Source organism: uncultured Phascolarctobacterium sp. (assembly GCF_934190775.1).
Lineage (GTDB): Bacteria > Bacillota > Negativicutes > Acidaminococcales > Acidaminococcaceae > Phascolarctobacterium_A.
In genome coordinates, this window is record NZ_CAKPTG010000001.1 from 1 (window position 1) to 57,671 (window position 57,671).

A 57,671-nucleotide genomic window follows, 5' to 3' on the forward strand; every position below is an offset into this window, starting at 1 on the left:
GCGTTCGTCCTGAGCCAGGATCAAACTCTCCAATAAAGTTTATTGAAGAACTAATCTAGCTCTTATTATTTAAAAAAAGAAGTTATTTGACTTGGTCTTGCGCTTTCGCGCTCGACCCGCACATTCGCTTTTTCTAGGTTCAATGTTCAGTTTTCAAGGTTCAGCTTCTGGCTTCGATAAATTGTTATCTTCTGCGTCAACTCATCACTTCACTCGTTCAATATACTATAAGTATTATCTCACTCGCTCAGCTTGAGTTTCCTTGAATCTAAGCAATTTTTCTTTGCCAGTGCCTAGCGATTTTGGCTTTTGTTTTGTTGCCGTATCGCGTCGACTTGTATATAATACCACGTGACCTAGGTTATGTCAACACTTTTTTCGGCACTTTTTTAAGATTTTTTCGTGAAACACTAGGATTCGTGGAAAAACAACCATGCTTGATTATTGCTTTTATCGGTCTTAAAATTTCTTCAAAAAATCTCAAAAAAGTAGCATTTTCAGCTGTTTTTTTCATAAAAACGGCCGAAAATCAGTAAAATTTTTCTTTGTTCCGCAGATTTTTTTCTTAAAATCATGTAGGTTTTTTCTTCTATCTTCATTATCCGCAGACTGCCGATTCAATACATATCCTTCCGGAGCATGCTTTTACATACTTTCCTTTAAAATAAATACGCTGAGTTTTCAATAATTCTATGACAAAGTTGTCTGAAAATGCTATAATAAGATGACTTCTATTTGCAGCCTTTGGTATTGGCTGCGCAGTCAATATAATGAAGAAGAGGTAGAAAATGTTTAAAGTACTAAAATTCATTGTCATCAGTGTTGTTTGCCTCATTATAATGGGAGCATCAGTGCTTTATGGCTTCTCCAGTCTTTTTGCACCTCCTAATATGGATGAAACACTGATTCCGGACGCTGCTTCACAGTTCTACGATATCAATGGTAACGCAATCTATACTACGCTTTCGGAAGAACGCAGAGTACCTGTTACTATTGATAAGATTCCTAAGCATGTGCAGCGTGCCTTTATTGCTATTGAAGATAATCGCTTCTATGAACACGGTGGTATTGACTACCGCGGCACAGCACGTGCTCTGCTTTCTACATTAAGCGGTCACGAAGTACAGGGCGGCAGTACCATTACCCAACAGCTGGCAAAGAATGCTTTCCTTACCCAGGAACGTTCCATCATCCGTAAAATTAAGGAAGCTTTTATTGCCAAGGAACTTGAGCACAAATATACTAAGGATGAAATCCTCACTATGTATCTGAACCAAATTTATTTCGGTCAGGGCGCATACGGTATTGAAAGTGCTTCCATGTATTACTTCAATAAGCATGTTCAGAATCTGGATATCGCTGAAGCTGCTACTCTGGCAGCTATTCCCAAAAGCCCTAACTACTTTAATCCTTTTGAAAATCCGCAGGAAAGTAAAAAACGTCAGGAGCTTGTTATCGACCAGATGGTTAAATACGGTTTTATCTCTGCTGCCGACGGTAATGCTGCCAAAGCAGAAAAGCTTGTCTTCAGCACAACACATAAAACCAATTCCGATCCTCGCTCCTATTTCTTCGATATGATTACCCAAAAGGTTATCGAAGAGGTTGGTGCAGACGCTCTCTATAAGGGCGGTCTTAAGATTTACACCACTTTAGACCCGGATATGCAAAAGGCTGCTGAAAATGCTATGAAGCATCTGCCGGGCTATTATACAGACGGCAAAAAGCTGACTCAGCCGCAAATGGCTCTGGTTGCCGTTGACCCGCATAACGGTTATGTTAAAGCTATGATCGGCGGCCGCGGCCAGGATAAGTTCAACCGTGCTACTCTTGCAGTACGTCAGCCCGGTTCTGCCTTCAAGCCTTTTGTCTACCTGACTGCTATGCAGAACGGTTATTCTCCGGCCAGTGTCATTGAAGATAAGGAAGAAGAATTCTCTCCCGGCTGGAAGCCGCAAAACTCCGACAGAGCATGGCACGGTAAGGTAAGCCTGCGTACCGCTCTGGTCCGTTCTATAAACGTGCCTACCGTTAAGCTGGCCCAAGAGGTTGGTGTAAGCAAAATTATTAACAATGCCGAAAAAATGGGTATTACTACTCTGGTTGATTCCGGCGCCTACAGCGATGCAAACCTCGCTATGGCACTCGGCGGTCTCAGCAAGGGCGTTAATCCGCTGGAAATGGCTGCAGCCTACGGCGTTCTGGCAAGCAATGGTATGTATTGCAAGCCTATTGCTCTGCTCAAGATCGTTGACCGTGAGGGTAAGGTTCTGTACGAAGCTAAGCCTGAACCCAAACGTGTTATTGATGCCGAAGCAGCATACCTGACTACTAATATGCTGCAGGATGTTCTTATCAGCGGCACTGCAGGCGGCATGGGAATCGGCCGTCCGGCAGCAGGTAAAACCGGTACTACCGATACCTACATTGATGCCTGGTTCGTTGGTTACACTCCCGACCTCAGTACTGCCGTATGGGTTGGCGATGATAACAACAAATCTATGAACCGTATGTACGGCAGCGGCGCTCCGCTTTCTATCTGGCATGATTTCATGGTCAACGCTCTGGCCTCTACTCCGCGCACCGGCTTCAGTAATCCGGGCGTAGCTGTTCCGCCGGAACCGGAAATCAAGCAGGATGATAAGGACAAAGATAAAGACAAGGATAAGGATAAAGATAAGGACAAAGACAAGCAGGCTCCCGCTACGGTAACAACTGAAGGCAATGCCAACCAGTCACCTGTAGTAAGCAGCCAGCCCACTAAAAAGAAACGCAGCATGAAGGACCGCGTTAACGAAATCATGGGCAAGCCTGTTGTCAGCAACCAGCCTACTCCGCGTAACTAATTCACTTTTATGGTGGTCACTAAGTGTGGCCACCATTTTTTATTGCTCGAAACTTAGTATACTGTATACAACAAATCCGGTTTATGCTATAATAAATACAGCTATAAATCAGCTTTAATTAACGAACTATACTAATAAAAGGAGTACTGCCATGGAGAAGAAACCCGTAAAAATAGTTGAAACCGTCCTGCGTGACGGCCACCAGTCCCTTGCTGCCACCAGAATGCGCATCAGCGACATGCTGCCGGCACTGGAACAGTTGGATAACGCCGGCTACTATGCTTTGGAGGCTTGGGGCGGCGCCACCTTTGACTCCTGCCTGCGCTTCCTTAACGAGGATCCCTGGCAACGTCTGCGTACGCTCAAAAAGCATCTGCGCAAAACCCCTATTCAAATGCTGCTGCGCGGTCAGAACATTTTGGGCTATAACCATTATGCCGATGACGTTGTACGCGAATTTGTAAACCGTTCTGTTGACAACGGCGTATCTATTATCCGTATTTTCGATGCTCTTAACGATACACGCAACCTGGAATGTGCAATGCGTGCCGCTAAGGAAGCAGGCGCACATGTTCAGGGTTGTATTGTATATACCATCAGTCCCTACCATCAGGACAAGGACTTCGTTCAATTAGGTAAAGAGCTGGCACAGATGGGCGCAGATTCCATCTGCATTAAGGATATGGCAGGCCTGCTGCGTCCCTACGCTGCCGAAAGCCTTATCCGCAGCCTGAAGGCAGAGCTTGACCTGCCTATCGACCTGCACACACACTTCACCAGCGGTATGGGCGATATGACCTACCTGAAGGCTGTTGAAGCCGGTGCGGACATGATTGATACCGCGCTTTCTCCGTTCTCCGAATCTACCAGCCAGCCCTGCACCGAAGCTTTGGTAGCAACGCTGGAGGGCACTCCCTACGATACAGGTCTTAATCTTGCCGAGCTCAACAGCTTGGCAGACTATTTCAAGGATGTACGCAAGAACCTTATCCATGATTTCAACCTGAACGCCAACATCCCCATCGATCCCAAGGTACTCACCTTCCAGATTCCTGGCGGTATGCTTTCCAACCTGCTGAACCAGATGAAGGAGATGGGCGTTGCCGACAAATACCCACAGCTGCTTGAAGAAATGCCGCGCGTACGTGCCGAGCTCGGTTATCCGCCGCTGGTTACTCCTACAAGCCAGATTGTAGGCTCTATGTCCGTATTGAACGTTGCACTCGGACGCTACAAGATGATTCCCCGCGAGGTTAAGGATTTGATTCTTGGCAAATACGGCCGCACTCCGGGACCGATTGACCCTGAGGTTAAACGCCTGGCCATCGGTGACGCACCGCAAATCGACCACCGTCCCGCCGACGATATTCCGCCGCAGATGAAAAAGCTGCGTGAAAAGCTGGCTGAGGAAGGATTCCCCAACGCACCGATTGAAGACGTTTTAAGCTATGCCTCCTTCCCCGAGGTAACTCTTAACTTCCTGCGTCACAGCAACATCGGTATGAAATTCCACGATTTATAAGCACAATGCTAAAGAGCACGCTGAGAAAATTCTCAGCGTGCTCTCTTTTTATGCAGATATTATTTTACATCCTCCAGGTGTTCTTCCTGAAGCTCCTCGTGAATCTTTTCCGGCTCATGCAAAAGCTGGATACCGACGCGCACGATACGCATCTTGTCAATTTCTTCTACCGTAAAGGCTGCAGCAGGTGTCTGCACCTTCTGCCCCACCTTAGGCGGATAATCAAGCTGAGAGTAAACCCAGCCGCCGATAGTATCACAGTTTTCGGTATCTAAGGCCAGCTCAAAGGTATCGTTAACATCCTCCAACAGCATTTTGCCGTCGACAGAATAGGTTTTGCTGCCCTTTTCTTCCACCTCCGGGCGCTCCTCGTCAAACTCGTCCTGAATTTCGCCTACGATTTCCTCCAGGATATCCTCAACGGTAACCATACCTGCGGTACCGCCGTACTCGTCAACCAGGATTGCCAGCTGGCTGCGATGCTTCTGCAGGATGCGCAGCAGCTTGCTGATAGGCAGAGATTCCGGCACCAACAGCACCTTACGTGCCAGACTGCGCAAATCGGGACGCTCGCCGGCATTTAAGCTGCGCAGCAAATCCTTGATATGCAAAAAGCCGATAATGTGGTCCTTGTCCTCATCACAGATAGGATAACGCGTCATACGCTCTTCAAGCGCCGTCTTGATATTATCCTCCCAGGAATCCTCCAGATACAGGCAAATCATATCGGTACGCGGCACCATGATGTCGCTGGCGCGACGGTCGGAAAAGTCAAAGACATTATCCAGATAAGTAAGCTCTGTTTTATCAATATAGCCATGCTTATGGCTTTCTTCCATCAGTATGCGGATTTCATCCTCGTTGTGCGCCTCTTCCGCCTCACTCGCAGCCTCAACGCCCAGTTTGTGCAGCACCCAGTTAGCAACGTGATTGAGGAACCACACAGCAGGATACATCAACTTATCAAACAGAATCAGCGGTGTTGCCACAAACAGAACAATCTGCTCTGTCTTTTGAATAGACAATGATTTAGGCACCAGCTCGCCTAAAACAATATGCAAAGCGGTGATAACACCGAAGCCGACAACAAAGGCTATTGTATGCTCAACTTGCGGCGGCAGCTGCAGCAGATTAAATACAGGATGCATCAGCTTAGCCACGGTCGGTTCGCCAATCCAGCCTAAGCCCAGCGAAGCAATGGTAATACCAAGCTGCGTAACCGAAAGATAGGCATCGAGATGCTCCGTTACCTGCTTAGCGCTTTCTGCCCGAGTATTGCCTTCCTTAATCAGCGCATCAAGACGCGAAGGACGCACCTTGACAATAGAAAACTCCGAAGCAACGAAAAAGCCGTTCAGCGCCACCAAAAATAAAATTGCTATAACATTAAACAAACATATGAGATAGTCCAAAAATCTCTGTAATCCTGCAGATTGCAGAAAAACAGTTTCACCTCCGTAAAATATATAATATTAACAGTATTGTACCATACATAGACGATAAAGCAAAATAATTTTTTGTAAAATTTGTAGCAAAAAAGCCGCCGTATCAGCAAAAATTTACATGATACGACGGCTTTAAGTTTTTATTTTATGTTGACTACAGCTTTATGCAAAGACGATGCCTTATTTAACTGCTTCAGCACAGCGTTTGCACAGGGTCGGATGCTCAGCGTCCTGACCAACCTCGTCGCTGTAAATCCAGCAACGCTCGCACTTGTGGCCTTCAGCAGCAGCAACGGTAACCTTCAGGTCCTCGCGGCCGGTTGCTTCGGCACCTTCAGCAGCGCCTTCAACAATAACCGCCTGAGAAACGATCAGCAGAGTTGCCAGGTCTTTTTCTACGGATTTCAGGATAGCCAGAGCTTCGCCTTCGGCGTGCAGCTCAACCTTAGCGTCCAGGGAGTGACCGATTTGTTTGTTACGACGAGCCAGCTCCAGCACCTTAGTGATTTCGCTGCGGATTTCAATGAAGTTATCCCATTTGGTTTCCAGCTCTTCGTTGATGTATTCTTCCTTAACTTCCGGCCAGGGCAGCATTTGTACGGATTCCGGAGCATTAGCAGGTTTCTTCATGAACTGCCATACTTCTTCCATAGTGAAGCTCAATACCGGGGACAGCATAACGATGAGGTCCATGAGAATTTCATGCATAGCAGTTTGTGCACTGCGACGCTCTTTGCTGTCAGCCTTGTAAGCATACAGGCGGTCTTTGAGGATATCCAGATAGAAGCTGGACATTTCAACGGTGCAGAAGTTGTGGATTGCATGATACAGTACATGGAAATCATAGCTTTCGTAAGCAGCGGTAACTTCCTTCTTCAGCAGCTGCAGATGCATCAGAGCCCATTGATCAAGCTCCAGCATTTCGTTGAACGGAACTGCATCGGTTTCGTAGTTGAAATCGTTGGTGTTGCCCAGGATGTAACGGATGGTGTTACGGATTTTGCGGTATACTTCAGCCAGCTGCTTCAGGATTTTCGGGGAGATACGGATATCTGCCTTGTAATCGGAGGAAGCAGTCCACAGACGGATGATATCAGCGCCGTATTGTTTGATTACGTCCTGCGGAACGATAACGTTACCTACGGATTTAGACATCTTGCGGCCATCGCCGTCAACTACATAACCATGAGTCAGTACGGATTCGTACGGAGCACGGCCTGCAACAGCAACGGATGTCAGCAGAGAGGACTGGAACCAGCCACGATGCTGGTCACTGCCTTCGAGGTACATAGCAACCGGCCAGGACAGCTCCGGACGTTTTGCGGCAACAGCCATGTGAGAAGAACCACTGTCGAACCATACGTCCATGATATCGCTTTCCTTGTGGAAGTGCTTGCCGCCGCATTTCGGGCAGACAGTGCCTTCCGGCAGCAGCTCTTCTGCAGTGTGAGCCCACCATGCATCGCTGCCTTCTTTTTCGAACCAGTTAGCAACAGAATCGATGGTAGCTTCGTTAATCAGATGCTCGCCGCAGTTATCGCAGTAGAATACCGGGATAGGAACGCCCCATACGCGCTGACGGCTGATGCACCAGTCGTGACGGTCGCTTACCATGTTATGGATACGTTGTTGGCCCCAGGAAGGAATCCACTGTACATCATCGATAGATTTCAGTGCTTCATCACGGAAGCCGTCAATAGAAGCGAACCATTGAGAGGTTGCGCGGAAAATAATCGGGTTTTTGCAGCGCCAGCAGTGTGCGTATTGGTGCTTAATGTTTTCTTTACCCAGCAGGCAGTTCAGCTCAGCCAGATATTTCAGTACCGGGATATTAGCGTCGAATACAAACATGCCCTTGAAGCGTTCGCCTGCTTCTTCGGTCAGTTTACCTTGGGAGTCAACCGGGCAGAGAATCGGCAGCTTGTATTTCAGGCCGGTTTCAAAGTCGACATCGCCATGACCAGGAGCGGTATGTACGCAACCGGTACCAGCTTCGGTAGTTACATAATCAGCCATAACTACGAGGGAACGGCGGTTGTTGTATTCAGGGAACGGATGCACGCATTCAGCGAATTCCATATCCTTACCAAGAGTAGTGCCAAGGATATTGCTGAGATCCTTGTGGCAGACAGCGCCAACCTGAGCCAGCAGGTCTTTAGCCATGAAGAGAACTTCGCCTTCGCATTCAACCCAAGCATATTCCAGAGCAGGGTTCAGAGCAACAGCAACGTTGGCAGGCATGGTCCACGGAGTGGTGGTCCAAATTACCATGTAAGCTTTTTTGCCTTTAGCAGCTTCCGGAGTCTGGCCGTTGTCTTTTACCAGCGGCATTTTTACGAAGATAGTCGGAGTTTTTTGTTCGCCGTATTCGATTTCTGCTTCAGCCAGAGCGGTTTCGCAATGCGGGCACCAGTAAACGGTCTTTTTGCCTTTGTAGATATAGCCTTTGTTAGCCATAGTACCGAATACACGGATCTGCTCAGCTTCAAAGCTGTGATGCAGAGTGATGTACGGATTTTCCCAGTCGCCCAGAACGCCCAGACGTTTGAAGTCTTCGCGTTGGATATCAACCCATTGCAGAGCGAAGTCGTGGCATTTGCGGCGCAGAGTCAGCGGATCCAGCTCATTGCGGTTCAGGCCCAGCTCTTTGATAGCAGCGTGCTCAATCGGCATGCCGTGAGTATCCCAGCCGGGAACATACGGGGTGTCGAAGCCTTGAGCGTATTTGTATTTCATGATGATATCTTTTAAGATTTTGTTCAGGGCATGACCCATGTGGATTTTGCCGTTTGCATACGGAGGGCCGTCATGCAGAACAAATTTCTTGTGGCCTGCATGCAGAGCCTGCTTTTTGCCATAAATATCGTTTTCTTCCCAGAATTTCAGGAAATCAGGTTCGCGTTGCGGTAGACCGGCACGCATAGGGAACTCTGTTTCGGGCAGATTCAGTGTTTTACCATAGTCCATTACTAATAACCTCCAATTTTATTAAACAAAAAATTTAACAATATAAAAAAGCTTCGTCCCTCAGATAAGGGACGAAGCTGTAGACTAACAACGATTAATACGCTTGCGTATCATGCATCATTAACAAACGTGTACTCCGTGGTACCACCCTCATGACGACAGCCTTGGCCGCACGCCACTCGTGTGCGCAATATCGGGCGCTCCCGTATGCAGCTACTCAGGTTCGCCGCATCCGCTCCAAAGTGATTTTCACCTGCTTTACTTCGTCCGGGCTTGCACCATACCCCGGCTCGCTTATCCTGCGCCGCAAGCTACTGTCTTTTTCATCGCGTTAGCAAATATCAATAAACGCTAATATTATACATTAGACAATGTGATAAGTCAAGGAGTGAAGAGCCCTACACTGCCAAAATTTTATAATACACATCTTCAGACTTCTTACTGCCAAAGTCATATGTTAACAATACAGTCGAGGAATTATTCTTAATCCTGCTCTGTTAACATAAATTATTTGAACTTCAGTCTTTAACCAAAACGTCACAAACACTCGCTTGCGAAAAATACTTCTTTATGTTATATTATAGGCAAGAAGACAACCGCCCACAAGGTGGGTTGCCCGAAAAAAAGAGTAGAAAAGCCACTCCGTTACCGGTCAAAGTTCAGGAGTGGTTTTTCTATGTCCGTAACTGTCTTATTACTTTCGGTTCTGAAAAATGAACGTCAGCAACGCTACGATAAAAATTCCAAAGGACATTAAGTCCTGAAAACTGAAATATACCATAGACATCACCTCCATTCCTAAGAATTTTGGCAATGCCACCCTGCAACACGGTCGTCTTGCATAGTATTTTATCATACCGAATCTAAACATACAACGAACAAGCTGTGAAGTTTGTGTTGTATGTTTTTCTTTTTTATAAAATGCTTACCACACACTCATATTACAATATAGCACAAAGATTTTTAACGCCAACCGGAAAAAAGTACAACAGCAAAAAATTCTCCCAAAAAAAGCTGCTAACAACACGCCCTAAGCTCTTTGCCTTTAATCACTTTTATCTTATCATTCTTTAGGATAATTAGCAACAATACTTCAGTTCTCCCCTACGCCCATACTTATGGCTACAGTATAGTATACTGCGCCCTACGCTCTACTTCTACCGTACTTTACGTCTATCCTTTAGGTAGTACTCTAAAGAACAAGGTTACTACTAGCTACGCTAGTAGCTTTTATCAACGCAGAAGAAAAAGCGAGAAAGAAAACCAACAAAAGAAAGAACGAAAAAGAAGATTCACTCTTATACTCGGGAAAAACGAAGCAAAATTATTACACTGTTTAAGAAAAAATTTTTAAATTTATTTTTTTAGGTGTAATAAATTTCATCACGAAAAGACGAGTAATAGAGTGAGAACACAAAAAACAACCGCTTAAGCGCTTTTTCCAAAGCACCCAAGCGGTCATTCACAGCCTTATTCACTTCTCGTACTTAAACTCAAACACGCCAAAGCCCTTTCCCTGCGTCAGATGACTTACGTCATTCAAGCGGAAAACAGCATGCTCATGCCATTTGTTAATTCCCAGAACAGTTACGCTGGCGGGCTGCACATCAACAGAAAAGTTAAACGCCGCCACCTGCTGCATATCCATTCCCAGCCAACGGAAAATAATATTCTGAATCGTGCCCTTATGCGCAACAATCAGCAGATTTTCCTTATCGACATCCGCACAATGCCACAAGCCGTGTACATTACGGCGATAGAACTCATTGCGCGTTTCACCGCCGGGATAATTGCGGTGATCCAGCTCCTGCTCGGAAGCAGGCTTGCAAAAATGCTTCTTGGCCTCCTCCTCGGTCATGCCGGCAGCAATGCCGTTATTCTTTTCCCTCAGGAATCGGCAATGCTCTATTTCGCCCTTAAAGCCAAGCTCCTCGGCAATAATCTGCGCCGAAGCGGAAGCGCGCTGCAAATCACTTGCCAGAATACGCAGCTTGCAATTACGTCCGACAAAATCCTTTGCCAGCTTTACCGCAGCTGCCTTTATCTGCGCCCTTCCCTTTTCGGTCAGCTGCGAATCCGTCCAGCCGCCGGTCAATCTTTGCGTATGATGCGTTGCTTCACCATGCCTCACTAAGATAATCATCATTCAGCCTCCGACTATTCTTCGTTATGACTGGCATAGTTTTTGAGCAGCTCAACCTGCGTTTCCAGCAGATGCAGCATATTTTTACGATGCAGCGCCGCTTTTTTCACCTGCTCGTTGTAAGCCTGTTCGGCCATAGCAGCCTTGGCGTCAGCCTCAAAAATAATTTTACGGCTGCGTTCCTCTGCATCCCCCACCAGTTTACGATATTTAGTATTTGCATCCAGCATCATTCTGCCGGCTTCGCTGCGAGCATCCTCCAGCAGCTTGTTAGCCTCACTGGCAGCGCTATTGGCGCGTTTTTTGCAGACATCCTCGGTAGTAACACGCAGCTTTTCTGCATCTACCTCAGCAGTGCTGCGCAGCTTATCTGCATAAGCCTTAGCCTCTTCGCGCAGCTTGTTGCATTCAGCCATAGCTGCCTGCAGCATGTTATCGGTTTTGTTCTTTGTCTGATTATACAAATCCTCGGCATGCGCCATGGTATCATCGTGCAGCTTCTGCGCCGCAGCCTTCGCTTCGCTCAGCTGCTGCTCGCACTTTACTGCTGTTTCCTTCTCCAGCAACGCCGCCTTCTTTTCGCTGGCGTTCTTCACCTCGTCAGCGGTTTCCTGCGCTACAGCCAGTGTGCTCTGCATGGTAGCCTCCATCTGTTGATAATATTCCAGCTTGGAGCTGACGCGCTCGATAGTTTCCTTCTGCTCCAGGTTATCCAGATAAAGGTATTCGTATTCCTTAATCAGCTTGGCAAGAAACTTGTCTACCTCTTCTACCTCATAGCCACGAAAACCCTTGGTAAAAGTTTTTTTCTTTAAATCCTCCGGATTAAGCATGGTTTATCCTCCTAGATATAACGCTTCAGCGTTACGCTGATGCGTCCTTTTTTAGTAGTGCCGCGGATTTCCTCAATCTCTACTCGTCCACGGCCGCGGAAGGAAATTACATCGCCCTCGTTCACCGGCTGTGCTGCCTTCTTGGCCTCTTTCCAGTTTACCTTGACATTCAGGCTTTTGATTTCATCCGCCATACGGCTGCGGCTTACGCCATAGCCTGCCGCTGCCACGGCATCAAGACGCAAATCAGCGACTGTTGCGTTAATCAGCTTAACCTTTTCTTCCTTCTGCAGCAATTCCTCGCGAGGAATTTCCGTAAGCGTTACCGGCGCAGAACCAATCTGCGTCAGATTACCGGTAAGATAATTTACCAGCGATTTTTCTACCACAAACTGCGCTCCCTCAGGCACAAAAACGATATCGCCCAAGGCCTCGCGCTTGCAGCCAGTGCCCATAAACGCACCCAGAATATCGCGATGCGACAAATCATAATAACGCTTATCCCAAGCCGCCAGGAAATAGGCCATACCGAAATCCGGCTGACCGTAAAAATCATCGGCAACAAAGGCAACCTTCACCCTTTCGGCATTACTGAAGCCGCCGTCGCTTTCCAGACGCACATTTTCGTAGTTCGCCGCAATGATTTCCGCAACGTTATAGGCATGAGGATCAAGAAACTCGCTCACACGGAACTTGCGTGATTTATTGGCGCCCTCGGCCAAATCCAACAGCTTGGCCGCCAGCTGTTCGTCACCGCCGGCTTTAAAGTAACGCAGAATTTTTTCTCTGTCTGCCATAAATTATTTCCCCTGTAATTCTTTATCTCTTTGCAGCACTGCCTGCACCGCATCATAAAAAGCACCGCGCACGCCATGGTTTTCCAAAGCATGGATACCGGCAATAGTCGTGCCGCCGGGGCTTGTTACCTGGTCGCGCAGCTGTGCCGGATGCAGGCCGCTTTCTACGCACAGCTTGCCGCTGCCTGCCATTGTCTGTGCAGCCAGCTTAATAGCCAGCGCACGCGGCAGACCGGCACGCACACCTGCGTCAGCCAGTGCATCGATAATCACAAAGCAATATCCCGGTCCGCAGCCGGAAATAGCGGTAATCGCCTGTAATGCTTTCTCATCTACAAATTCTATTTCACCACAGCTGCTGAAAATTGCTGCCGCAGTCTGCTTCATCGGCTCGGTTACCGCCTCATCGCAGCAGATGGCGGTCATGCCTGCGCCTGCTGCCAGCGGCGTGTTCGGCATCGTACGGACTACCGGGAACCCCGGAGCATAAGCATGCAGCTGCTCCAGCGTAACACTGCCCATGATAGAAAGCACCCAGGCATCCTTTTTCATCGCAGCCATCAGCTCGGGCACCAGCGCCACCGGTGCTACCTGAGGCTTAACGGCAAAGATTACCAGATCAGCATCCTTCACTGCTTCCTTATTATCCGTCGTAACATTTACGCCGTATGCTTCACGCAGGCTTTGCGCATGTGCCTCAGTCGGTTCACCCACAGTAATCATTTCCGGCGCAATCAGGCCACCGCCAAGAATACCCTTGATAATAGCCTTGGCCATAGCGCCGCCGCCGATAAATGCAATTTTCTTTACTGCTATTTGTCCCATGGATTATTTCCCCTCTCGTCAAGCTCGTGCTCTTCGCCCGCATCTATATCTACGTTTTTCGGGGCGCAGATAACAATATTGCGTCCCAGCTTTTTCATGCTGCCGCCGATAGCATAAACAGTACCGCTGATAAAATCAGTCATACGCTTGGCAACAACATTATCTGTCTTATCGTAATTAACAACTACAGCCTGATTATCGCGCAGATAATCGGCAATCTTGGGAGAATCGTTGAAGTCGACAGGCTCCAGCAGCACAACCGTCATCAGCTTGTCGGCAATAGGCAGGTTAATAGTTTTGCTGCCCATCTTGTCATTTTTAGCCGGTGCATCCTTCTCAGCACTTTTCTTGAAGCTCAAAATAGATTTACGCTCACGCTTAGGCTCCTCTGCAGGTGCAGCAGCCGGTGTTTCCTTGCTGCCGAAGAAACGCTTCTTGGGCTTCGCAGGCTCCGGTTCATTCTTAGCAGGCTTCTCTTCAACTTCCTCTTCAATGATTTCATCATCATCGTCGTAAAGGCTTAAGGAATTCATGATTTTATCAATAATTTTCATTACGTCACCAACCTTCTCTATGTTTAAAATTTCAGGCTATAATCACGTTGGCCGAACAAGGCTGTGCCTACACGCACAATATTGGCGCCTTCTTCTATCGCAACTGTGTAATCATTGCTCATACCCATAGACAGAATATCTGCCTGCGGATACTGCTGCTTTAAGCGGGCAAATGCACGGTAGCCTGCCGCAAATACAGGTCTTGTCTGCTCGATATCCTCGCATTTCTGGGCAATAACCATCAACCCGCGCAGACGCACATGCTTATATTCGGGCAACTTCGGCAGCAGCGCCAGATAATCCTCTTTGTCCAGGCCGGACTTTTGCTCCTCATGGGCAATGTTCAGCTGCAACAGAATATCCTGCACCTTACCGATGCGTTCCGCCTCCTTATCAATCGCAGCCAGCAAATGCTCACTGTCAACCGATTCAATAAGATCAAACAAGGCAACAGCCTGGCGCGCCTTATTCGTCTGCAGATGACCGATAAGATGCCAGTAGCCGTGTTTGCCCAAGGTCTCCTGCTTATGCTTGGCCTCCTGCACGCGGTTTTCGCCTACGTTGGCAATGCCCAAGGCTTCGATATCTGTAATAATTTCGGGCGGATGATTTTTCGTCACCGCCACCAGCGTTACCTTATCTCCTGTGAGCAGGTCTTTATTTTTACGCTTGTCCAAAGCAGACGCTATCTGCTCCTGAACCTGCTTTAAATTATCAGCTAACAATGTATTTGCCCCCCAATTCTCAGCAAAATGATTTGTGGCAAAGATTCTGCTTTTTATTATGCTTTAAAAGCTCTTTATCTTTATATTTTAGCATACGTGTAAACCATTGTCACGAATAAAAACAACAAAGAGCTGCCACACAAAAGTGCAGCAGCTCTCAATAAATTTATCTTCGTTATGATAGCTATTAGTATAACAGCTTGTTGGCAATAACCAGACGTTGGATTTGGTTGGTGCCTTCGTAGATTTGCATGATTTTAGCGTCACGCATCATCTTCTCTACGGGGTACTCTTTAGTGTAGCCGTAGCCGCCCATTACCTGAACAGCGTCGGTGGTTACCTGCATAGCGGTATCGGCAGCATAGCATTTAGCCATAGCAGCCTCTTTGGAGAATTCCATGCCCTGGTCACGCATCCAGCAAGCCTTTTGAACCATGAGGCGAGCGGTTTCAACCTTCATAGCCATGTCAGCCAGCATGCCTTGAACCATTTGGAAGGAAGCAATCGGTTGGCCGAACTGACGGCGCTCTTTAGCATATTTAACAGCGCAGTCCAGAGCAGCCTGAGCGATACCTACGGAAACAGCGCCAACGAACGGACGAGCGCTGTCTAAGGTGTTCATAGCAATACGGAAGCCTTCGCCTTCGCGGCCTACGCGATAGGACTCAGGAATAACAACGTCTTGCAGAACCAGCTCGGTAGTATTGGAAGGACGGATGCCCATTTTGTTTTCTTTTTTGCCAACGGAGAAGCCCGGAGTGTCTTTCGGAACGATGAAAGCAGTCAAACCACGAATACCGCCGGTTTTACGGGTGTTAGCGAATACCAGGAAGATTTCTGCCAGACCACCGTTGGTGATGAACATTTTGGTACCGTTCAAAGTGTAGGTACCCTCTTCCTTGTTGTGTACAGCACGGGTAGAAACACCACCTGCATCACTGCCTGCACCGGGTTCGGTCAGAGCGAAAGCAGCCAGACCGCCATTGTTCAGGACATCGCAATACATTTTCTTTTGTTCGTCGGTGCCTGCCAGCAGAACAGGTACAGTTGCCAAGCTGTTGGCAGCCAGAGAGGTTGCAACACCTGCGCAGCCTTTGCCCAGCTCTTCATAAATGGTAGCAACAGAAATGCTGTCCAGGCCGGGGCCATCTAATTCTTCCGGAACAATAACGTTCAGCAAGCCCATTTCGTTAGCCTTGTCAATCAGGCCGTCACGCATATGGTTTTCTGCATCCATTTCAGCAGCATAAGGAGTAATTTCTTTTTCAACAAACTCCCTTACCATTTCCTGTAATTCTAATTGTTCCTCGTTTAATGCAAAATCCATCATATCCTCCTTGATATCAAGCGGTCTTCCGCGTCATTTCCCTTCCAAATAAACTCAGGCAAGCTCACCATTTGGCGGGTATCTCTTTAAATCTGTCGACGACAAACATCGTTGTTAAAATCGTCCCAATTAAATGCTCTTTGCTGTCAGTCATTTCAGCCTCAATAACCATCGTAGAATGTCCGGAATGCTTAATATGGCTTCGTACCGTTAAGGTAGTCGGCTCATGGACACCTTTGATAAAATTCATGCTGAAATTAAGAGTTGCCACTACAGCGCCCACGCTTGCACCGGTAACACCCAGAACGGAGTCTGCCAAGGCCAACATCACTCCGCCGTGACATATGTCACGATGATTAAAATGCTTTGCCGGATCAACGTCAATGCTGACTTCAGCACTGCCACACTTTATCTCACCAATATGCACACCGAATTGAGTCATAAAATTATTATCCGTGTACATCTGGCGAATATAGGCAGGAACATCCTTGACCTGCTCCACAGCTATCATCGCCTTTCTTCGGACAGCAGAAAATATTACTGTCAATATATCTTTGATATTTTACCACAAAACAGCGCTTAACTCAACAGTTTCATGCAAAAAAATAAGCTGAAAGGAAAGTTTTAGGGATAATTTTTTCAATAGTCGCACTTTGATATAAGCACGAAACAAAATGGCTGCCGCACTTTGAGTACAGCAGCCATGCAGGAAGCATATAAATTAATCGATGATATTTTGCTTGTAATCGTGATACAAAGTCTTGAGCTCTTCCATAGTTGCTCCCATCTCAACCTTGAGCTTGGAAACAGTATCGTAGTCGCCTTCGGCAACAGCTCTGCGGATAGCAGTGAAGATGCTCTTCTCTTCGAAGGAATCCTTGGCCAGCTTAGCACGCAGGTTCTGGATTTTACGCCACATTGCCAGGTCGCAGTCGGTGCAGGTTTCCTGATTGTGCAAGCGTTTCATATCGATAACAGCCTGATAGTTTTCCGGAATCAGACGAGTCAAAAGCTCGGTTTTCCAGCGAATCAGCGCACCCTGCATGAAGGAGTCGATATATTCCTTCTTCAGGATATTGCCTTGGGTGAGCACGGCAACCTTTTCCGGATATTTTTCGAAGGCGCAGAGATTTTCCCAAACGGTAGCAGGCGGTTCACCGAACAGCTTGCTGCGTTCTTCCGCAGTGAAATCTTCAAACACATCTTCCTCAGTACGATATTGACGGTCGGTATCCAGATAGAAACCCTCTTCGCCGGCCTTCTTGGAAATTTCTTTTTCCAGAGCCTTCAGGTCCTTGCCAGATTCTACGCAAGCCTTGATGCCGTCGAGGCAGGACAGGTAGAAGGCAGCAATGGCGATGTAGGTATTGGTGTACGGGTTCGGAGAACGCATTTCGATACGGGTAGCCTTATCGTTGTCCAGATCACGGATCAGGCCTGCAAGAATGGTTCTGTTACGGGACGGGTTATCCGGGCTCAGACCGAGGCTGGTAACGATGCAGACAGGAGCCTCGAAGCCGGGTTTCAGACGGTTCAGAGAGTCAATGGTGCAGGAGATAAACGGATTGGTTACCTCGTAGTTTTTCAAAAGGCCCATGAGAGCGCCGTAGCCGACAGCGGACAGGAAGTCCTCATGCATATCCTTAGGCGAGAACAGGTTAACAATCTTGCCGTTTTTCATTTTTGCGGCAATGCCTACATGTGTATGTTCACCGCTGCCTGCAACACCGGGAATCGGTTTAGCCTGGAAGGAAACCTCCAAGCCGTTCATGCGGAAAACTTCTTTAACGATGATACGTGCCAAAAGCTCGTTATCAGCAGTCTGAACGCCGCTGCTGAACTTCCAGTCAACCTCCAGCTGCTCCATAACGTGAGTCATATGACCTGCACCGTCAATCTGGCCTTTAACGCCGCCGCATTCCTTGTGGCCCATTTCCGGCTCCAGACCGTACAGCTCCAGAGTCTGGATAGTCTGCTCCAATGCAGTACGCACGTTGCCGCGGGTACGCTGCCAGTATTGCTCCTGCATTACCTGAGAGGAGCTCAGAGCCTCCAGCGGTGCGTCCTCACGCGGAGTTTTTACCCAAAATTCCAGCTCGGTAGCACTGGTGAAGAGCAGCTTTTCAATCTCAGCAGGATTTACATGCTCCAGGCCGGCAATTACCGGATGCTTAGCAAACAAATCCATAATCTCTTTTTCTACATAAGCCAGAGTATCATTCAAAATAGAACGGGAATCAACATGATTGCCGTTGTGAATCAGATAGCAGGGAATGCGCAGAGTACCGATCATACGACCGCTTTCTGCGTCAAAATGCTCATAGTTATAATCAACAAACCAGTTAACGGTTTTATCAACCTTCATATCAACGCGGGCATCGTTCAGAGTAGCGATACCGGTCAGCACAACGGAGGAGCCGTCAGTCTGTGCTGCGCTGCCTGCCAAAAAGCCATCGATATCCTCAAGGAAAATCTTCATCGGGATTTTTTCGTCGGTATCATTACCGGCAAAATCCACACCCATCAGAGATACGAACTGAATCTCCGGATGCAGAGTCAGAAGCTCACGCAGAGTGCTTTCGTTTTGTTCTTCTGGTTTAATTACGTACAGTAAATCTTTGTTGTTCATGATCAGTGCAGCCATAAGGCTGCCTCCTTTCTCAATACTCCCTAATTATCATGCTGCAGAAAAATGCTCCCTACATATTTTCCGCAAGATAAACGAAAAAGGACCTTTTTAAGCATGGACATACTACTTCCTTACTCAAAAAAGTCCTCGTTGACTGTTCTATTATTATAGCAGATATTAAGTGCTTTTGTCCAGCTTTAATTTCTGAGGATAAGATATCATGCAAGCAGGCGGACAAGTATTTCCTCCAGCTTTTCGTAGCCGCGTCCGCCCTGACGCAGCTTGATATTCATATCCGATAGTCCCAGCAATGCTTCCGTCAGACGCTTTTCGTCAAAGCGCCTGCTGTCGCGCTCCAAAAATCTGTAGGCATAGGGGCTGCGCATCCCCAGCTCATCCATAATGCCCTTCTGGTCGTAGCCTCTGCGCTTCAGCTCCAGATAGCGCAGCACCTGACGTAGCTTAAAGGCTACGGTTGCGCTGAGCGGCAGGATATAGGTTCCGTGCTTGCGTTCGCTCGCCAGCAGCTCCAGACACTGCTTCAGCTTGCCTGCCATAATATAATTGGTCAGCGCAAAAGATGATGCGTTGGGCAGCAGCGCGAACACATTCAGCACATCATCTTCCGTCCATTCCCTGCGTCCTGCGGCATAAATTGCCAGCTTGCCGATTTCCTGCTGCAGCAAATCCAAGGGAATCTCTTCCTTCACCGGCTCAATATATTCGCTGATGGCAGCCAGCGCATCTCTGGTAAAATGCGCGCCGTATGCTGCTGCCTGCGCATACAGCCAGTCATCAAGCTCTCTTTCCTTAATACGCTCACACGGACAAATCAGCGCACTTGCTTTGAGCTGCTTATAAAGCTTGGTCCGCTTATCCATTTTTTTACTGCTGATGACCAGCAGGCAATAATCCGGTACATCGCTGACTATCGCCGCCAGCTGCTCCATTTTCTTGGAATCGGTATCATCCTGCGCATCTGCAGCGCTGTTTGCTTTGGCAGGCTTTGCTGCCCACAGCTTTTCGTCCTTCAGAAAAATCAGCGATTTGCCGCAGAAGAAGGGATAGCTGTTGACGGCCGCCTGCAGGCCGGACAAATTGGTGTCCTTGTCAAAAACCGTTATTTCGCGGTCAGCCTCCGGCGTATCGCCAAAAACATATTTCGGCAGCGCGGCAATAATGCTGTTGCGGTAGTAATCCTCCTCGCCGCACAAAAGCAGTACCTGCGCCTGAGGCAGCGGCTTATGCTGTTGTAATAGTGAAATCAGGTTTTCCGGTTTAATATCCATCTGTATTCCCTCTTATTATTTTTCTAACGGTACAATAGCTAAAGTCTTGCCCAAAGGTGCAAGTATTTTTAAAATTGTACTGATTTTAGGAATAGAGGTACCGTTTTCCATTCTGGCAATTACAGGCTGCTTTACTCCGCTCAAAAGCTCTAATTGCTTTTGGGTTATTCCCTTATCCTGACGTGCCTTGATCAGTTCCCCGATTAAAGCAACTCGCAAATCACTTGCGGAAATTTCTTCCGGTGTAAAAATATTCTTTCTGACATCCTGCCATTCATAGCCCACTGCACTATTTTTCACTTTCCTCACTCCTTAATTTCTCTCCTTTAATTATAACTTATAAGTTATATTTTGACAACAGCTTCACTGTAAATCAGCGTAGCCATAGCATTTTATTCCCTCTGCGTCAAAAACAACTTTAATACACCCCAATTCATCTGTTCTGACAACATTGCTGCCTATTGCCTGCAAACGCTCCAGTGTTTCCTGATGCGGATGGCCGTAGCGGTTGCCGCGTCCGCAAGAAATCACCGTCAGCCGTGGGCGCACCTGCTCCAGAAAACCAATACTGCTGCTGTAATGCGAACCGTGATGTCCTGCCTTCAGCACAGTGTACTGCTGCAGCTGCAGCCCTCGCTCGCGTTCCTCCCCCATGTCGCCTGTAAACAGCACGCTGCCCTGCGCACTCTGCAACGCTGCCAGCGTGCTGGCTTCATTTCCCGGCACAGCCTGCTGCGGTACATCTGTCAAAACAAGCTCTGCATTATCATCCAACGCATAGCGTTCACCGCTCTGCACTACATGCGCCTGCGTCCTGCCGGCCTGCGCCAAAATTTTCTGCCGTACCCTTTTGCTTTCCTCCGTCAGTGCTTCGTTAGGCAGAAGCAGCTTTTTCACCCGCAGCTGCCGCAGCAAATCCGCCGCAGCGCCCACATGGTCAAAATCATAATGGCTCAAAAGCAGGATATCCGCCTCACGCTTGCCCAGATAGCGCAGAAATGGTGTTATCACGCGCGTTGCTGTCGATATATTTTTCAAGCCGCCGGTATCAATAATTGCCACATGCTGCGAGGGCGTAACGATAACAGCGCAATCACCCTGCCCCACATCCAGAAAATAGCAGGCCAGCGGCAGCGTGCGATACTGCTGATAGGCAAGCGTCCCGACAAGCAGCAAGGCATGCAAAAGCAGGATGCAGCGCCGCTCCCTGTTGCTCCAAAATTGCAGCCAGGAAAAATCAGCCCATACAAATAACGCTGCATAATAAAGCACAAAGCAATAAGCAGGCAGCTTACCGATAACCACAGTGCTGTACGGCAGAGCGGCAAAAAAGCGTGCCTGCGTCAGCACCTGCGCCGTCAGCCAGGCAGCAAGCTGCAACAGATAATCGCCGCAGGCAGGCACCAGTGCGCCCACGAGTGCCAACTGCGCCGCGATTTCCAACACTGGCACCAGCACGATATTGCTTACAAGAGCAATCAGCGAAATTTGGTGAAAATAGTAAACATCCAAAGGCAACACAGCTATTTGTGCTGCCAGTGAAACCGCTGCCGCTTCCCCTATCGGCGCAGGCAAGGCCTGCGGCAGTAACCTTTGGCATGCAGGCAGTAGCCACAAAAGACCGGCCGCCGCCCCGAACGATAGCTGAAAACCGATATCGGCCAGCCATAACGGCTGCAGGCACAACAACAGCGCCGCCACCAGGCACAGCAAGCGTCCGCGCTCCGCACCGCTGCCGCCAAGCAGCAGGACGCTGCTCATAGCCAGCGCCCGCAGCACCGGCGGACGCAAGCCGCAAAGCAACGCATAGGCAATCAGCAAAGTGATAACCATAACCTTACGCCAGGGCAGCGGTACCCACTGCAACAAAGCAAGCAACAGGCCTGTGAGCAGCACAATATGTGTACCGGAAACTGAAAGAAGATGTGCCAGACCATTATCCGTAAACAGCTCACGTGTTTCTTCATCCAGCCTGCTGCTGCCGCCAAGCACCATACCGCTCAGCAGCGCCCCATATTCACCACCGGCAGCTGCTTCCATGCGCTCGCTCAGCTTTTTATTCCACAAGGCAAAGCGCTGCCACCACCAAACCTGCGGCTCTGTCTTTAGCAGCTGCGCCTTGCTCAAACGTCCGCCCAGCTCCTGCACCCTGTTATAGCTGGCAGCATCAAAGCCGCCGGGGTTACGCAGGCTGTCCAGTTGCTCCAACGTCCCCTTAAGCACCACACAGCCTGCCTGCGGCAGCTCGCCCTTCACGCTCACGCGCAAACGTCCGCTGTAAGCAAGCTCCGTATCGCTATACACCTTTTGACAACGCAGAATTGCACTACTAAAGCCATCCTGCCGGCGCACGCTCAAAGGTTCCACCGCGCCCTGCACAACCAGCTGCCGCCCGAAGCAGGCAGCAAGCTGCTGCTCAGCGGACGGTGGCATGTTTAGCAGGCGAAAGGATAATATACAAAGTAGTATGAGCGGTAAAAATAAGCGTAAATAACGTATTTTCTGCTGCACTAGTCTACCTCCACATAATCACGCAGCTTTGCCAGCTTAGCTTTACCGATTCCCGGCACGCGCAGCAAATCATCTGCACTGGTAAAGCGCCCGTTTTTTCTTGTTTCCACAATGCGTTGCGCCAGCGCCGGGCCAATGCCCGGCAGCTGCTGCAGCTCACTGGCGCTCGCGCTATTAATGCGCACGCTCTGCACTGCAGAGTTATTTTTTTCTGCGCCTGCTTTAGTACTGCCTGACTTTCCTAACGCACTCTCACCTAAATCGGACTTTACCTGAGCCTTTTTCCTCTGCGTTCTGCTTGTCCGTGCAGCCTTCTGCACCGGTACTCTTATCTGCATGCCATCGCGCACCTTACGCACCAGGTTGACACGTTCGCTGTCGGCATTTTCCGTCAGGCCTCCGGCAGCAGCAATAGCTTCTTCCACTCTGCAGCTGGCAGGCACATCGTAAATTCCCGGCTCCAGCACGGCGCCGCTCACCTGCACGCGTACTATTTTTGCCTGCGCTGCTTTTGATGTGACAGCACTTTGCGCGCTCTGCAGGATGCTGTCGCCAGGCAACGCTTTTGCTTTGTCATTAGTGCTTATAAGGCTGGTGATGATGCAGCCTGTGAGGAGAACGGCGATGAAAATCAGTTTTTTTACTTTTGCTTGCATGGGGATACCTCCTTAGGGTGTTGGGAAAAAATATTTTAGAACAAAAATAGAGCCTATCTTAAAGAGCCTCTCATATGACGTGCATCGGCAGACCGAGCCTCTCCTCGGGGAGAGGTGCCGAGCTTGTCGAGGCGGAGAGGGGTTTTTCTGTGCAACTTTTTTCTGAACTCTATCCCCTCTCAGTCACCCTTGCGGGTGACAGCTCCCCCCTAGGGGAGCCTCTTTAACATACAACAGCAGACTGAGCCTCTCCTCGGGGAGAGGTGCCGAGCTTGTCGAGGCGGAGAGGGTTTTTTTGTGCAACTTTTTTCTGAACTCTATCCCCTCTCAGTCACCCTTACGGGTGACAGCTCCCCCCTAGGGGAGCCTCTCATATGACGTACAACAGTAGACTGAGCCTCTCCTCGGGGAGAGGTGCCGAGCTTGTCGAGGCGGAGAGGGGTTCTATTGTTTGAACTCTTTCTGAACGCTATCCCCTCTCAGTCACCCTTGCGGGTGACAGCTCCCCCCTAGGGGAGCCTCCTTTAAATTAATCGCTGAATAAACATCACAAAAAAACAAAAAGAGCCCCCAAGAATAACAATTACGTTATTCTCAGAGACTCTGAAAATGTAAGCGTTATTTAGTACTACTAAATAATGTCATTGCTGACATGCACTGCTTATTTTTTTGTCCGCGCTACAGTCTGCGGGAACTGCCTGCTGCAGGACAGCTGTAACTGCGGTGGTCGCAGTTAGTTATTAGTGGTTAGTGGCCAGTAATACTAAAACTCGCGACAAATTTTATTTTTACTTTTATTTTTCCCCTCTTCTTGCTCCCTGTTCGGTCGCAACGGGGATTCGTTCCACCTTTTCGATTTCTAACTTCGCTTACGCTCGTTACAAATCGGGTGTCACTTCGCTACGATGTTTACCAGACGGCCGGGTACGCAAATAACCTTACGTACGGTCGCATCGCCGATGTGAGCCTGAACGTTAGCGTCAGCCATAGCGATCTTCTCCAGCTCTTCTTTGGTAGCTTCAGCCGGAACAGTCAGACGACCGCGAACCTTGCCGTTAACCTGCAGAACGATTTCTACATTGTCAACCTTCAGTGCTTCTTCATCGCACTCAGGCCAGCTTTGTTCATGTACGCTGCTATTGGCATCGATAGCACCGCGCCACAGCTCTTCGGTGATATGCGGAACAAACGGGCTCATCATCTTGATGAGGTCGGAAATTGCTTCGTAAACCAGACCTGCATTCGGCTCTTTAACAGCTTCTTTATAAGCATAGAGAGCGTTAACCAGTTCCATCATAGTGGAAATAGCAGTGTTGAAGTTGAAGCGGGTTTCGATATCGTTGGTAACCTTCTTAATGCTGCCATGCAGTACACGACGCAGGTCCTTGTCTGCTTCGCTCAGGTTGCTGTGATCATATTCGGTAACCTTTTGTGCCAGAACAGCTTCAAAAGCTTGTACGATACGCCAGATACGGTTCAGGAAGCGGAAGGAACCTTCAACGCCCTGGTCGCTCCACTCCAGCTCTCTTTCAGGCGGAGCAGCAAAGAGGATGAACAGACGCGCAGTATCGGCACCGTATTTGGAAAGAATTTCTTCAGGAGAAACAACGTTGCCCAGAGATTTACTCATCTTAGCACCGTCTTTGATTACCATGCCCTGAGTCAGCAGGTTGCTGAACGGTTCATCATAATCAACCAGGCCTGCGTCACGCAGAACCTTTACAAAGAAGCGGGAATACAGCAGATGCAGAATAGCATGCTCAATACCGCCGATATATTGATCTACAGGACCCCAATAGTTATTGAGCTCCTTGTCAAACGGCATCTTGTCGTTGTGTGCGTCGGTATAACGCAGATAGTACCAGGAGGAGCACAGGAAGGTGTCCATGGTATCGGTTTCACGGGTTGCGTCAGCACCGCATTTCGGGCATTTGCAGTGAACGAATTCCTCGGAGGTTGCCAGCGGAGATTTAGCACCGGCAGTGAAGCTTACATCCTCAGGCAGGCGAACCGGCAGTTGGTCTTCCGGAACCAGAACCTCGCCGCAGTGCGGGCAGTAAATGATAGGAATCGGAGCGCCCCAATAACGCTGACGGCTGATCAGCCAATCGCGCAGACGATAGTTTACACGGCGTTTACCGAAGCCTTCAGCTTCAGCCTTGTCCATGATAGCGCTCATAGCCTTATGCATTTCCATGCCGGTGAATTCGCCGGAGTTAACCAGCATGCCTTCTTTTTCTTCGTAAGCGCAGGTCATTTCTTCCAGCTTCAGCTCTTTGCCGATTGGGCAAATGGTAACGATTTTTTCAATGCCGTATTTGTCTGCAAACATCCAGTCACGTTGGTCACCGGTAGGAACGCCCATAACAGCGCCGGTACCGTAATCATACAGTACATAGTTGGTTACCCAGATTTCTACCTTGCGGCCGGTGAACGGGTTGATGCAGTATACGCCGGTGAATACGCCCTCTTTTTCGGATTCGCTGGAGGTACGTTCAATTTCGGACTGATTGCGTACACGCTCGCAGAAAGCGTTGATTTCGTCAGCCTTCGGATTGTTTTCGCAAATCTTTTTAATCAGCGGATGCTCTGCAGCCAGAGCCATGAAGGTTACGCCGTAAGCAGTATCCGGACGGGTGGTGTAAACAGCAACAGTATCGTTCAATGCCGGGATTTCAAAGGAGAATTCCAAGCCTTCGCTGCGGCCGATCCAGTTGTGCTGCATGGTTTTTACGCGCTCGGGCCAGCCCGGCAGCAGGTCAAGATCCTTTAACAGCTCATCAGCGTAATCGGTAATTTTGAAGAACCATTGGCTCAAATCCTTTTTAACAACCTCATGGTCGCAGCGCCAGCATTTGCCGTCAATAACCTGCTCGTTAGCCAATACGGTGTTACAGGTGTCGCACCAGTTTACGGCAGATTCCTTTTTAACTGCCAGACCGCGTTTGTAGAACAGCTCAAAGAACCATTGAGTCCATTTGTAATAATCTTCCTTGCAGGTAGTAACCTCGCGGTCCCAATCGTAGGAAAGGCCAAGAGCCTTCAGTTGGCGAGTCATGTTGGCGATGTTTTCCAGAGTCCATTTTTTAGGCGGAATGTTGTGTTTGATAGCAGCGTTTTCAGCAGGCATACCAAAGGAGTCCCAGCCCATCGGATGCAGAACGTTGAAGCCCTTCATGGTACGGAAACGTGCGATTACGTCGCCGATGGAATAGTTACGTACATGGCCCATATGCAGGTTGCCGGACGGATAGGGGAACATTTCCAGAACATAGGATTTAGGCTTATCCTTATCCATCTCTACTTTAAAGGTTTTGTTTTCTTCCCAATATTTTTGCCATTTAGCTTCAATATCATGGGGAGCATACTTTTCTTGAATCATTTCATTACCTCCCAGGTATTATTGTTGGTCGAAAATAAAAAATCCCCGACCTTAAAGAAGGTCAGGGACGAAAAATTCGCGGTACCACCCTGATTGCGGCTACAGCCGCCACTCAATTAGCCTTAACGCAGCATCACGTCCGCACATTTCCTTGCGGCTTCTTCACGGTGAGTTCATCTGCCCTAACTGCCGGCTCGCATCAACCGCCGACTTTCTGAAAGATACTGCAGATTACTGCTCCGCTTCACAGAATTTGAATAAAAATATCTTGTATATTATATAACGCCAAACAGGAAAAGTCAAACTTCTGTGTCAGCGTTTATTTTTTCTTTTTCTTCGGCACCAGCTTCTGTCCCAGCTGTCCTTTGACGATAATCAGCTGGTCACGCAGCTCGGCCGCCGCCTCGAAGTCCAACGCCTTGGCCGACTCCTGCATCCGTCTTTCCAACTCACGGGCCAGCGTGTTCAGCTCCTTAGTTGATTTCTGCTTCAGCTTCTTGCTGCTGCCATAGGCTTCGGCTTCTTCTGTATCTGCCACCTTCGTCAGTTTAATCAGCTGGCGCTGCTCCTTGTAAATCGTCTTCGGCGTAATGCAGTGCTCCTCATTGTACGCCTGCTGCTTTTCACGGCGGCGGTTGGTTTCGTCTATCGCGCGCTGCATGCTGTCGGTAATACGGTCGGCATACATAATAACGCGACCGTGCGCATTACGCGCAGCACGTCCGATAGTCTGAATCATCGCCGTATCACTGCGCAAAAAGCCTTCCTTATCGGCATCCAGAATCGCAATCAGCGATACCTCCGGCAAATCAAGACCTTCACGCAGCAGGTTGATGCCTACCAGCACATCAAACTTACCGGCACGCAGGCTGTCAATGATCTCCGCTCTCTCAATCGTGGCGATTTCCGAATGCAGATAGCGCACACGCACGCCTGCCTGCTTCAGATATTCCGTCAGGTCCTCCGCCATACGCTTCGTCAGCGTAGTCACCAGCACACGCTCGCCTGCAGCGGCAACCTTATTGATTTCGCCCAGTAAATCGTCAATCTGTCCCTTAATCGGGCGGATTTCAATCTGCGGGTCCAGCAGTCCGGTCGGGCGGATAATCTGCTCAACTACCTTGTCCGCCTGCTCCAGCTCATACTTCGCCGGCGTAGCCGAAACATAAATTGCCTGCTTAATCTGCGCCTGAAATTCGTCAAAGGTCAGCGGTCTGTTATCATAGGCCGAAGGCAGGCGGAAGCCATGCTCCACCAGCATCTCCTTACGTGAGCGGTCACCGGCGTACATAGCGCGAATCTGCGGCAGCGTTACGTGCGACTCATCCACCACCAGCAAAAAATCCTTGGGGAAATAATTTACCAGCGTAAACGGCGGCTCACCGGCCTTGCGCCCTGCCAGATGCCTTGAATAGTTTTCGATGCCGGAGCAGTAGCCCATCTCCTGCATCATTTCCAAATCGTAATTCGTGCGCTGCTCCAGACGCTGCGCCTCCAGCAATCTGCCATGCTTATTCAGCTCATCCAGACGTTCTTCCAGCTCCTCGCGGATATCCGTCATCGCGCGTTCAAGGTTTTCACGGCTCGTAACATAGTGGCTCGCCGGGAATATTGCCACATGGTTGCGCTGCGCCAGAATCTCGCCCGTCAGCACATCAAATTCCACAATGCGGTCAACCTCGTCATCGAACATTTCAATGCGCACAGCCTTCTCGCCGTAGGCCGCAGGAATAACCTCAATCACATCACCGCGCACACGGAAGGTGCCACGCTTAAAATCAATATCATTACGCGTATACTGAATCTCCACCAGCTTATGCAAAATCTTCTGGCGGTCGATAATCTGCCCCAAGCGCAGCGACAGCACCATATCATAATACTCCTGCGGCGCGCCTAAGCCGTAAATACAGGAAACGCTGGCTACGATAATAACATCCCTGCGCTCAAACAAAGCACTGGTCGCACTGTGGCGCAGCTTATCAATCTCATCGTTAATTGAAGCATCCTTCTCGATATAAGTATCCGACTGGGGAATATACGCCTCCGGCTGATAATAATCGTAATACGAAACAAAATATTCCACCGCATTCTCCGGGAAGAAGGCCTTCAGCTCACTCGCCAGCTGTGCCGCCAGCGTCTTATTATGCGCAATCACCAAAGTCGGCTTGCGCACCTTATTGATTACCTGCGCAATCGTATACGTCTTGCCCGTACCCGTTGCGCCCAACAGCACCTGCGTGCGCAGGCCCTGCTCCACGCCATCCGCCAGCTTGGCAATCGCCTGCGGCTGGTCGCCTGCCGGCTCAAACGGAGCCTGAATTTTAAAATCCATGTTCATCACCAACTGTAAAACACTAGAAACATAACTATACTAATCTAAGCAGCAAACGAGCAATTGCTATATCGTGTAATGAATAGCAATTTTAGCAAATGAGTGTCTGGAATCACAGAAGGGGCGCAATGTCTGAGCGCTATGCCTAATTTTTATAGTAGCATTTGTCAGCATAGCGCGAGTTTTGCGGCACTTCGTCTTGGTTGCACACGAAATTTGCGTTAAGAAATTGCTCTGATTGAAACGATATACAATTGCGATGCCAGAATTAACCCTTACACATCCAGTTCAACACTTACCGGACAATGATCGCTGCCGAAAACCTCATTGTGAATCTCCGCACTCTGCAGCTTATCCGCAATCCTGTCCGAAACCACAAAATAATCAATACGCCAACCAGCATTCTTCTCGCGCGCCTTAAAGCGATAGCTCCACCAGCTGTACTTAACCTCCTCCGGATGCAGATAACGGAAGCTGTCCGTAAAGCCTGCCGCCTTCAGCTCACGGAACTTAGCGCGCTCCTCATCCGTAAAGCCCGCATTCTTGCGGTTAGTCTTGGGATTCTTCAAATCAATCTCCTCAGCCGCCACATTCAGATCACCGCAGACAACAACCGGCTTCTTCGCATCCAGCTCCTGCAGATAGGCACGGAACACATCCTCCCACACCATGCGGTAATCAAGACGCGCCAAGCCATCCTTGGAATTCGGCGTATACACCGTCACCAGATAAAAGCTCTCAAACTCCAGCGTAATCACACGCCCTTCCTTATCGTGCTCCTCCTGTCCCAGGCCATAGGTAACAGCCAAAGGCTTAACCTTCGTAAAAACAGCAGTACCACTGTAGCCCTTGCGCTCCGCACTGTTCCAATACTCCTCATAGCCAGGGAACACAAAATCCGCCTGCTCACGCTGCATCTTCGTTTCCTGCAGACAAATAATATCCGGCGCTGCCTCCTGCAAAAATTCAGCAAAGCCCTTTGTCATGCAGGCACGCAAACCGTTAACATTCCAGGAATATAATTTCATAAGTTCAACCTCTTTTCCGTAAATTTATCTGACACCGCAGCAGCAAAACCACCGTGCGATTTTTCTACTCTATTTGATTATTGTAACATTACACGCCCAAAAATAAAAGAGCTGCCCGCAGCGCATCATCATCAGCAATGACAAAACGCGCCCGGAAGCTCTTAAAATTTAAAACTTAATTTGCGACGGCTCGTAATCAACCGTTGTCTTGATAAAAGCAATCTCATTGCAATACGGATACTGCGGACAATACACGCATTCCTTCCATACCTTCTGCGGCAGCTTATCCTTCGCCGTTTCAATATAATCGCACTTGGCAAAAAATCCCGGCTGATAGGTCAGAGTGAAAAACATCGTCACTCCGCGCTCAATGCCCTCCTTTTCCAAATGTTCCACCAGCTGACGACCTATACCTGTTTTCTGCAGACTCGGTTCCACCGCCAACGAGCGTATTTCCGCAAAGCGGTCCCAGACAAAATGCAGCGCACCGCAGCCCAACAGACGGTTATTTTCCACCGCTAAAATATAATCACGCAGATTCTCATAAATCGAATTACGCGCACGTGGCAGCATCAAGCCTTCCTTTGCATAATAATTCAGCAATTTGTGTATATGTTCTACATCGCTGAAAGTTGCCGGTCTAAAAACAATCATTTTTCAAACCCCCTCATTTGTATTCCCCATATCAGTTTATCGAACGTAACTGATTTTCTATATATTATCACGTATTACAGCAGAGTACAAGTATAGAAATGCAAAAAAAGAATTAATCAGTGTAATAAAATACTGATTAATTCTTTTTTAAAACAAGGTTACATTCTTTCCTTCAGCATATCTGCCGCAGCACACAAAGCCACAATAATCGCAGCCGGTCGCGGCGGGCATCCAGGCACAGCAATATCAACCGGCACCACGTCAGCTGCACGCCCTACAACAGCATAAGTGCTGCCATAGGTTTCGCCGCCACAGGCACAGGCACCGCAAGCCATCACCATTTTCGGCTCAGGCATTGCGTCATAGGTCATACGCAGCGCCTGCTCCAGGTTGCGCGTAACTACGCCGGTCACCATCAGCATATCCGCATGACGCGGAGAAGCAACGAAGGCGATACCGTAACGGTGCAAATCATAAACAGGATTGCTCATCGCACCCAGCTCAAAATCGCAGGCATTGCAGCTGCCGGCGTCAAGATGACGTACATGCAGTGAACGTCCCAGCTTCGCTGTGACTGCCTCGCTGACCTCAACGGCACTATCAACCAGAATCTGCGCCAAAGCATCATGGTTCGTGTGCACCAGCGCTTTACGCGCGCAGGCCTCCACACAGCGGCCGCAGAAAACGCACTTACTGTAATCTATTTTTGCTTTACCGTCAGCCACGCTCACAGCGCCGACCGGGCAGGCAGCGGCACAGGCACCACAGCCGTCGCAGCTGCCGTCGCACTGCAGCTGACCGCGCAGACGCTTGTGGCCCGTAGTATCAATATTTTCGGTAGCAATCTTTCCGTGAAAAATTGCCTCCAGCATTTTTAACATCTTGCCACCTCCTTAGCGGTCTATGCAGGCATAGCATAACTCAAAGCTTTTATTAATCAACGGGAAGTCCGGGATGATGTCCCCCTGTACCGCCACAGTCAGCGCCGGCCAGTTAGGATAGGAGGCACTGCGCACAAACAGGCGGTCTATGCGGCCTTCCTTGTCCAGCAGCAGGCAGTGCAGATTATCACCGCGGGCAGATTCACTGATGCCCCAGGTAAAATGACCTTCCTCCTGCTTAAGCTCGCCCAGCTCAACCGCCAGCTGCGTTTCCGCGTTGCGACGCAGCTTGCTGATAAGCTGACGCACCAGCTTCAGGCTTTGGGCAACCTCTCCGATACGCACCTTGATACGCGCTTCAACATCGCCCGCTGTTTCCGTAATCACATCAAAATCAAGCTCATCATAAATACCGTAGCCGATATCCTTGCGGCTGTCACGGGTACTGCCGCTGGCACGCGCACCCACGCCTACCATCGCCAGATCAAAGGCAGTTTCCGGACGCACTCTGCCAGTGGTACGGATACGGTTGACGAAGTTCGCCTGCTCCCACATGATATGCACCATATCGGCATAAACAGCCTCTACCTCACGCAGTACGTCCTCAACCTCCTCCAGCATCGCGTCAGTAACATCGTACTGCACACCGCCGGGGATAATCAGACCGCGCAGGAAGCGGTTGCCTGCCAGCATTTCGTTAAGCTGCATCAGATACTCTTTCAGACGCGTACCCATGCTGATTACAGGCGAGAAGCCGACACCGGCGCAGATATTGCCCGTATCGCCCACATGGTTATACAAGCGCTCCATCTCCGCAGCCAACGTACGGATTAACCAGGCACGGTAAGGCACCTCTGCCTCCGAGCATTTTTCTACCGCCTGACAGAAGCTCAGCGTATTGGCTACACTGCAGGCACCGCAGATGCGTTCTACAATCGGCAGTGCTTCCATCGGCGTAAGGCCTTCGACAGCCTTTTCAATACCACGGTGGGTAAAGAACAGCTTGGCATCCAGCTGCAGCATAGCCTCACCGGCCTGGCTGAAACGGAAGTGACCGGGCTCGATGATGCCTGCATGGATAGGACCTACAGGAACCTCAAAGAGGCCTTCGCCCTGCGAGGTAAGCATTTCGTATTCACGCTGTCCGCGTGCATCATAATCCTTGGGATATTTTTTCAGCAGCGGATGGAAGCCTTCGGGAAAGCTTTCATGCAGCACCAGCGGACGCATATCTGGATGTCCCTGCGGCTCGAAGCCGAACATATCATGCAGCTCGCGCTCATACCAGGCAGCCGCCGGCAGCAGCGTAGTCAGCGACTGATATTCCAGCGGACCGTCCGCGGGGAACGGAGCCTTCAAAACATCGATATCGCGTTTGGCAGCATTATAGAACAGGCAGTAGATGGCCAGACCGCCGCCCTGCAGCGTTTCGTCTGCGCCGAACATAGCAGCCAGCGGACGCTTGCCGCTGTCACTGCAGATATTGGCAGCACCACGCAAATTTTCCGGTTTAACTAGCATTATCTCAGCCTCCTATAATCTGCACAGCCTGGTTCAGCAGATTGTTGAGCCAGGGAATATTTTCAAAGCCGGCGCCCACTACGCAGGTCAAAAGCAGCAGCACAGCCAGCACAGATACGTCGGTCACGCCCAGCAAATCGCCCAAGGGCTGACGCTTCGATTTATCGCACAGCATACGCATGCCGTGGTACAAAATACCAATCAGCACACCGGCCAGCAGGATAATCAGCAAGCTGCCTGCTACCCAATGTCCCTCACGGAACATGGACGCCATAATGTAAAACTTACTGAAGAAAAGGCCCATCGGCGGCAGGCCCAAAATGCCCAGCATACCCAAAAGCCAGAAGGTCGCGGTATGCGGTACATCCTTAATCATACCGTGAATACGCATCATATTACGAGTCTGATATTCCTGGATAATGGTACCGGCGATATAGAACAGCACGAACTTAATCATCGCATGGCTGTACATATGCAGCATTACAGCCTTCAGGGAAAAAGCGGAAAATACGCCGATACCGGCAACCATAATGCCGATGTTTTCCATGGAGGAATAAGCCAGAATACGCTTAACGTCACGCTGTACAACAACGAACGGTACCGCAATGGCCACAGTCAGCACAGCAAAGAACAGCAGCATGCTGCTCATCATCGCAGCGCCTGCTGTCGGCAGCAGGATAACCAGATTACGCAGCAGCACATAAATCGCACAGCTGCAGAGCGCACCGCTCAGCATACCGCTGGTCAGTGACGGAGCCTCGGCATAGGCATCCGGCAGCCAGGTATGCATCGGCGCCATGCCTGCCTTCGTACCGTAGCCGATAACGATAAACAGCAGTGCCAGCTTGGTCATTGCCGGGTTCAGGCTGTTGGCATGCTCATGCAAATACAGCCAGCTGAGCGCCTTTTCGCCGCCCAAAGCATCAAGCTGTGCATAATACAGCACCAGTGTACCCAAAAGTGCTAGGCAGATGCCGACGGTACAAACCATGATATATTTCCACGTTGCCTCCAAAGCAGCGCGGGTGAATTTAAAGGAAATGAGCAGCGCACTGACTAAGGTTGTCGCTTCGATGGCAACCCACATCAGGCCTAGGTTTTTTACTAGCAGTACGATGAACATCGTCCAGCAGAAAAGCTGCATCAGCGCAAAGTAACGGCCGGTCTGCAGCTGCTCGCCCTTAAGCACGCCGCAGCGCTCCTCACGCGTAAGATAATTACGCGCAGTCCAGGTTGCTGCCAGATAAAGTGTGGTAATGATAATGATTACCCACATATTCAGCGCATCAATGTAAAAATAATCGTCTACATAGGGCACAGCTGGATTAAAGGACTTTGCCATCAGCGCTACGCACACACCTACCGCAGTTGCCGTCAGGCGGTGCAGCCAATGCAGGATATTATTGCCGAAGCCCGCAGCCAGTGCCAGCACCGCGCACAAGGGTGGCAGGCATAACAGTATCAAAATATATGTTAACATTACATCCCCTACCCTTTCAGCTTGTCCAGCACATTTGTATCCGTCGTTTTAAACGACAGACGCAGACGCGAGGTTAAAATAACAAGAATAACAACAGCAATCAGCACATCCAGGAAAATGCCCAGCTCGATAATCAGTGGCAAGCCTTCCGTCATAATCAGACCGAGCAGGTAAATGCCGTTTTCCAAGGTAATCAGGCCAATCATCTGCATAATGGCACGGCTGCGCATAACAATCAGCGCCAAACCGGTCATAATCATAAACATAGAGGTCGCTAAAATATCGCGTCCCTCTGCCTGCGGCAGCAGACCGTCAATTACCATGTAGCCGAGTGCCAGACTGCAGGCTGCAAAAGCAGTGGAATAGTTAACATTGATATCGCTGACAATTTCACGCTCATCGCGCAGCTGATTTACCACGCGCAAAATAGCGTAGGGAATAAAGAGTACCTTAACGGCAATCGTCAGCACACCGGGCAGCCAGGCATGCAGACCGCTGCCATGGCTCATGCCTACAACAAGGCAGGCTGCCGCAATCAGTGCAGACTGCAGCGCCAGGCACAGAGTTGCACGGCGCAGCTCCACAAAGCGCGTCTGCAGGAAAACGATAAACATTAAACTTACAACCAAATATTCCATCGTTACCTCCTTACTGTGCCACTACTGCCAACAGCAGCATCAGGCCCGCTGCGGCCAGATATACACGCACCTTGAATAGGCGCATTTTATTGTTCAAGGTTTCTACTACGCCTACTGCTACCGCACCGATAAGCACCTTCAGCACTACCGGCAAATCCAGTGGCAGATACAGCATAGCGAAGAGCACCAAAAATACCAGCAGCTTGAGCTGGCTTGCCCAATGGATGAGCGCCAGCAGACGGCCGGAATATTCCAGTGTCATACATTCATGGATCATCGTCAGCTCCAGATGAGTATCGGGGTTATCAACCGGGATACGGCTGTTTTCTGCCAGCAATACCAGGAAGAAGGCAATGCAGGTCAGCACGCCTGCTACCGTCAGGTTGACCTCATCCATACGCAGGCTCATGCCTGCCAGCGAGGTGCTGTTGGTGTGCAGCACGTTGGAAAGCACGGCCAGCATTGCCACAGGCTCAACGAAGGCTGCCACATAAACCTCACGGCTTCCGCCCATGCCGCCGAAGGCGGTGGCTGCATCCATTGAGGAAACTGCCATAAAGAAGCGTCCCAAGGCCAACAGATAAACAAATACAAAAACGTCGCCGAAGCCGGCCTGACCGCCTAAGAAGCCCGGCAGCATGCAAGCTGCCGCAAAGGTCGTCAGAAAATATACGCAGGGTGCCAGACGGAAGGTGATGCTGGTATAAGGAGTAAGCATAGTAGGCTTGCCCCACCATTTGCGGATATCGTAATATTCCTGCCAGATGCTGCTGCCGATACGGTTCTGCATCCAGGCCTTTACCTTTTTAACAATGCCGGTTACCAGAGGAGCGCACAAAAGCAGCAAAGCTGCCTGCGCCATACCGAGGGCCAGCTGTAATAATTCATTCTCTAAAATCATTTATAAAGCGCCCCCCATACCAGTACCAACATCATTGCCACCATAACATAGGCAACATATAAACGCACACTGCCCTGCTGCAAACGGCGCAGGAAATTGGAAACACTTACAAAATGCTTCTGCAGCGGCTGATAGAGCTTTTCCGTAATCATATCGGGAATTTCCAGCTTGTAGGAAAGCTGACGGCCGAAGTAAGCATGCTCCTTGCGCATGTAGGTTACCTGACGCTTAGGCTTCAGCAGATAATCGAATGCACGGCGTACAGGCTTACTGAAGCCGGTTGCGGAATACTGCTGACGCTGCGTCGGATAGGTACCGCAGTTCCAGGTAACATCCTCCACAACAAAGCAATTCTTAACAGCCAGCCACAGCACTACGCCCAACACAAGCAATAACGCAAGCAGCAGCAGCGGCTTGTAGCAGACAGCAGTCCCGACACCGGTCCACGCCAGATTCATACCGAAGGCATCAGGTGCGACAGGCATGCCCAATGCCAGCAGTGCTGCACGTACAACAGGCAGCGGATAAAGACCGCAAGCAACAACTAAAACAGATGCAACGCCCATAGCAGCGAGCATAAATTTATCGGATTCGTGCGCATACTCCACAATTTCACTGCGAGCACGGCCCAGGAAGGTGATGCCGAAGAAGCGTACAAAGCAGCCGAGAGCCAGTGCTCCGGTAAAGCCTAGCAGAACAAAGGACACCGCCGTCCACAGGCGGATATCCTGACCGGCGCAGCTTGTGCCCAAGCTGATAAAGCTCTGCAGCACCAGCCATTCACCGGTAAAGCCGTTTGTCAGCGGAATAGCGGCGAGTGCCAGCGAGCCGACGAAAGCAAAGACAGCGGTATACGGCATTTTGCGTGCGAGGCCGCCGAACAGCTCCAGGTTCTTGCTGCCGGTACCGTGCATAATACTGCCGGCACACATAAACATCAGCACCTTCATAATGCTGTGGTTAAAGGCATGTACCAAAGCTGCCACAAAGCCAATCATATAAAAGCTGCTGCTGGAAGCCTTCATCAGCATACCGCAGCCGAAGGCAGCAAAAATTACGCCCATATTTTCCACGGAGGAGTAAGCAAGCACGCGCTTGATATCCGTTTCCATCTGAGCGTAAAGTACGCCCAAAAATGCGGATACTACGCCTGCCAGCAGTACAGCAACGCACCACCAGTAATTCCAGGCAGGCAAAAAGCTGAACATAAAACGACCGAAGCCGTAAAGCGCAATCTTCAGCATAACACCGCTCATCAGCGCGGAAACGTGACTGGGTGCTGCCGGATGCGCCTTAGGCAGCCAAACATGCAGCGGCACCAGACCGGCCTTCAAAGCAAAGCCGGCAAAGGCACAGACAAAAACAAGATGCTGCCAGCTGCCTTCCAATGTATTCTTGGCCATAGCAGCAAAGCTGAAGCCCTCGCTGGCAGAGCCTGTCAGCAAAAAGGCAATCATAATCGCCGCCGTACCGACGCTGGTCATAACCAGATACTGATAGGCAGCATTCCAGGTAGCACGCTTTTCGGATTCATGGTTAACCAGCATAAAGGAGGCTACGGCCATAATCTCCCAGAAAAGCAGGAAGCTGAAGGCATCACCGGCCAGCAGCACCAGCACCATAGACATGATGAACAGGCACCACATACCGCCCAAAAGACGCAGACGGCTGCCCTCATAGCCACGCGCATAACCGAGCGCGTACAGGCTGGTAACAACACCGGCTATACCGGTCAAAAGCAGAAAGACTGCGCTCCAGCCATCGCAGCCTAAAGAATACGAGCCCCAGGTCAGGGGTGCGGGGCTCACGCCGCTGAAAAGCAGCAGGCCTGCCGCATAAGCGCAGACAGCGCTGCCAAAAAGGGCAGCGCTGTTAGCAAGCCAGTGTGCAGCACGCTGCATGCCGTGGGGAAGCAGCATGGTTAATACGCCGATGCCATAGAAGCCCACAGCCACTAAAAACATTTCCATTTCATCACCTACACATAAAAATTTCAACTTCTTCACAAAAATGACATGTATCGTTAATTATAACACATTTGTTGATTGCGTAAAAGCAAATTACTGTTAAGAATACAAAAAAATACACCGGGCCTGCAGAAAATCCACAGGTCCGGTGGTTTATAATAAGGCTTCGGCATCAAATTAGCTTCTGGCAGATGATATTTTTGCTTTTACTTATCTGCCTGCAGCGCCAGCTGCTTCTGCAGCCTTTTGCGCAGCAGCTCAATGAAGCTGGCAGGCTCCTGCACCTGCAATAACGGTCCGAAGGACAGTATACGGATAACCATCTCTATTGCATCACTTTTATCGTATGTCAGATGCAGCTTATAATGCTTTTCATCAAGACGCTCCGTTGTCTTTTCCAAATGCGAAAAATGCAGCATCGCCCTCTCCAAAGCATTGCGTTCATCCGTCAGCAATGCAGTAAGCTTGCATCGCTCCGGTGCCTTCTGCTCACAAATCTCTGCATTTGCCGTCTCTAGCAGCTGACACTCTTTGATACGCGCAACATTCACATAATGCAGAGAGCTGCCACACACCGCTTTTAAGCGAAACTTATCGTCCTTCGCTGAATATTCTATTTGCATTGGCAGATATCTTTTTCGCATGTTATCGTTTTTGTTGTTGATAAAGCTGATTTCCACCCTGCGTTTTTCGTTTATAGCCTGCAGCAGCAGGCGAAAATGCTGCTTGTACTGCGGATCATCATAAGGATCACCGTCATTATAACGATCAAAATATACAAACTGCTCCTGGCTGAACAAAGGCTCTACATCCTCAAGGCCAGTACAATCTACATCAAAAAGCTGCATCCGCTTATCGCTCAGCAAGGTTTTCAGCCAGCGCCGTTGCAGAATTGTCAGAGGCATCGTCGGAGTATGCTGCAGCGGTGTAGTCATATTGCTTTGGAGCAACGGCCACTCGCAATCCTTTAATGATTTGGGTATTGTCAGATAGCTGTCGCCAAAGGCCTGCTCCTGCACAATCCGATTTATTTTTTCTGTTGTCAGCTCACCCTTTTGCGCCTGCTCCAGAATAAAGCCGACAACCCTAAAATAGGTGCCGTATATTTCGTTAAAAAAGCTGTCACTGCTTTTCATCTGCTGCCTCCTCTTGATAATAAGACGCCATTTGCTTCAAATCCTCAAAGAAAAGCTCCTGGACATTCTTGTTGCTGCAGCTAAAGGCTGTAATACGCCCGATGAAGGTGCGTATCCAAGGCAGCAGCTCACGTGCGTCATAGACAACAATACTGAAGCGATAATGCTCGGCATCAAGCTGCTCCACAGTGCCGCTGCGCTTTTCACGTTCCAGACGCTGCACAATAAACTGCTCGTCAGGTGCCACCTCTACCGTGAAGCTGATTTTCTCCAGATTGCCAGCGCCAAACAAGCTTACACCCCAGATATGTGGTGCCGCTTTCTGTGCCAGCTGCAGATAATGCTCATAATCCTGCTCTTTCTCTTTTACCTCGACACGCTCAATACGGTTCAAGCGATTAAAAACCAGCTTTTGGTCAGTAAAGCTGTAGCCCAAAAGGTATTGCCTTCCAGTCCTGGTGCTGCAATAAATTTTCAAGGGACAGACAGTTTGCTGATCTTTCTCCCATCTGTAGATTGTAACAGACTTCTTATCATTAATCGCCACCAGCAGCTCGTATAGCAGCTGACTATCCATTGTATATAAGATAAAATGATGCTTAAAATTAAAAACATCACAGTCCTCAGCAAACTTATCCAGGATATAGGAGCCTACCTCTCCTAAAGGCGCCGCCTCAGAAAAAAAGGCACAGGCCAGCTGCCAGCTGCGCCAATTAACCTTATCCTGCTGCAACCGGTACAAATTTCGGCGTCCTTGCTTCACTATTTGCAACAACCCCAATTCAACATAATCATTAAGCTTGTTGCGCACTGTTTTAGCGTCCGGCTGATGCATATTGTTGCTGAAACAGTTAAAATAGCGGTCGCTAAGCAAATTCTCCATCTCTGCTACAGAATAAGCCTGCCCGTCCGCCAGAATATCCAACAGATAAAAATGCAAAGTGATGTCTATATCGGTAAAGCTTTTAGCCTTCCAGCTTTTATACAAAGGATTGTGACTTATATCTCTGCTATTAAGCGAAATCTGATAGGCTGTGCCAGCTACATCAGGATTAGTATCCATATATTCATCTAGCCAGCTTTGTATGCGCCGACGCTCATCATCATAACTACGTTGACTTTTATCATTAAAATCCTGCCGTGTTTCAAAACCGTATACATAAAAACGCCGCATCATACTCCTGATATCACCATATTTTTTGGAAAGCTCATTATAAGCCATCTGCTCCCCGCTCCCTTCCAAACCAATATACTATTAGTATACCACAAGCAGGCAACTATTTTTTTCTTACAAAAACAGCGTAACAGATTTTTGCATCCGTTACGCTGTTAATTTATTTTTTATTCAACTGTTACGCTCTTGGCGAGATTACGCGGTTTATCAACATCACAGCCGCGAGTCAGCGCCGCATAGTAGGCCAGCAGCTGCAAGGGCAGCACTGCCATCAGCGGTGCCAGATATTTATCCGTACGCGGGATGTAGATAACATGGTCCGCATATTTTTCCAGAGAGGTGTCGCCCTCAAAGCCGATAGCAATAACTACAGCCTCGCGCGCCTTAACCTCCTGCAGGTTGCTGACTGTTTTATCATATACATCCATCTGCGTTGCCAGTACGATTACCGGCACCCCGGAAACAATCAGCGCCAAAGTACCATGCTTCAGCTCGCCTGCAGCATAAGCCTCCGCATGAATGTAGGAAATCTCCTTCAGCTTCAGCGCACCCTCCAGCGCTACGGCATAATCAAGGCTGCGTCCCAGGAAGAAGGCGTCCTCACTGCTACCGTATTCACGCGCAAACACCTTAATCTGGTCCACGTTTTCCAGCATTTTATGAATCTGCTCAGGCACAAAGGTCAGGCCCTGCACCAGCTCCTGCTCACGCTCGGCACTCATGCTGCCGCGCAGACGGCCGACATAAATTGCCAGCATCAGCATTGCCAAAAGCTGTGTGGTGTAAGCCTTGGTAGATGCTACGGCAATTTCCGGACCGGCATAGGTATAAACAACCTGGTCTGCCTCGCGTGCAATAGAGCTGCCGACAACATTGGTAACCGCCAAAGTGCGGGAGCCAAGACGCTTAGCCTCACGCAGAGCTGCCAGCGTATCACTAGTCTCACCGCTCTGGCTGATAACAATCGTCAGGCTGTTGCCGTCAACAAGCGGGTCGCGGTAACGGAACTCGCTGGCAATATCCACCTCAACCGGTACACGCGCCAGCTGCTCCAGATAATATTTGCCGACGATGCCTGCATGGTAAGCAGTACCGCAGGCCACAATAAAGATTTTATTGATATCTCTCAATTCCTCTGCTGTCCAGTTCAGCTCGGGAAAACCGATGGTTTTTGCTTCCGCATCAAGACGACTGGTCATGGTGTCGCGCAAAGCCTTGGGCTGTTCATAGATTTCCTTCAGCATAAAATGCTCAAAGCCGCCTTTTTCCGCTGCTTCGGCATTCCAGTTAACGACAAACACCTTCTTGCTGATGGGAGTGCCGTTGATATCCTGCACCCAAACACCGTCTGCCGTTACCGTAGCGATTTCGCCGTCACTCATGATAAAGGTACGGCGCGTATGGTTGATAATTGCCGGGATATCGGAAGCGATAAAGTTTTCACCCTCGCCCAGACCAATAATCAGCGGATTATCCTTTTTGGTGCAGATGATTTTATCAGGCTCATATTCGCACATAAACACCAGACTGTAGGAGCCTTTGATGAGCTTCAGCACCTTTTTGACGGTTTCTTCGAAATCACCATCATATTGGTCCGCCATCAGATGAGCTACAACCTCACTGTCTGTTTCAGACAGAAATTCATGTCCCTTAGCAATCAGCTCTTCCTTCAGGCCAAGATAATTTTCAATAATACCGTTATGGACAACGACAAACTTGCCGCTGCTGTCCGTATGGGGATGCGCGTTGCGATCCGACGGACGGCCATGTGTTGCCCAACGTGTGTGACCGATACCAACATTGCCCACAGGCATATGGCCTGCCAATTTCTGACGCAGTGCATCAAGACGGCCTACGCACTTTTCCACACGGATTTTGTTGTTTTCATAAACAGCAATGCCGGCAGAATCATAACCACGATACTCCAGCTTGCTCATGCCATCAAGCAGAAAGGGAGCAGCTTCGTGATTACCAATATAACCTACAATTCCGCACATAATAATGCCTCCTTAAGTTTTCTTTGCCCTTTCTGCCGCCGTGCTTTTCTCTCCCCCGTTACCGGAGGGCTTTGTACACGGTTTGCGGCCTGCAGCCAGCCGTGAGGCATCCGCTGACTAATCGATAACCTCATTCCTCGTCCACCGCCTGAGCGGTACATGCGCTTACATCCTTCACTGTCTGCTTTTGGCAGCAAAGACAAGGCTCTGCTGATTTATGAGCAAACAGACAATGAGCCGCGCAGGCAGGCAGTCCCACGCGGCACATCCTCAGACTAATTTAATTTTACAATATGATGACTGGCAGGTCAAGAAAACATTCCTTGAACTTTTCTTGCCTGCAGGCGCTTCATATAGTATAATCCCATCTTTGACAGTTGAATTTTGTTTTTTATATTCGTAAGTCCTAGATGTGATAAGGGTTTGAGCAGCTAAAAACAGCTTTTTTTATGTGGGAAGTTTAAGTAATAGTATAAGACGTGAGGGATTTGTGAATTTAATCAGAACGGTTGTCAAACGCTTTACTTTGTGCTATCATAGAAATAGAAAAGGTGCCGCCGATAGACGGTTATCCTTGAACATTTAGTTATAAAAAATAACCGCTTGTTTTGCAGACTGGGCGGTTATTTTTTTGCGTGAATTTGACCTAGCGCATAACCTAGAGCGAATCCTAGAGCTACTGAAGTCAGACATAAGCCGAGAACAGAGATAAGATTCTCTGCTCAAAAAATTGAGCCCATAGCGTACAAACGCCCAACTATTACTGTTTGGTAGTAGTTGGGCGTTCTTTTTTGGCATAGCTGTTGTTGTGTATTTGCTTTATCAGGAGTACAAATATGCTCCACCTGTTTTTTCCAGGATAAGGTTTTCGATGTCATAAACGTCGTAATATCGCTTGCTTATGCAATAGCTGACAATTTTATCGGCGATGATGTCGTTAGATAAAGAGTAGCCTGCAATGTTGAGCATTACTTCTGTTTCGCTGTTATTTAGTTCCAAAGCCAGGCATAAGCAGAGAATCGTACTCTTGCTGGGTTTATAGCCGGTGTCCTTCATGCTGCGTATTTTCGAAAAAACTGTTTTGGAGACGTGCGCTTTTTTATAGAGCTCGTTTTCTGCGATATCTTTTGCCTCGCAGTATTTGATGATAGAAGGATAAAGGTCGCAGGGAGTGTCGGAAAAGCTTTTGACGATGTTTTTAATAGTCCTTAATGGCAACAAGGGCGGCGTGTATCCCAAGTCGGCAAAACCATGACAAGATGTATCATAGGCTGTAATAATATAGTTGGATATTATTTCCAGATAGTTTTCTCTTAAATTTTCTATTACGCGTTTGTCGTTCGTCATAGTGCGGACCTCCAAAAAGTTTCTTGCAAAGAAACCAAAAAGTACTGCTTATAGTGTAACATATAAGCAAGAAAAGATAAAGTGAGAAGAACATAACAGTGTTAAAAAGTAACTGTACATTTTGTGAAGATAAAAAAAGACATTTGCTTGACCGGGGGGGCAGAGAGATATAATGAAATCGTATTAACAGCTTGTGATTTTAATAGAAACGGAGTTGAAAGCATGGCTGAAAATAAAACAACGCAGAAAACAGTCGAAGATGTAATGTTAGGTAAAACTATAAGTGAAAGTGTTGAAGAAGTTAACGCTAAATACAAAAAGCCTGATACCTATACTGGCAACAGAAAATTATTTGATGACGCTAAAGCTAAGATTGGTATTAAAAAATCAGCGTTTGCCAATGGAAAAGTTAAAGATCCTTACACTGGAAAAACTTTGTGTTTAAAAAAAGAAGAGGCAGAAAAACAGTTTGGCACGAACTGGTCTAAACATCTAGCTGAAGCCGACCATAAATGTCCATTAAAAAAAGTATTTGACGAAAATAAGGAAAATCCTTGGAATACTAATGAAGATATTAGAAACGTAGCTAATGATAAGGATAATTTAGAAGTTGTTTCTCGTAAGTTCAATAATGCTAAGCGCGATAAGACTAACGAAGAATTGATAAATGACAAAAAATATCTTCGCGATAAGGATTTGAAGATTAATAAGCAGAATAGAGATGAGGCAATAGAGAAGGGAAAACTCGCTAAGGAAAAAATAGACCAAAAGCTGTCTGATAAAGCTTTTGATAACTGTACTAAAGAGTTTCATAAAGCTGGATTGAAAACAGGTGGAGCTACTGGTGGGGCTACTTTAACGGTATCTGGAATCATTAATATTATAGCAGTTATTAAAGGTGAAAAAACACCTACTGAGGCTCTTAAAAATGTTGCGAAGGATACTGCTTTAGCTACTGTTAAGGGTTATGTAATTGGTGGTGGAACGACAATAGTTGCTCATCAGCTGGAATCAATGTTCATGAAAAGCTCATCTCCGTTTTTGTCTGGATTAAACAAAGCCAATTTACCTATTGCTGTTATAACTGCTGTTAAGGTTACAGCTGATATTATGGTTAAGTATGCCAAAGGAGAAATAAGTACGTCTGAATGTATTTTACAGCTTGGAGAACGAGGAACTAATATAATGGTTGCCAATTATACGGCTGTTGTTGGACAGATGTTAATCCCCATACCATTTGTAGGCGCGGCGGTTGGAGCGATGGTTGGTTCAGTTTTAACAAGTGCTTATTATAAAGAATTACTTTCAGCAGCAGAAGCTGCTAACTTGGCAAAGGAGGAATATGCAAAAATAAAAAGAGAAACAGATGCTGCGATTAAATTGCTTAATCAAGAAACAGAAGAGTTTGAAAAAGTTACCCAAAAGCTGTTCAAGGAAAGAGCAGAAGCTATCAATGCCGGTTTTAAGGATATTACAAAGGCTACTATGGATAACGATTTTGAACTCATGGCAAAAGGCTTAGAGCGAATTTCTAACTCGTTCGGGCGCAGTATTGGATATAAGACTTTTGCTGAATTTGATGAGATGATGAAAAATCAAGATGTTGCTTTTGAATTGTAAGGAGGAATTTATATGCCGTTACCATTAATCCCTGTTGCAATAGCTTTGGCTGGTACTGTCGGAGCTGCTGTTAAAAAAGCTTGGAATGCAAGCGATATGATGGACGAAGCAAAAAAAATAGCTGATGATGCAGAACATAAAGTAAAGTTATTAGACGAAGTTATAAATGACCGAAAAGCTATTGTTGAACAAAATTTGACTTCTTTAGGACAATTAAAATTAAACATTCTTTCCGGTAATATCCATAGTTTCGTTGATGAATTTTCTAAGATGAAGAATGTAAATTTTAATGATAGTATTGGTATAGATGAATTAAGAAACTTTAATCCTAGCAATCAGGAGTTTATTCAATTAAAAACGGCCTCTTTGAATGCTGTTGAGATAACTAGTGGTATTGGCGGCGCTACTATAGGTGGTTTTTTAGCTGCTGCTGGTGCTTATGGAGCGGTAGGTTATTTAGCGACTGCTTCTACCGGGGCGGCAATTGGCGGCTTGACTGGCGTAGCTGCTACTAATGCTACCTTAGCTTGGCTTGGTGGTGGAACATTAGCTTCTGGTGGTTTAGGCATTGCTGGTGGTACGGCTGTTTTAGGAGGTTTGGTAGCAGCCCCGGCATTGTTGATTGCTGCCTGGTGGTGGGAATGTAAGGCAGAAGAGGCTTTGAATAACGCTAAAGCATATAAATGTAAAGCTGAAGCGTGGATTGCTAATGGCAATAAAATAAACAAATATTTAAAAGCTGTAACTGCGCGTGCTGAGCAGATAGAAGCCTTGTTAGCAGACTTTGATAGAATGTTAGCAGAACAATTGGAAATCATGTTGAAAAATTTGCGAAAAAATCAGTCTTATGATTGGAATGACTATAGTGTTAATGACCAAAAACAAATTGCTATAACTGCTCTTTTAACTAAAGCTATCAAGCAAGTTATTGATACACCGCTTCTGTATGAGGATGGAACTTTAGCAGATGAAAGCTCTTTTGTAGAAAAATACCGTACAGCTGGCTATAAAGGTGTAGTTGATACTAAAACTAAAGTAGATAAATTGTTCAGTTGTTTTTCTGCTACTCCTAAGCTTAACAAAGAACTGATAGGTCGTACCTTATTATTAAAAAAAGACACGGTGTGCTACGAAAAAGATAACTCTGGCAGTTTTACGATTAAAGCTGGTGAATTTGTAAGAGTAACTGGTATTGTAGGAAACAGGTATCGTGTTTATTACCAAGCAGGACATTTATTTGGTTATTTGAAGAACATAAATGTCAAATCTAATGATGAATAATGAGTTATTGCAGGAGAATTAGTTATGAGCAAGAATGAAAGAATTACTAAGATATTACAGAATATAACCGCTGTTGATGATTGGCGATTGCTGGCTGCTATCTGTGGCTATCCTTATCCTAATTATGCTCAATTTGAAGAATCAACGTCTTTTTCTAAGGCAGAGGTTTTGGAAAAGACAATCAAAGATAATTATAAAAGTATAGTTAGCAATATGCTTGGCGAATGTGAGTATTGCGATATTTTGATGGATGTAGCCAAAAGATTAGAAGTTCATAATCTGCTTAAACTATTTCATAGTGAAGTTGATTATGAAATTCTTGAAAAGCAAGTAATAGGTAAATATATAGAGCGGTTAAAGTTGCGTACAATAGAATCTAAAGGATATAAGGCATGGCTTCAATTAGAAAAAGATGCTTTAATTAATGTGAAAAAAGCATACGAAAGAGATCTTCTGTCAGAATATGAGTATTACGAAATAACATCGCCGACATACGATTTTGTTGATAAAATGATGACAGGTCGTATGGATGGATTTGTTATGTATTTGCTCATTTGCGGATTGATAGATTTTGAGAATATGTTGGATGCTTGTAGAAAATTAAGATATTTAGAGATTGATCCTTGGCTCGTCACAACAATAGCTGCGCCGTCTATTTTTACAAATCCTATAGATGATATACGTAAATTAAAAGACAAGAATGATGCTAGATGGGAAGTAGCTATTGAAACAGTAGTATTTTTGTCTATTTTAGCTTTAAAACAAAAATATGCTGAGACACTGGCGGAACTGTGAGGTGACACCTTATGCCAGACAACAAAATTTAAATCATGATTGGCGGTATGGCCTTCTTGCTCCCTGCGGCACCTTTCCTCGCATTAGCAGGTATCGGGCTGATTGTTGTTGGTTGTATAATTTATTCCGTAATCAAGAGTTTTGATGAGTAGAAGATTTACTCAAACTTCCCGTGTTGCCCTTCAAAATTAACTGTTAAAAATAACCGCTAGTGTAGGAGCTGGGCGGTTATTTTTTTGCGTTTTTCAAGAAAATATACAAAAGCAGACCATTGCATCCGAAAATGATGTAAAGGTCTGCTTTTAATCTTTATTCAGCAAGAAGGCCTGCTTATGCCAGCTCCTTAGTTACAACGTCGGCAATAGCGTTGGCAATCTGCTCCAGACGCTCCTGCTTCGGTCCTTCGGCCATAATACGGATTAAAGGCTCAGTGCCGGAAGCACGTACCAGAATCTGGCCGTTTTCGCCCAGCTCATCCTGATATTTTTTGATTACTTCCTGAATAGCAGCCTTTTCTTCCCAGCCGTTTTTATTCTTCACGCGTACGTTCAGCAGAATCTGCGGGAATTTAGTCATCACACCGCTCATCTCAGACAGAGACTTGTTGTTGCGAACCATTGCGCACAGCAGCTGTACAGCAGTCAGAATGCCATCACCGGTTTTAGCGAATTCGGAGAAAATGATATGGCCGGATTGCTCGCCGCCGATAGAATAATTGTGCTTGAGCATCTCTTCCAGTACATAGCGGTCACCAACAGCAGTTTTGACAGTCTTGCCGCCATGAGCCTTCATAGCCTGATGCAGACCAACGTTACTCATAACAGTGGTTACCAGCATATTGTCATGCAGCTTGTTGCGCTTCATAAGCTCCAGCGCGCAAATCAGCATAATCTGGTCGCCGTCCATAGCCTCGCCGTTTTCGTCAACTGCCAGGCAACGGTCAGCATCACCGTCATTAGCAATACCTACATTAGCGCCAACCTCACGAACCTTTTTCTGCAATGCTTCCAGATGAGTGGAGCCGCAGCCGTTGTTGATGTTGATACCGTTAGGCTCGTTGAAAATTGCCACAACCTCAGCACCCAGACTGCGCAGGATAACCGGTGCAATTTCACTGTTGGCACCGTTGGAGCAGTCCATAACAATCTTCAGACCGTTCAGCTTAGCATAAGCAGTGCTCAGAATATGCTTAATGTACAGTGCAGACAAATCCTTTTCGTAAATAATCTGGCCTACGCTGCTGCCGCTTACCGCCTGAGTATAATCAATCGGTGCAGCAACGATAGCTGCAATTTCGTCCTCTACAGCGTCAGGCAGCTTGTGGCCTGTCTGAGAGAAAAATTTGATGCCGTTGTCTTCAAACGGATTGTGAGAAGCAGAAATTACTACGCCGGCATTAGCCTTAACCTCACTGGTCAGGAAGGAAACTGCCGGAGTAGGCATAACGCCCAGAAGATGTGCATTACCGCCGGCGCTGCAGATACCTGCTGCCAAAGCGCTTTCCAGCATTTGTCCGCTGCGGCGTGTATCTCTGCCGATAATAATTTTCGGGCAGGAAACCTCGCGGCCAAAGTATTTTGCGGCAGCATAGCCCAGCTTAAAGGCCAGCTCCGGAGTAAGCTCTACGTTCGCCACACCGCGAACACCATCAGTACCAAATAATCTTGCCATTTTTGTAATAACCTCCCTAATGTTAATGCGTTTATATGTAAGTTGGGAATTGTTGAGATTTATCAACAATAACAGAAGATAGAGGCTCCCCTTGGGGGGAGCTGTCACCCTCAGGGTGACTGAGAGGGGTTGGTACTCGCTATGCTTACCAACAGCGCTATGCTGAGCGCTCCCCTCTCCGTCATCGCTACGCGATGCCACCTCTCCCCAAGTAGAGGCTATTTCTCAATATAATCTGTATTACTCTCCAACCTAAATTACTTCATCGGCGCGAATCTTTCCATAATCGCGCGCGCCACATGATAGCCGTCAAGCGCGGCGCTCATAATACCGCCGGCATAGCCTGCGCCTTCGCCGCAGGGGTAAAGCAAATCATGCGTCAGCGATACATAGCTCTGTCTGTCGCGCTCGATGCGGACCGGCGCCGAGGTGCGTGTTTCCACGCCCGTCAGCAGCGCTCCGCCGTCGGCGTAACCCGCCAGCTTGCGTCCGAAGCTCGTAATGCCCTCGCGCAGAGTATCCGTAACGTAGGCAGGCAGCACCTTGTCTAAGCTGCAGGCCGTCAGTCCCGGACGATAGCTTGGCTGCACCAGACATTCCAAGGACGGAGTGCTGCGCTTCAAAAAGCTGTCCAGATTTTGTGCAGGCGCATCATAGCTGCTGCCTGCCGCCGCATAAGCAAGCTGCTCATAGCGGCGCTGGAATTCTACGCCTGCCAGCGCACCCTCACCAAAGTCCCGGCTGTCCACATTCACTACCAGCGCGCTGTTGGCAATGCCGCTGTCACGCTTAAACATGCTCATGCCGTTGACTACTACGCCGCCAGCCTCCGAAGCGGCAGCAACCACCTGACCGCCCGGGCACATGCAGAACGAATAGGCTGTGCGTGTTTTATCCTGCGTATGGTAAACAAGTGCGTAATCCGCTGCGCCCAGCAGATGATGTCCGGCAAAGCTGCCGTACTGCGCCCTGTCAATCAGCTCCTGCGGATGCTCGATGCGCACGCCGATAGCAAAGGGCTTCGCCACAATACCTACGCCCCTGCGAGCCAGCATAGCGTAGGTATCGCGCGCGCTGTGACCGCAGGCCAGTACCACGGCTCCTGCCGCCAGTCTTTCGCCGCCATCAATGATTACGCCCTGCACAGCATTATTTTTAATATCCAGATCAACAACATGCGCATCATAGCGCACGCTGCCGCCCAGCTCCGCAATACGGCGGCTGAGTCCCTGTACCATCGCACGTAGCTTATCCGTTCCTACGTGCGGCTTATGCTCGTACAAAATATTTTCCGGCGCGCCTGCATCTACAAACAACTGCAGGATTTCGGCCATCATAGGATCGTTCACACGCGTAGTCAGCTTACCATCCGAAAAGGTGCCTGCACCGCCCTCGCCGAACTGTACATTGGACGCGAGGTTAAATTCTCCCGTCTGCCAAAAGCGCTGCACATCCTGCACGCGCTGCGCCACAGGCTTGCCGCGCTCCAAAAGCAATGGCTTATAGCCATGCTCCGCCAGCTGCAGTGCTGCCAAAAGTCCCGCCGGACCGGCGCCGATAACCACTGGTGGTGCGCTCAGCGGCAGCGTTCCCAGCTCCAGCGTCGGCTGCTGCTGCTCCTGATATTGTGTAATATCACGGTCCGCCAGCAGGCGCTTTGCCTGCCTGCCGCCTGTTTCAACCTCTGCCAGCACATGGTAGTTGAGGCAGATGTCATTTTTCTTGCGCGCATCCACTGCCTTGCGTACTATCTGCACACTGCCCAAAGACTCGCGCGGTATACCGCATTTGCGGCACACCGCCTGCTCCAGCGTCTGCTCCTGACGCAGGCTGATACGCACATTGTTAATTTTCAGCTTCATCTAAAATTAATTCTGCCTTTCTACCGATATTTTTATCTGCACTGTACGTCTTTCAGGAATTACCTTTTCCGGCAAATCAAGCTCAGCTGCAACAACAGTACTGCCATTTATCTTGCTTACATCCACCGGCTTGGTCTTAACATCCTTCAGCTCCTTCAGCACAGACGGAGGCGCAGTCACACGGATGCTCTCCGGAGCGATCTCGGTCTTAGTAACAACAACTCCGGCAGGCAAATCACCGCTCATAACCAATTTCACCGGAATATCCAGCGAGTGCATCTGGCTGACCATATTAGCCTGCACCATAACACGCTCAGGGATAATTCTCATATTAGGAATATCGTAACCGTCATCACTCACGGCAACCAGCTCACTTTCCGTTTGGAAGCTGCCGGTATGATTGCTGATGTCAATCGGAGCAACAACGCGGTTGACCTTATCAATACGATGTGTTGCGCCACGCAGCGTAACCTCCGCCGGAGTAATTATACTGTTGCCAATAGTCATATCACCGTTCACAGCTCCCACGATACGCGTAGTAACAGGAACCTTTTTCTCGCTTACCGTATCCACATATACGGAAACCTCCTTAGGCGTTACAGATACAATCTCGCCGCCGGAGTAGGTTACCGTAATCGGCAGACTCTGCTGACCTTCGGTTATATTTTTTAAATTGATAGAAGCATTGATTTCGGCACTCAGATTATCGGAACTCAGCTTGGCACGCGAACCGCGCACCTTTACCAGAATTTTATCAGGTGCATTGAAAACCATCATATTCTGCGGCAGATTTCTTTGCTGCAGACGCACCTCGATATTACGCTCGATTATCGGGTTCTGATCTGTCATTACATATACCCACAGGCCACAGGCCATGAGCAGACAGATAATCCTTGCCAACAGGTTTTCCTTACGCGCCAGCCTTTGCAAAAATCTCATTTTTTCTCACCGCCCCACAAGCTCTTGATTTTATCAACCAAAGAATTCTTAACTGCTGTATGCGGACGGAAAATTGCCGTGCGCAAAATTTCCTTCACATCATCCACCGTCAGGTAACGCATCAGCTCGCCATTGCGGGCAATAGAAATCGTACCGGTTTCCTCACTGACAACAAGAATCATCGCATCAGACTGCTCGGACATACCGATAGCGGCACGATGGCGGGTACCAAGCTCCTGGCTCAGATTACGGTTTTCCGTAAGCGGCAGCAGGCAGCAGGCAGCAACAACGCGGTTGCCGCGGATAATAACAGCGCCGTCATGCAGCGGTGTATCCTTAACAAAAATGTTCTGCAGCAGTCCAGAGCTCACCAGACCGTCAATCGGCACACCGGTTTCGATACGCTCTGCCAGACCGGTAGCACGTTCAAAGACCATCAGCGCGCCTACCTTGTTTTTGCTCATCACCTTAGTGGCGTGAGCAACGGCATCCAGCATTTCCTCCAGCTCCTGCTCGTCCAGCTCACTGCCCTTATGAAACAGCTTGCCGCGACCAATCTGCTCCAAAGCACGGCGCAGCTCCGGCTGAAAAACAACAGGCAGGGCAACCATGATCACCGTCATGCTCTTTTCCAGCAGCCAGCTGATAACATGCAGATTCAGCCAGCGGCAGATAAGCGTAAAGCCAATCAGCACCATGAGGCCCTTGCCCAGTGTTGCGGCACGGGTGTTTTTCAGCATCAGGAACAAACGGTAAAGAAAATAGGCAACGACGACAATATCAATAATATCCAAAAAGGTGATTGTCGAAAGCAAGCCTTGCAGTTGTATCATCATAATTGCATTGCTCCTATCTATCAGACACTATCGACCAGGCGCTAAGCCTTAGTCCATTTTCAGAATCGCCATGAATGCCTCCTGCGGCAGCTCTACACTGCCAACCTGCTTCATGCGCTTTTTACCTTCCTTCTGTTTTTCCAGCAGCTTACGTTTACGGCTGATATCGCCGCCATAGCATTTCGCCAATACGTCCTTACGCATTGCGCGAACGTTTTCGCGGGCAATAACCTTGTTGCCGATTGCTGCCTGTACCGGAATTTCAAACATCTGGCGTGGAATCAGGCTGCGCAGCTTTTCAACCAGCTGACGGCCGCGAACGGTAGCAAATTCCTTATGCACAATCGCGGAAAGCGCATCGACAGGCTCGCCGTTCAGCAGGATATCTACCTTCACCAAATCGGAATAGCGGTAACCGGAAAGCTCGTAGTCCAAAGAAGCATAACCGCGGGTAGCGGATTTCAGACGGTCAAAATAGTCAAAGATAATCTCACTCAGCGGTAATGCGTAATGAATCATTACACGGGTATCATCAAGATAAGTCATGTTATCGTATTCACCGCGTTTTTCCTGGCTCAGCTCCATAACAGCACCGACGTAATCCTTCGGCACAATAATGGTCGCATTAACGAAAGGCTCCTCAACATGGTCGATAACAGTCGGATCCGGGAAGAGGGACGGGTTATCTACCATTTCAACGTCGCCGTTGGTGCGGAACACCTCATAAATAACGTTCGGTGCGGTAGTAATCAGGCTCAGATTATATTCACGCTCCAAACGCTCCTTGATAACGTCCATGTGCAGCAGTCCCAAAAAGCCGCAGCGGAAGCCAAAGCCCAGCGCGGTAGATGTTTCCGGCTCAAATACCAGAGAAGCATCGTTCAGCTGCAGCTTTTCTAAAGCATCACGCAGGTTATCGTAATCAGAATTCTCTACCGGATACAGACCGCAGTATACCATCGGCGTAGCCTTGCGGTAACCAGGCAGCGCTTTTTCGGCAGGATTATCGGCATCGGTTACGGTATCGCCTACGCGTGCATCCTTAACGTTTTTAATGCTGGCAGCAAAGAAGCCTACCTGGCCTTCCTCCAGCTCATCAACATTGACAATGCCGGGCTTAAAGTAACCGACCTCGGTAACATCAAATTCCGCACCGGTTGCCATCATGCGAATCTTCATGCCCTTGCGCAGACGTCCTTGCATAATGCGCACATATAAAACTACGCCCTTGTAAGCGTCAAATTTGGAGTCAAACACCAAGGCCTTCAGCGGCGCTTCCGCGTCGCCCTGCGGTGCCGGTACGCGCGCTACGATTGCTTCCAGCACGTCCTCGATGCCAATGCCGGTCTTGGCACTGCACAAAACTGCGTCGGACGCATCAATACCGATAACGTCCTCGATTTCTTTTTTAACATGCTCCGGGTCAGCACTCGGCAAATCAATCTTGTTGATAACCGGGATAATCTCCAGATCATTATCCAGCGCCAGATAAACGTTAGCCAGCGTCTGCGCTTCAATGCCCTGAGTAGCGTCAATAACCAGCAGTGCGCCCTCGCACGCTGCCAGTGCACGCGAAACCTCGTAGGTAAAGTCTACGTGGCCCGGGGTATCGATAAAGTTCAGCATATACTCCTCACCATTGCGCGCCTTGTAAATGCTGCGCACAGCCTGCGCCTTGATGGTGATACCGCGTTCACGCTCCAAATCCATGGAATCGAGAATCTGCTCCTCCATCTCACGCTTGCTCAGCGTTCCTGTATATTCAATCAATCTGTCCGCCAGGGTAGACTTGCCATGATCTATATGGGCGATAATAGAAAAGTTGCGAATGTGATTTTGTTCAATCATAAAATACTCTTCCTGCTCCTTCATTAAAATGTATTGTTTCAGGCCGTTTTTGGCTTGAGCCTGTTTTATTAGTACTAATTATTATACCATTATACGGCAAAGCCTGTAAACTAAAAAGAGAGACAGCTCGGTGCCATCTCTCCTAGTACTGCGTTTTATTTCAGTTTAGTGTCCTCAAATTCAACGCATTTGTAATAATTGTCGATTTTATAATTCAGCTTATCAAGCGTTTCCTGCATCTGCGCCATACGCTCCAGCAGCTTGGCGCGCTCCTCGATTAAAATTTCCTTGCGTGCCGCCCTTGTTTTGTCGCCCTGCTGAAACAGCGCCACATATTCAATCAGGCTTTCAACCGAAATACCTGCTGCACGCATGCATTTGGCAAAATTTACCCAGTTGCAGTCCGTTTCGGTGTAGTCACGAATGCCGCTTTCGTTACGGTTCACAGCTGGAACCAAGCCGATACGCTCGTAATAACGCAACGTATCCGCTGTAATGTCATACATTTTGCTTACTTCGTTTATTTTCATCTCGCTAACCTCCTGCCAGAATTGCTTTCATACTTCCTGCTATTATTTTAACATTTGGAGTCAGCTCCAGGTCAAGCGTCCGCAAAATATTTTTTACAGGAACAGGCAGGCATATTTGTGATTTTCTCTTGCATAATGCTCGCATTCGTGGTAGAATAATGCAGTACAAGAAAATTCAGGAGGTGAAATTCGTTGCCGAACATTAAATCTTCCATCCGCAGTGTAAAGACCGACGCAGAACGTCGTGCTAAAAACGCTCCGATTAAAGCAGCTCTCCGCAATGCTTCCCGCAAAGTAGAAGCTCTGACTAAAACCGGCGCTAAAGAAGACGCTCAAGCTACTATGGCTACTGCTTCCGGTTTGCTCGATAAAGCAGCTCGCAAAGGCATTATCCATAAGAATGCTGCAGCTCGCAAAAAATCCAGACTTGCAAAGAGAATCAACGCTATGGCTTAATTCTTACAAGCTGACCTGCTCTGAAAAGAGCAGGTTTTTTGCATTTCAGGGATAAATTGGGCAATTCCTTTATATCTCCCCTGCAAGGGGAGGTGGCTGCAAGCATCAGCGAGCAGACGGAAGAGTTGTTACCACTTCACGAAGCAGCAAAAGCTGTATTCCTCAGCATCATTATAGCGTAAAAAAGCAAAAGCATCCCCACACTTTTACTGCAAAAAGTGTAGGGATGCTTAATTTTTTACTGAATTCGTCATTTAAGCCATTTTTTTAGCGGCAGTTATTTCACAGTCCAAGCCGCACGCCCGCCTTACTCCCGACAGACACCGCAACGACGGCAGCCGTCAAAGCACATCGGCGTAAATTTGCCGCTTTCGCTGCGCTGCAGCTCGGCCGCAAGATATTCCTGCGTTACGCCCATATCAAGATGCTGCCAGGGCAGCGGCTGGCCTACCTGCAGCTCGCGCTCCGCCAGCTCCTCGGCATCCAAGCCCTCCTCCTTCAGCACCTGCTTCAGGCTGCGGCCTTCCACATGCGCCTTCAGCAGCGCTTCGCCGATACGTCTGCTGCCACGCGCCAGCACGGACTGCACAACGGTTTCCTTCAGCGATTCGGTAATCAGCTTAATGCGCTTTTCCTTCTTCAGGCCGTCGCCCAAAATTTTGAAGCGCTTCTTCAGCGTGCGCACATTGCACAGCGGCGCCCATTGGTACGGCGTAAAGGGCTTGGGCACAAAGCCGTTGACTGAAATAACAAGCTCACCCTTGTTGCCCACTGCGTCCATTTTGGCACGCACGCGTTTAATCATCTCCACCGTTTCGACGATATCCTCGTCCTCTTCTCCCGGCAGACCGATCATATAATACAGCTTGATGTTGCGCATTCCGGCAGCAGCCGCCAATTCGATAGAATTATAAACGTGCTCCTCCGTAATGCCCTTGTTAATCGCAGCGCGCATCCGCTCGCTGCCTGCCTCCGGCGCTACGGTCATTGTGCGCTGGCCGCTCTGCGCCAACGCATGCGCAATCTGCTCCGTGAGCATATCGGCGCGCATGCTGGCCACAGAAAACGGTATCTTATGCTCTACCAGGTATTCCGTCAGCTCTGCCATCTGCGGATGGTCGGAAACGGCAGCGCCCATCAGGCCCACCTTTTTCGTGCGCTCGGGACGCTTGGCGATATCTGCCAAAATATTTTCCAGCTTACGCGGACGCGGCTTGCGGAAGCAGTAGCCTGCCATGCAGAAGCGACAGTGACGGCCGCAGCCACGCGCTACCTCGACGATAAACATATCCTCAAATTCCGTTCCGCTCGTCACGATAGCAGAGGTGTGCGGATATGCGTCGATATCACGCGCCCACTGGCGCGCAACCTTCGCAGGCGCGCCGTCCTGCGGCAGCAGGGCGGTAAACTCGCCCTCATCATCGTACTGCGCCGTATACAGGCTGGGAACGTAAACACCCGGCACCTGTGCCAGCGCCGCCAGACGCTCTTGCTTGCTTTCCTCGCGGTAGATGGTATCCAGAACGTGCTGCACTGTTTCCTCGCCCTCGCCGATAACAAAGGCGTCAGCCACAGCAGCCAGCGGCTCGGGATTAAATGTAGCACAGGGACCGCCGATAATCACCAAAGGCTCGCGCTGATTGCGCTCCGCCGCCCGCAGGCGGATATTGCCCAAATCAAGCACCGTCAGCAGATTATCATAATCCATTTCAAAGGACAGCATGACGAAGATAACATCAAAATCTGCCAACGGACGCTGGTTTTCCAGGCTCAGCAGCGGTGTTTTGCTTTTGATATGCTCCTGCTGCAGGCGTTTGTCAGGCAAAAAGAAGCGTTCACAGGCGCTGTCACCGCGCTCGTTAATCATCTGATACAAAATGTGCATTCCCAGGTTCGACATGCCCAAATGGTAGACGTTGGGGTAAATAAACGCTACCGGATGCCGTAAGCCTGGCGGATACACCTGCGCGCCGGTTTCATTTTCTCTTGTTTCTTTAATATAGTTTTTGATTATCCAGGACAAAGCATTTCCTCTCTGAGTATCTATAATGTATTAAGAAAATATCAGCGCAAGATTACGCTGATATCCTCTTGTATTTTACTGATGTTTTTCTGCCAATTTGCGTTCAAACAAATCGATAACTGTTTTCAAAACCTTTAAGCGGGCATAATATTTATTGTTGCCCTCAACCACAGTCCACGGTGCGTACGAGGTGTCGGTGCGCACCAGCATTTCGTTTACTGCTGCTTCATAAGCATCCCATTTATCACGGTTGCGCCAATCCTCGTCCGTAATTTTCCACTGCTTATTGGGGTCATTCTGGCG

The 57,671-nt window shown here is 48.6% G+C and carries 43 protein-coding genes and 1 other annotated feature (1 of these 44 running past the window's edge); of the genes, 6 read left to right on the plus strand and 37 right to left on the minus strand.

The window, feature by feature from the left end:
- The first annotated feature begins 788 nt into the window (after positions 1-788).
- Both Q0G26_RS00005 and Q0G26_RS00010 read left to right on the plus strand, forming a co-directional pair.
- Positions 789-2,846: a penicillin-binding protein 1A gene (locus tag Q0G26_RS00005; RefSeq protein WP_293827330.1), complete on the plus strand. Its 2,058-nt coding sequence runs from the start codon at positions 789-791 to the stop codon at positions 2,844-2,846.
- A gap of 151 nt (positions 2,847-2,997) precedes the next feature.
- Entirely contained in the window at positions 2,998-4,368 is a 1,371-nt protein-coding gene (locus Q0G26_RS00010; RefSeq protein ID WP_293827331.1) for a pyruvate carboxylase subunit B, read from the plus strand.
- A 59-nt stretch (positions 4,369-4,427) separates the two neighbouring features.
- On the opposite strand, the gene Q0G26_RS00015 is transcribed toward Q0G26_RS00010, so the two are convergent.
- The 29 genes from Q0G26_RS00015 to Q0G26_RS00155 all read right to left on the minus strand — a co-directional run bounded on the left by Q0G26_RS00015 (position 4,428) and on the right by Q0G26_RS00155 (position 43,507).
- Positions 4,428-5,780, minus strand: coding sequence for a hemolysin family protein (locus Q0G26_RS00015; RefSeq protein ID WP_246869336.1), 1,353 nt, complete (start codon positions 5,778-5,780; stop codon positions 4,428-4,430).
- 213 nt (positions 5,781-5,993) lie between these two features.
- A complete protein-coding gene (gene ileS, locus Q0G26_RS00020; protein WP_293827334.1) occupies positions 5,994-8,780 on the minus strand; it encodes an isoleucine--tRNA ligase in 2,787 nt (928 codons plus the stop codon).
- A gap of 1,474 nt (positions 8,781-10,254) precedes the next feature.
- Positions 10,255-10,926 carry a histidine phosphatase family protein gene (locus tag Q0G26_RS00025; RefSeq protein ID WP_293827337.1) on the minus strand — a complete coding sequence of 224 codons (672 nt, stop codon included), beginning with the start codon at positions 10,924-10,926 and terminating at the stop codon, positions 10,255-10,257.
- An 11-nt stretch (positions 10,927-10,937) separates the two neighbouring features.
- Positions 10,938-11,756 (minus strand): DivIVA domain-containing protein, encoded by an 819-nt coding sequence (locus Q0G26_RS00030; RefSeq protein WP_293811172.1) that lies wholly within the window; start codon positions 11,754-11,756, stop codon positions 10,938-10,940.
- Between the two features lie 11 nt (positions 11,757-11,767).
- Positions 11,768-12,553, minus strand: coding sequence for a YlmH/Sll1252 family protein (locus tag Q0G26_RS00035; RefSeq protein ID WP_293827341.1), 786 nt, complete (start codon positions 12,551-12,553; stop codon positions 11,768-11,770).
- A 3-nt stretch (positions 12,554-12,556) separates the two neighbouring features.
- A complete protein-coding gene (proC, locus tag Q0G26_RS00040) occupies positions 12,557-13,378 on the minus strand; it encodes a pyrroline-5-carboxylate reductase (protein WP_293827343.1) in 822 nt (273 codons plus the stop codon).
- On the minus strand, positions 13,366-13,932 hold the full coding sequence (locus Q0G26_RS00045) for a cell division protein SepF (RefSeq protein ID WP_293827345.1): 567 nt from the start codon (positions 13,930-13,932) through the stop codon (positions 13,366-13,368). Before Q0G26_RS00045 ends, proC begins: the two co-directional genes overlap by 13 nt.
- A 23-nt stretch (positions 13,933-13,955) precedes the next feature.
- Positions 13,956-14,657, minus strand: coding sequence for a YggS family pyridoxal phosphate-dependent enzyme (locus Q0G26_RS00050; protein WP_293827347.1), 702 nt, complete (start codon positions 14,655-14,657; stop codon positions 13,956-13,958).
- Between the two features lie 187 nt (positions 14,658-14,844).
- The gene (locus tag Q0G26_RS00055) at positions 14,845-15,984 is read right to left on the minus strand and encodes an acyl-CoA dehydrogenase family protein (RefSeq protein WP_210685518.1); all 1,140 of its coding nucleotides are present in this window, start codon (positions 15,982-15,984) and stop codon (positions 14,845-14,847) included.
- A 64-nt stretch (positions 15,985-16,048) separates the two neighbouring features.
- Positions 16,049-16,495: a PaaI family thioesterase gene (locus tag Q0G26_RS00060; RefSeq protein WP_293808257.1), complete on the minus strand. Its 447-nt coding sequence runs from the start codon at positions 16,493-16,495 to the stop codon at positions 16,049-16,051.
- A 210-nt stretch (positions 16,496-16,705) separates the two neighbouring features.
- A complete protein-coding gene (locus tag Q0G26_RS00065; RefSeq protein ID WP_363316383.1) occupies positions 16,706-18,613 on the minus strand; it encodes a glutamine synthetase in 1,908 nt (635 codons plus the stop codon).
- A 218-nt stretch (positions 18,614-18,831) separates the two neighbouring features.
- Positions 18,832-19,902 carry a DNA polymerase III subunit delta gene (gene holA, locus Q0G26_RS00070; protein WP_293827356.1) on the minus strand — a complete coding sequence of 357 codons (1,071 nt, stop codon included), beginning with the start codon at positions 19,900-19,902 and terminating at the stop codon, positions 18,832-18,834.
- 15 nt (positions 19,903-19,917) lie between these two features.
- The gene (locus Q0G26_RS00075; RefSeq protein WP_040564469.1) at positions 19,918-20,202 is read right to left on the minus strand and encodes a helix-turn-helix transcriptional regulator; all 285 of its coding nucleotides are present in this window, start codon (positions 20,200-20,202) and stop codon (positions 19,918-19,920) included.
- A gap of 63 nt (positions 20,203-20,265) precedes the next feature.
- On the minus strand, positions 20,266-22,413 hold the full coding sequence (locus Q0G26_RS00080) for a DNA internalization-related competence protein ComEC/Rec2 (RefSeq protein ID WP_293827358.1): 2,148 nt from the start codon (positions 22,411-22,413) through the stop codon (positions 20,266-20,268).
- Positions 22,413-23,069, minus strand: a complete 657-nt coding sequence (locus tag Q0G26_RS00085; RefSeq protein ID WP_293827360.1) for a helix-hairpin-helix domain-containing protein — start codon at positions 23,067-23,069, stop codon at positions 22,413-22,415. Before Q0G26_RS00085 ends, Q0G26_RS00080 begins: the two co-directional genes overlap by 1 nt.
- Before the next feature lie 892 nt (positions 23,070-23,961).
- A complete protein-coding gene (gene leuS / locus Q0G26_RS00090; RefSeq protein ID WP_293827362.1) occupies positions 23,962-26,451 on the minus strand; it encodes a leucine--tRNA ligase in 2,490 nt (829 codons plus the stop codon).
- A gap of 60 nt (positions 26,452-26,511) precedes the next feature.
- Positions 26,512-26,708 (minus strand) — a binding site (T-box leader).
- A 62-nt stretch (positions 26,709-26,770) separates the two neighbouring features.
- Positions 26,771-28,783 carry an excinuclease ABC subunit UvrB gene (gene uvrB, locus Q0G26_RS00095; RefSeq protein ID WP_293827364.1) on the minus strand — a complete coding sequence of 671 codons (2,013 nt, stop codon included), beginning with the start codon at positions 28,781-28,783 and terminating at the stop codon, positions 26,771-26,773.
- Between the two features lie 275 nt (positions 28,784-29,058).
- The gene (locus Q0G26_RS00100; RefSeq protein ID WP_293811147.1) at positions 29,059-29,811 is read right to left on the minus strand and encodes an exodeoxyribonuclease III; all 753 of its coding nucleotides are present in this window, start codon (positions 29,809-29,811) and stop codon (positions 29,059-29,061) included.
- Positions 29,812-29,979: 168 nt separating this feature from the next.
- Positions 29,980-30,462, minus strand: coding sequence for an N-acetyltransferase (locus Q0G26_RS00105; protein ID WP_366517705.1), 483 nt, complete (start codon positions 30,460-30,462; stop codon positions 29,980-29,982).
- A 161-nt stretch (positions 30,463-30,623) separates the two neighbouring features.
- Positions 30,624-31,346, minus strand: coding sequence for an NADH-quinone oxidoreductase subunit NuoB (gene nuoB / locus Q0G26_RS00110; protein WP_293827369.1), 723 nt, complete (start codon positions 31,344-31,346; stop codon positions 30,624-30,626).
- Positions 31,347-31,358: 12 nt separating this feature from the next.
- Positions 31,359-32,867 (minus strand): NADH-quinone oxidoreductase subunit C, encoded by a 1,509-nt coding sequence (locus Q0G26_RS00115; RefSeq protein ID WP_293827372.1) that lies wholly within the window; start codon positions 32,865-32,867, stop codon positions 31,359-31,361.
- A gap of 4 nt (positions 32,868-32,871) precedes the next feature.
- The gene (locus Q0G26_RS00120) at positions 32,872-34,347 is read right to left on the minus strand and encodes a proton-conducting transporter membrane subunit (RefSeq protein ID WP_293827375.1); all 1,476 of its coding nucleotides are present in this window, start codon (positions 34,345-34,347) and stop codon (positions 32,872-32,874) included.
- 8 nt (positions 34,348-34,355) lie between these two features.
- The gene (locus Q0G26_RS00125; protein WP_021720884.1) at positions 34,356-34,985 is read right to left on the minus strand and encodes a hypothetical protein; all 630 of its coding nucleotides are present in this window, start codon (positions 34,983-34,985) and stop codon (positions 34,356-34,358) included.
- A 10-nt stretch (positions 34,986-34,995) separates the two neighbouring features.
- Entirely contained in the window at positions 34,996-35,886 is an 891-nt protein-coding gene (locus Q0G26_RS00130) for an NADH-quinone oxidoreductase subunit H (RefSeq protein WP_293827379.1), read from the minus strand.
- The gene (locus tag Q0G26_RS00135; protein WP_293827382.1) at positions 35,883-37,856 is read right to left on the minus strand and encodes a proton-conducting transporter membrane subunit; all 1,974 of its coding nucleotides are present in this window, start codon (positions 37,854-37,856) and stop codon (positions 35,883-35,885) included. Before Q0G26_RS00135 ends, Q0G26_RS00130 begins: the two co-directional genes overlap by 4 nt.
- Before the next feature lie 203 nt (positions 37,857-38,059).
- Positions 38,060-38,989 carry a WYL domain-containing protein gene (locus tag Q0G26_RS00140; RefSeq protein ID WP_293827385.1) on the minus strand — a complete coding sequence of 310 codons (930 nt, stop codon included), beginning with the start codon at positions 38,987-38,989 and terminating at the stop codon, positions 38,060-38,062.
- Entirely contained in the window at positions 38,976-40,211 is a 1,236-nt protein-coding gene (locus tag Q0G26_RS00145; RefSeq protein WP_293827388.1) for a WYL domain-containing protein, read from the minus strand. Before Q0G26_RS00145 ends, Q0G26_RS00140 begins: the two co-directional genes overlap by 14 nt.
- A gap of 119 nt (positions 40,212-40,330) precedes the next feature.
- Entirely contained in the window at positions 40,331-42,160 is a 1,830-nt protein-coding gene (gene glmS / locus Q0G26_RS00150) for a glutamine--fructose-6-phosphate transaminase (isomerizing) (RefSeq protein WP_293827391.1), read from the minus strand.
- Between the two features lie 822 nt (positions 42,161-42,982).
- Positions 42,983-43,507 carry a hypothetical protein gene (locus Q0G26_RS00155; protein ID WP_293827394.1) on the minus strand — a complete coding sequence of 175 codons (525 nt, stop codon included), beginning with the start codon at positions 43,505-43,507 and terminating at the stop codon, positions 42,983-42,985.
- 222 nt (positions 43,508-43,729) lie between these two features.
- Here Q0G26_RS00155 and Q0G26_RS00160 point away from each other — a divergent pair, with 222 nt between their 5' ends.
- From Q0G26_RS00160 to Q0G26_RS00170, 3 genes are read left to right on the plus strand one after another with little or no spacing between them, the layout of a single operon-like run.
- A complete protein-coding gene (locus Q0G26_RS00160) occupies positions 43,730-45,127 on the plus strand; it encodes a hypothetical protein (protein ID WP_293827396.1) in 1,398 nt (465 codons plus the stop codon).
- A 12-nt stretch (positions 45,128-45,139) separates the two neighbouring features.
- Positions 45,140-46,408 (plus strand): hypothetical protein, encoded by a 1,269-nt coding sequence (locus tag Q0G26_RS00165; RefSeq protein ID WP_293827398.1) that lies wholly within the window; start codon positions 45,140-45,142, stop codon positions 46,406-46,408.
- A 24-nt stretch (positions 46,409-46,432) separates the two neighbouring features.
- A complete protein-coding gene (locus Q0G26_RS00170; RefSeq protein ID WP_293827400.1) occupies positions 46,433-47,203 on the plus strand; it encodes a hypothetical protein in 771 nt (256 codons plus the stop codon).
- A 330-nt stretch (positions 47,204-47,533) separates the two neighbouring features.
- Here the strand turns inward: Q0G26_RS00170 and glmM are convergent, their stop codons facing one another.
- The 6 genes from glmM to Q0G26_RS00200 all read right to left on the minus strand — a co-directional run bounded on the left by glmM (position 47,534) and on the right by Q0G26_RS00200 (position 54,889).
- Complete coding sequence (gene glmM / locus Q0G26_RS00175) at positions 47,534-48,874, minus strand: phosphoglucosamine mutase (RefSeq protein ID WP_293827402.1); 1,341 nt, start codon at positions 48,872-48,874, stop codon at positions 47,534-47,536.
- Positions 48,875-49,131: 257 nt separating this feature from the next.
- Positions 49,132-50,736, minus strand: a complete 1,605-nt coding sequence (locus Q0G26_RS00180; RefSeq protein ID WP_293827405.1) for an FAD-dependent protein — start codon at positions 50,734-50,736, stop codon at positions 49,132-49,134.
- Positions 50,737-50,742: 6 nt separating this feature from the next.
- On the minus strand, positions 50,743-51,675 hold the full coding sequence (locus Q0G26_RS00185) for a CdaR family protein (protein ID WP_293827408.1): 933 nt from the start codon (positions 51,673-51,675) through the stop codon (positions 50,743-50,745).
- Entirely contained in the window at positions 51,672-52,511 is an 840-nt protein-coding gene (gene cdaA / locus Q0G26_RS00190; RefSeq protein ID WP_293827411.1) for a diadenylate cyclase CdaA, read from the minus strand. The genes Q0G26_RS00185 and cdaA overlap by 4 nt, the downstream gene beginning before the upstream one ends.
- A gap of 48 nt (positions 52,512-52,559) precedes the next feature.
- Entirely contained in the window at positions 52,560-54,359 is a 1,800-nt protein-coding gene (gene lepA, locus Q0G26_RS00195) for a translation elongation factor 4 (RefSeq protein WP_293827413.1), read from the minus strand.
- Positions 54,360-54,514: 155 nt separating this feature from the next.
- Positions 54,515-54,889 carry a MerR family transcriptional regulator gene (locus Q0G26_RS00200; RefSeq protein WP_293827416.1) on the minus strand — a complete coding sequence of 125 codons (375 nt, stop codon included), beginning with the start codon at positions 54,887-54,889 and terminating at the stop codon, positions 54,515-54,517.
- A 192-nt stretch (positions 54,890-55,081) separates the two neighbouring features.
- On the opposite strand from Q0G26_RS00200, the gene rpsT reads away from it, so the two are divergent.
- A complete protein-coding gene (gene rpsT, locus Q0G26_RS00205) occupies positions 55,082-55,345 on the plus strand; it encodes a 30S ribosomal protein S20 (protein ID WP_021720869.1) in 264 nt (87 codons plus the stop codon).
- 307 nt (positions 55,346-55,652) lie between these two features.
- Here rpsT and Q0G26_RS00210 read toward each other — a convergent pair whose 3' ends face one another.
- Positions 55,653-57,368 carry a radical SAM protein gene (locus tag Q0G26_RS00210; protein WP_293827418.1) on the minus strand — a complete coding sequence of 572 codons (1,716 nt, stop codon included), beginning with the start codon at positions 57,366-57,368 and terminating at the stop codon, positions 55,653-55,655.
- A 75-nt stretch (positions 57,369-57,443) separates the two neighbouring features.
- Positions 57,444-57,671 carry the final stretch of a polyphosphate:AMP phosphotransferase gene (pap, locus tag Q0G26_RS00215; RefSeq protein WP_293827421.1) on the minus strand. Its footprint extends 1,248 nt past the window's final position, so only the last 228 of its 1,476 coding nucleotides appear in the window; its start codon lies beyond the right edge, outside the window; the stop codon is at positions 57,444-57,446.

Excerpts from the sequence above, each read along its gene's own strand:
- Q0G26_RS00005 (WP_293827330.1), top strand. The coding sequence starts at position 789 with ATGTTTAAAGTACTAAAATTCATTGTCATCAGTGTTGTTTGCCTCATT.
- Q0G26_RS00010 (WP_293827331.1), top strand. The coding sequence starts at position 2,998 with ATGGAGAAGAAACCCGTAAAAATAGTTGAAACCGTCCTGCGTGACGGC.
- ileS (WP_293827334.1), bottom strand. The coding sequence starts at position 8,780 with ATGGACTATGGTAAAACACTGAATCTGCCCGAAACAGAGTTCCCTATG.
- Q0G26_RS00025 (WP_293827337.1), bottom strand. The coding sequence starts at position 10,926 with ATGATGATTATCTTAGTGAGGCATGGTGAAGCAACGCATCATACGCAA.
- Q0G26_RS00030 (WP_293811172.1), bottom strand. The coding sequence starts at position 11,756 with ATGCTTAATCCGGAGGATTTAAAGAAAAAAACTTTTACCAAGGGTTTT.
- Q0G26_RS00035 (WP_293827341.1), bottom strand. The coding sequence starts at position 12,553 with ATGGCAGACAGAGAAAAAATTCTGCGTTACTTTAAAGCCGGCGGTGAC.
- proC (WP_293827343.1), bottom strand. The coding sequence starts at position 13,378 with ATGGGACAAATAGCAGTAAAGAAAATTGCATTTATCGGCGGCGGCGCT.
- Q0G26_RS00045 (WP_293827345.1), bottom strand. The coding sequence starts at position 13,932 with ATGAAAATTATTGATAAAATCATGAATTCCTTAAGCCTTTACGACGAT.
- Q0G26_RS00055 (WP_210685518.1), bottom strand. The coding sequence starts at position 15,984 with ATGGATTTTGCATTAAACGAGGAACAATTAGAATTACAGGAAATGGTA.
- Q0G26_RS00060 (WP_293808257.1), bottom strand. The coding sequence starts at position 16,495 with ATGATAGCTGTGGAGCAGGTCAAGGATGTTCCTGCCTATATTCGCCAG.
- Q0G26_RS00065 (WP_363316383.1), bottom strand. The coding sequence starts at position 18,613 with ATGAACAACAAAGATTTACTGTACGTAATTAAACCAGAAGAACAAAAC.
- holA (WP_293827356.1), bottom strand. The coding sequence starts at position 19,902 with ATGGATATTAAACCGGAAAACCTGATTTCACTATTACAACAGCATAAG.
- Q0G26_RS00085 (WP_293827360.1), bottom strand. The coding sequence starts at position 23,069 with ATGCAAGCAAAAGTAAAAAAACTGATTTTCATCGCCGTTCTCCTCACA.
- leuS (WP_293827362.1), bottom strand. The coding sequence starts at position 26,451 with ATGATTCAAGAAAAGTATGCTCCCCATGATATTGAAGCTAAATGGCAA.
- uvrB (WP_293827364.1), bottom strand. The coding sequence starts at position 28,783 with ATGGATTTTAAAATTCAGGCTCCGTTTGAGCCGGCAGGCGACCAGCCG.
- Q0G26_RS00100 (WP_293811147.1), bottom strand. The coding sequence starts at position 29,811 with ATGAAATTATATTCCTGGAATGTTAACGGTTTGCGTGCCTGCATGACA.
- nuoB (WP_293827369.1), bottom strand. The coding sequence starts at position 31,346 with ATGTTAAAAATGCTGGAGGCAATTTTTCACGGAAAGATTGCTACCGAA.
- Q0G26_RS00115 (WP_293827372.1), bottom strand. The coding sequence starts at position 32,867 with ATGCTAGTTAAACCGGAAAATTTGCGTGGTGCTGCCAATATCTGCAGT.
- Q0G26_RS00120 (WP_293827375.1), bottom strand. The coding sequence starts at position 34,347 with ATGTTAACATATATTTTGATACTGTTATGCCTGCCACCCTTGTGCGCG.
- Q0G26_RS00125 (WP_021720884.1), bottom strand. The coding sequence starts at position 34,985 with ATGGAATATTTGGTTGTAAGTTTAATGTTTATCGTTTTCCTGCAGACG.
- Q0G26_RS00130 (WP_293827379.1), bottom strand. The coding sequence starts at position 35,886 with ATGATTTTAGAGAATGAATTATTACAGCTGGCCCTCGGTATGGCGCAG.
- Q0G26_RS00135 (WP_293827382.1), bottom strand. The coding sequence starts at position 37,856 with ATGGAAATGTTTTTAGTGGCTGTGGGCTTCTATGGCATCGGCGTATTA.
- Q0G26_RS00140 (WP_293827385.1), bottom strand. The coding sequence starts at position 38,989 with ATGAAAAGCAGTGACAGCTTTTTTAACGAAATATACGGCACCTATTTT.
- Q0G26_RS00145 (WP_293827388.1), bottom strand. The coding sequence starts at position 40,211 with ATGGCTTATAATGAGCTTTCCAAAAAATATGGTGATATCAGGAGTATG.
- glmS (WP_293827391.1), bottom strand. The coding sequence starts at position 42,160 with ATGTGCGGAATTGTAGGTTATATTGGTAATCACGAAGCTGCTCCCTTT.
- Q0G26_RS00155 (WP_293827394.1), bottom strand. The coding sequence starts at position 43,507 with ATGACGAACGACAAACGCGTAATAGAAAATTTAAGAGAAAACTATCTG.
- Q0G26_RS00160 (WP_293827396.1), top strand. The coding sequence starts at position 43,730 with ATGGCTGAAAATAAAACAACGCAGAAAACAGTCGAAGATGTAATGTTA.
- Q0G26_RS00165 (WP_293827398.1), top strand. The coding sequence starts at position 45,140 with ATGCCGTTACCATTAATCCCTGTTGCAATAGCTTTGGCTGGTACTGTC.
- Q0G26_RS00170 (WP_293827400.1), top strand. The coding sequence starts at position 46,433 with ATGAGCAAGAATGAAAGAATTACTAAGATATTACAGAATATAACCGCT.
- glmM (WP_293827402.1), bottom strand. The coding sequence starts at position 48,874 with ATGGCAAGATTATTTGGTACTGATGGTGTTCGCGGTGTGGCGAACGTA.
- Q0G26_RS00180 (WP_293827405.1), bottom strand. The coding sequence starts at position 50,736 with ATGAAGCTGAAAATTAACAATGTGCGTATCAGCCTGCGTCAGGAGCAG.
- Q0G26_RS00185 (WP_293827408.1), bottom strand. The coding sequence starts at position 51,675 with ATGAGATTTTTGCAAAGGCTGGCGCGTAAGGAAAACCTGTTGGCAAGG.
- cdaA (WP_293827411.1), bottom strand. The coding sequence starts at position 52,511 with ATGATGATACAACTGCAAGGCTTGCTTTCGACAATCACCTTTTTGGAT.
- lepA (WP_293827413.1), bottom strand. The coding sequence starts at position 54,359 with ATGATTGAACAAAATCACATTCGCAACTTTTCTATTATCGCCCATATA.
- Q0G26_RS00200 (WP_293827416.1), bottom strand. The coding sequence starts at position 54,889 with ATGAAAATAAACGAAGTAAGCAAAATGTATGACATTACAGCGGATACG.